Here is a 57,671-nt window from a genome sequence, read left to right as displayed (position 1 = left end):
TAAATTGATATTACTAAGGGTCGTGTCTGTCTTGCTGCTGCTCACCAGCATCGTCATGATAGCTGGGGGCGGGTACTTACTCTCCCTATCAGGGTCCTGCTACTATTTAATTGCGGGCATTTTCCTGCTGATCAGTACGATTCAGCTTTTTCGCCGTAAGTCTTCCGGCGCAATACTCTTTTTTATCGTCTACATTGCCACTATCCTCTGGACCATTTATGAAAGTGGGGCGGATTATTGGGGATGGGTACCTCGTTTATCCTTACTCACCGTTTATGGTTTCCTCTTAGCCTTAAGCTTACCTGCCTTGCAACGCCAACCTTCGAATAAGTTGAGCTTTGGTTTAGCCGGGATTTTTGTGGTGATCTTTGCCGTCGCCTTTGGCATGGCATTTGTGCCAACGCATGTCTTTCATTCAGGTGAGGCTCTACCTCAGCAACCTTTGGTTAAAACGCCTACCCCTTCGCAGGCGGAACAACCGGATAGTGACTGGACCTATTATGGCCGAGATGCTGATGCCTCACGTTTCTCGCCTTTAAGCCAAATTACCCCTGATAATGTAGGCCAGCTCAAACGCGCCTGGACTTATCGTACCGGTGATCTTCCTGCGCCGGGGCAGGTGAATAAATGGGCGGCTGAAAATACCCCGATCAAGGTTGGCGATGCCGTCTATGTTTGCTCGGCACGCAACAACATCATCAAATTGGATGCCAAAACCGGCAAAAAAATCTGGCAACACAATACTGGCGTAAAATATGAGAGCATTCCTTATACCGCCGCGTGTAAAGGGGTGACCTACTATACCTCGACCCAAACTCCTGTTGGGCAAGCCTGTCACACTCGCCTTATCGTCGGCACTTTGGATGAGCGCCTAGTGGCTGTCGACAGTGAAACGGGACAATCTTGCCAAGGGTTTGGTGATCACGGCCAAACTAATCTACTGAAAGGTTTAGGCTATACCGTTCCGGGTTTCGTTGCCGTGACAGCGCCAGTCCCTATTATTAACGGTACCATCGTTGTTAACCACGAGGTGCTGGATGGACAACGCCGTTGGGCACCTTCTGGGGTGATCCGCGGCTATGATGCAGAAACCGGGCAGTTCAAATGGGCGTGGGATGTGAATAACCCTACGGACCACAAAGAACCGGCAGCGGGGAAAGAATATAGCCGTGGTACGCCTAACTCTTGGGCGACAATGGTAGGAGATAATCGTTTAGGATTAGTCTACGTCCCAACCGGTAACTCTGCCGCCGATTACTACAGTAAACTGCGTTCGGCGAATGAGAACAAGGTCTCTTCATCCATCGTTGCCATCGATGTTAAAACTGGTGACGTCCGTTGGGTCTTCCAGACCGTGCATAAAGATGTGTGGGATTACGACATTGGTTCACAACCTACACTCTTCGATTTCCCAGGGCCTAATGGTTCGACAATCCCAGCGATAATTGTACCGACTAAACGTGGCCAAACTTTTGTATTTAACCGCGAAACGGGCAAGCCTTTGACGCCTGTTGAAGAGAAAGCCGCGCCTGCAGCAGTCGTTAAAGAAGACCCGCGTGCGCCGACACAACCTTGGTCGGTGGGTATGCCACGTCTTGGACTGCCCGACCTGAGCGAGCGTAAAATGTGGGGCTTGACGATGTTTGATCAGTTGGCCTGCCGTATTAAGTTCCGCCAAGCCCGTTACGAAGGTGAATTTACGCCACCGAGCTTGGATAAGCCATGGATTGAATACCCAGGATACAATGGCGGCAGTGACTGGGGCAGTGTCGCCTATAACCCACAAAATGGTGTGTTGATCGCTAACTGGAATAATACACCGATGTATGACCAGTTAATCACCCGTAAAAAAGCCGATAAGTTAGGTCTGCAATCTATCGACTCACCAAAATATAAGCCTGGCGGCGGTGGTGCAGAAGGTAATGGTGCGATGGCTGATACCCCGTATGCGATTCAAGTCTCGCCGTTCTATCTAGATAGCACGCAGATGCTCTGTAACGAACCCCCTTACGGCATGATTACGGCAATCGATATGCATACCCGTAAAGTGTTATGGCAACACCCGTTAGGGAGTGGTGAAAAGAACGGTCCATTTGGTCTTCCTACCCATATGCCCATCAATGTCGGTACGCCTAATAACGGTGGCCCAATCATTACGGCGGGAGGGTTAACCTTTATTGCAGCAACCACGGATAACAAAATTCGTGCCTTCGATAACCGCACCGGTAACGAAGTCTGGAGCGACACCTTACCTGCAGGTGGTCAAGCAACGCCTATGACCTATTCTGCTGGAGGTAAGCAGTATCTGGTGATTATGGCCGGTGGCCACCACTTTATGCGCACGAACGTCGGCGATTATGTCATCGCTTACGCCCTTCCTGATACCCACTAATTGTTACGGATCTGCGGAGCCGTTTACATATTTATAAAAAGTTTTCATCAATTAATTCAGCTAGTGTGATCTTCGTCAACTATAGTTATTAACCTAAACCTATTTTATTTGACAACGGAGCTATCAAATGGTCAAGAACGTTGAAATTCACGCGCAATCACAAAAATTACCCGGTTCTGAAGCAAAATTGTCACCTAAAGCGGAAATGATCCGTGAAGATTACCGGGGTAGCGGCAAGCTGGCCGGAAAGGTAGCGTTAGTCACCGGCGGCGATAGCGGTATCGGCCGTTCCGCCGCCCTTCACTTTGCCCGCGAAGGTGCCGATGTCGCCATTACTTATCTTCCGAATAACGAAGATGAAGCGGCCGATGCACGCTCAATCAAAGCCTTAATCGAGCAAGAAGGGCAACAGTGCGCCATCTATCCAGTCGATTTACGTAAAGCCGAAAATTGCCGTAAATTGATTGCCGACGTGGTTGAAGCTTTCGGTAAATTAAACGTGCTGGTGAACAATGCCGGAACACAATACCCGAATGAAGACCTTACCACATTAAGCGACGAGCAATGGCTCAACACCTTTGACACCAATATTCATAGCATCTTCTTCCTGACTAAAGCAGCGCTACCGCACTTAAAAGAAGATGACAGCATCATCAATACCACTTCCGTGAATGCTTATGTCGGCCCGCAAATGCTGATTGACTACACCGCGACGAAAGGGGCGATTGTCAGCTTTACTCGCGCACTGTCTAACCAAATTGCTGGCAAAGGGATTCGTGTGAATGCTGTGGCCCCAGGTCCGGTTTGGACACCGCTACAACCTGCGACATTAGGTGATTACAACCCAGAACTGTTGGAGAACTTTGGCCATGAAACGCCAATGGGACGCGCAGGGCAGCCGTCTGAACTCGGTCCAATTTATGTCTTCCTTGCAAGCTTAGACTCTTCTTATATCAGCGGCCAAGTGATTCATCCTAATGGTGGTACCATGGTAGGTGGCTGATTTTTAAGTTCTTTATGAGGTGTTGTAATGTTATTTGCGCAATTTAGTCAAAGTTGGCTAAGCCAGGAATATCATCACCACTGGTTAGAAGATCAAGGTCGACAATTACTGGCATTTTATAAGCGCGCCAGATGCGAACGCGGCGGTTTCACTGCCCTCGACGATAAAGGCTATCAGGCGAAAGAGAGTCAACCGGACACCATGCAAACCGCCCGCATGACCCACTGCTTCGCCTTGGCATCACTGCAAGGTGAGCCAGGGGCGGCTGAATTGGCGCAATGGGGGGTGGACTCGTTACTCGGTGTGTTGAAAGATACTCAGTACGGTGGCTGGCTAAGTACCCTACCTGAAAGGGTTGCAGATGAACGTAAAGCCTCTTATATACATGTCTTCGTGACGTTGGCCGGATGTAGCGCCAGTCTCGCGGGTATTCCGCGGGCCGATGAGCTCTATCAGCAAGCGGTCAAAACATTAGAAACCCATTTCTGGATGGCAGACGAAGGGGCTCTATGTGAAAGTTACACCCGAGATTGGCAAGATCGCGAAGCCTACCGTGGTGGTAACAGCAATATGCACTGTACTGAACTGTTCCTGCAGTTGGCAGACTTTACCGGAAACTCCCTCTGGCGTGAGCGTGCGCTAGCGATTGTCGATAAGGTGATTCACCAACATGCTCCGGCCAATCATTATTTCTTAGCTGAACACTTCCACGAAAATTGGCAAGAGTGGCACGACTATAATAAGGATAAACCCACAGACAGCTTCCATCCTTATGGTATAACGCCAGGCCATGCATGTGAATGGGCGAGACTTCTGTTGCATCTAGAGGCCGCATTGCAAGCCGCAGGGGAACCGGTTCCAACGTGGTTGCTTACTGATGCTAAGGGTTTGTTTCACGCTGGCACTAGCCATGGCTGGCATGTTGATGGAACACCCGGTATCGTCTATACCCATGACTGGGAGGGGAAACCGGTCGCCCATAGTCGTGTTCACTGGACGTTAGCAGAAAGCTGTGGCACTGCGGCAAGTCTGCTTAAGCGTACGGGAGAACAGGTTTACGAAGAGTGGTATCGGCGCTTATGGGACTATATCGGCTGCTATATGGTCGATACACATTATGGCAGCTGGTGGCAGGAGTTGGATCAGCAGCAGCATCGCTCCACTGAAATATGGTCAGGTAAACCTGACCTATATCATGCTTGGCAACTCACTCAAATCTCTCGCCTCCCCCTAACCCCCATGATTGGATTATCCATCAAACAGGGGCATCATCTACGCTAAGCCTCAAGCCCTGAACCGTTTTAGGTTTCAGGGCTTTTTTCGTTAATGAATAAACGCAGTCCGTTTTAAGCGTAAGGCATTCCCCAAGACAAAGACGCTGGATAGCGCCATGGCTCCCGCGGCGAGAATGGGGGAAAGCTGGATCCCAAAAGCGGGATAGAGCGCACCGGCAGCGACTGGTATCAAGATTAAGTTATAAATAAAGGCCCAAAATAGATTCTGATGAATATTGGTCATCGTGACTTGCGAAACATGTCGTGCGTTCAGCACATTGGTCAGTGAGTCGGACATCAACACTACATCGGCGGACTCCATCGCGATATCCGTCCCGCTTCCCAACGCAATACCCACTTCAGCTGCCGCTAACGCTGGCGCATCGTTAATCCCGTCACCCACAAAACTGACACCGGTAAAGCGTTGCTGCCAATTTTGAATCGCCTCGACCTTCCCTTGGGGTTTGACCTCGGCAACCACTTCGCTGATACCGAGCTGTTTCGCCACTGCTTGCGCAGTAAGACGGTTATCGCCGGTGACCATCGCCACGGTGATCCCTTGAGCCTGCAGCTGACTGACTACCGTCCGGCTAACCGCTTTAATCGGGTCGGCCACGGCAATTATTCCTGCTAGTTGCTGGCCAATGGCAATATAAAACGGACTCTTCCCTTGCTCTGCGTAATCGGTCGCCAGTGCGTCGAGATCGCTGGAGACGATAGACAGGCTTTGTAGATAACGTTGAGCACCAATATCGACCCGCTTACCCTGTACCCAAGCACTCACCCCCATTCCGCTATGGCTGGTGAAATCTGTTGCCGACAGTCGTTCAAGCTGCTGGGCCTCTGCGGCCTTCACCACTGCACTGGCCAGTGGGTGTTCAGAGTAACGCTCAACCGCGGCGGCATAGGCCAGTAGCTGTTCTGTGCGGTAACCATCAGCCGGTTGGATATCGGTGAGAGCTGGCTGTCCTTCGGTTAAGGTCCCTGTCTTATCGAAAGCGATCAGCGTCGTTTCACGAAGCTGCTGCAAGGCCCTGCCTTGGCGGAATAAGATCCCTTTTTCTGCGGCGCGGCCGGTGGCAACCATGATGGAGGTTGGGGTCGCTAAGCCCATGGCACAGGGGCAGGCAATAATCAGTACGGCGACGGCGTTCACAATGGCAAGACTAATCCCCCCTTGTGGCGCAAAATAGAGCCAGCCAATCAGCGTTAACAGTGCAGCCACGAAGACGACCGGTACAAACCAAAGAGTAACTTTATCAACGACGCCTTGGATGGGCAGTTTCGCGGCTTGAGCTTGCTCGACGGCCTGAACGATCTGTGCCAAGACGGTTTGCTCTCCCGTCGCGGTAACCTTGAAGCGTAAATAGCCTTGTTGATTTAGGGTGCCACCCGTCAAGGTGTCACCGAGACCTTTACGCACGGCGAGCGGTTCACCAGTCACCATTGATTCCTCTACGTGGCTCTCCCCGGTGACGACTTCGCCATCAATGGGGATCTTCTCTCCCGGTCTGACTTCAACGATATCCCCCAGCACCAGACTCTCGGTAGCCACCTCTTCGCTTTGTTCATTGTACCAGCGATGGGCAACATTAGGTTGCAGTTGCAGTAATCGCTGCATCGCTTGTGACGTTTTGCCTTTTGCACGAGCCTCAAGCAAGCGGCCAATAAGCACTAAGCAGACGATCATCGCGGCCGCTTCATAATAAACGTGAACGCTTTGTGCCGGGAGCCATTGCGGGGCAAACGTCGCAAAGAGCGAATAGCCCCATGCCGCAAGCGTTCCTATCGCCACTAAGACATTCATATCAGGCGAACGATGCCATAAGGCTGGCAAGCCTAGACGGTAGAACTGTCGGCCAGGGCCAAGCAGTACTAAGGTGGAGAGTATTGCCTCTGCAACCCAACGTGCGGGTACAGGGAGGTAATGATCCACCCAGATTTGGAGCGTGTAGCTCAGGTGCATCGCCATCTCTACGGCAAAGATAGGCAGCGTAAGCACGATAGCAATGAATACGTTACGTTGTAATGCCTTGATATGGTGCTGCTTTTTTTGTTGTTGTAAGGCTCGGGTCTCGGCGGCATCGACAAAGATTTTTGCGGGATAGCCGGCGGCGGTAATGGCTTGTACTAAGCTTTCCCCATCAACCCCTCCGATAATGGTCGCGCGTTCGGTCGCTAAGTTAACGCTGGCTTGCTCAACGCCGGGTTGAGCGGCTAACACACGCTCTACGCGTCCGACGCAACTTGCACAAGACATTCCCTCAACCGTCAGTTGTAGGGGAGGTTTGGTGTGGCGAGACGTGGATGATTGGCTAGACATAATGAACTCCTCCTGTTCAATTAAGCCTAGCCTACAGCTTCCTGCAAGGGAAAGGTCAAGTGAGGAAAAGCTGGACGCACTTTAGTATCTACGCTGTAATATTGGGTATGAAGAGAGCCCCTGTTAGGGAACAGACTATGCGTACTGATCCATGTAGTGAACCGCACACTACAGAGCACCCACCGTTACCCGTACTCAGTAGCCAAGATATTGCGCGGCTGGCAGACACCTTTAAACTATTAGGTGATCCTTCGCGTTTACGTATTTTGCTTCAGTGCCTGACGCAACCAGCTGCGGTAAACGATATTGCCGAGGCGTTGCAGCTTTCCCAATCTTTGGTGAGCCATCATCTGCGACTATTAAAAGCTGCTCGGCTGGTGATTGGCGAGCGAAGTGCTCGCCATATCTACTACCGGGTCGCTGACAATCATGTAAGCCATGTACTGCGCGATATGGCCATCCACCTAACGGAAGAGCCTGTGCAAGATTAATGTGAGTGAGTAGGGGAATGAGGCGTTTCGCCGCAGTCGTGATGATGGCTTGCCTCACTCAATAAACATTGCGGTGACGAAGGCTCGTCCGCCCAATCAATCGCAATAGTACTGTGCCCAATAGCGAATTTTTCCTGTAAGGCGGTTTCCACCGCACGCACAACCTGTTTCGCCTGAGCATCCTCCGCCGCCCGAATATGCAAGGTGGCCAGTGTATAACCGGTACTTATTTGCCAGACGTGGATATGTGAGACCTCACTGAGTCCGGGGACATGCTCCAATAAATGGGCGCTAATTAAGCTTGGCGCGGCGTCATCAGGGGCACCCTCTAGCAGGATATGTGATGTTTTTCGTATCAGTTTCCATGCCCCACGCAGAATCAATACCGCCACCAGTACTGATAGTATCGGGTCAATCGGCGCCCAACCCGTCAGGCCAATTACGATTGCCGCAACGATTGCCGCAAACGACCCCAGCAGATCGCCCATCACGTGCAAGATAACACCTTTAATATTGACGTTTTCGGTTTCGCCGCGCGTCATGATCCATAGCACCACCAGATTGATAATCAGTCCGGCGCAGGCGACGATAAACATTGGCCAAGGCATCACAGTGGCTGGTGCAGTGAGGCGTTGCCACGCTTCATAAATAATAAAGATGGCTATGAGAAACAGTGTCATGGCGTTAAATAAACTCGCCAAGACTTCGAAGCGGATATAGCCGAAGGTGAGGCGATTATTAGGTTGGCGCTGTCCGAAATAAAAAGCCGCCCGGGCGAGTGCAAGCGCGAAGGCATCGGTCAACATATGGCCCGCATCAGCCATCAGGGCGAGGGACCCGGCGTAGACTCCCCCCACAAACTCGACAATCATAAAGGTAAAAATCAGCACAAAAGAGAGTAGCACTTTCTTTTGGTTGGCTTGATTCACTTTGGGAACATGAGAGTGATCGTGATCATGTTGATGATCGTGACCAGGGTGGTGAGAGTGGGATGACATTGCTGCCTCGCTATGGTTTATAAGTGAACATATGAACACATATTAATATATAGCGGGCAGCAGAGAAAGGGGAATTTCGGCTTAACGTTCTACAGAGCATCCTTGAAATGCTTTGGTGCGTTTGCGGCACAGTACACGGATCAAGGTGAGCAAAGAGACGGCAACTAAGATTGAACCAGCCAGGATAAAGGCGTTCATCCCAAACCACTCGTAACCTAAAATACCGATCAATCCCCCAATAAAGAAAGAAATAAATGAGGTCACATAGACGCTGAGCAGATAGCGGAATTGCTTCATTTGTGCCGGAGGGTGGCGCATGATCGGTTGAAATAATAGATTCGCTAATACGATGCCAGCATCGGTTAAGGTTCCTGTCACGTGGGTGGTACGCACTTTACCTTGCGACAGCTGGGTAGACGTCGCGTTATGCACACCGAGTAGGAAGCTGAGTCCAAAGAGATAGTAGCCATGCTGTAGGTCTTGAGGATACCAGAAGCCCACGACCACCGGAGCAATCAACAGTATCCCTTCAACTAACAGGATATGTGCATAGATGGTGCGTAGATTCACTTTCTTCGCAAATGACACGGCAACGCGTGAGATAAATGCGCCAGAGAGAAAACATGTCAGTAACAGGATCAGCGGGATCATCTCCAGCTTGTCCCACTGCAATAATTCCTGAGAAAGTTGCGTCGCGTTACCGGTCATATTGGAAGGGAACAGACCGAAAGCGCCCAATGCCAATACATTGAGCATCCCAGCACACCCCGCTAACGCAACAGCAAGCTGGCGGTCTTCGTTACCGGTACGGCCAGACTTTTTATCAATAAGCATAATTTACCTTCCCTGTTAAAGTGGGAGCGTGACCAAAAGCAAATTTCTAATAAGGAAGGCACCTTATTGTTCAGTAAGTTCAGTAGAAGACTTACTTTTCTTACTTTTCTTAGCCGCGCGAGCGTTAAGCGTTCGTTGTAGAGGACGAAGACTATGTATTCGTGGCTTTAATACAACACGATGCATTCGACGGATCCGTCGACCTCGCTTAATTAAGCGCGGGCGTTCTAACCATAATTTCAAGCCAATCACGGTAATGGCTAGCAACGCGGTAATACCGTTTGCCATCATTACAGGAATATCGTGGACGCGGAAACCGTAGCCAGTCCAGCAGGCAACGCCGAAGAATAGTGCCGACCACATACCTAACGAGAGGGCTTTGGTTTCTTTATTTTTGACGATATGCAGTACCTGAAGGCAAAACGATCCCGTGGTAACCCAAGCCGCTAACGTCCCCAGCCAGAAAGGCCAGGGAGTCAGAACAGCTATCGATAGCAGCGCCAAGGCGATGGTAATAACAACAATAAGAATATTTTTCATGATGTTAGAGAGATTCCGCTAAAGTGTTTTCAACCTGCTTCACGATCTCGCGGAGATCCTCGGTGAAGGTCGGATGTTCAGCCAAACTGCCCATCAGGGCAGGGGATTGTGCGAAGGCCTTGAGGCTGTCTTCTTCAGCAAAAATTGCCTCGAAAGGCACGCTATCGATTGCCCGATCTTGGTACTCGAAAGGAAGGGTACCTGCCGCGCGGCGTTGCATAAAGAGATACCATAATGCCACTAATACCAGCGTTGCCTTGGGGACTTCGCCTTGTTGGTAGCGCGTTTTTAGCGTTGGTAAAATAAATTGTTGTAGCTTAGCGATACTGTCTGACGACACACGCTGATTCGTATCACGGACCTTGGCATTACTGAAACGGTGTAACGTAGTCTTACAATACTCATCAAGGTTAATCGGTCCTTTCGATAGTGCTGCGGTGACGTCTTGGCCGATATAGTTACGGATCCATTCTTGAACTTGCGGTGTTAGGCTCTCATCAATGGACTGCACGCCCAATAACGCGCCCGCCCAAGCGATACCGCTATGACTTGCATTAAGCACACGGATCTTAGCTTCTTCAAAGGGAAGCACATCTTCGACGAATTCGACACCCACTCGCTCTAGCTCAGGACGACCCGCGATAAAGTCATCTTCAATGACCCATTGTGAGAAAGCTTCGCAGGCAACGGGGACCTGATCGTTGTAGATACCTTGCTCTGGCAAGCGATCGAGTAGGGCTTCGTCAGTTTGAGGAGTAATACGGTCAACCATACTGTTTGGTGTACTGATCGACTGATCACACCAAGCGGCTAACGCTTTATCCCCTAATGCCGCGATATATTCGTTAAGTCCGGTACGTAAGCAGTCACCGTTATGACGGAGGTTATCGCAATTAAGTAAGGTAATGGGACCCGCTTGCGTTGCGAGGCGCTGGCGTAAAATGGCAACCAGAACACCGTATACCGTGGCAATAGGGTTGGGGTCGGCCAACTCTTGAACGATGACGGGATGGTTAAGATCGAGGTGTCCATCATCTTTCAGGAAATAACCGCCTTCAGTCACGGTGAAAGAGATTAGCTTTGTTTCAGGATCGGCGCCGACTTGAATCAGCTGCGATAAGTGGGCATCCCAGGGGATGACTTTCTTTATTGCGGTGATTGTTTGGTAATCGATATCACCCTCTGGGCTAATCACTTCAAGGGTGTAGACGCCTTGCTGGCGACCTAGTTGATCAAGAGTGGCTTGGCTCGCGCTGTTACGAATGTTGCCAAGGGCTAGTGACCAGCGGGTGTCACCAAGTTTATGGAGTTCGTTGAGATACCAACTTTGGTGAGCTCGATGGAAAGCTCCCGCGCCTAGATGTAGCCATGTGGAGTGAGCAGAAGGTGTACTGTTTTGTGTAGTTTGCAAAGGGCATCCTTAGTCGCAATCGACAATTGTTACGTTAGAATGTTACTGGTAACCATAGCACAATTAGTCAAAATGCAAAGTTTTAGGCCGAAATAAGTAATGAATTACGGAATGATAGGTAACTAAGGCTTTACTTTGTAACAAAGTTTGATAGACAGTAGCCTAACTTAATTATAGACAGATTTAGCCGGCTTCGAGGGTAATATGGGTGAAATTTTCCAGCACTGGGATTGGGTCGCTATCTTAGCGCAAATCCTATTAATAGATTTACTGTTAGGTGGCGATAACGCCGTCGTTATCGCCATGGCGTGTCGTGGCTTACCGGACAACTTACGCCGTAAAGCCATCGTCATTGGTACAGTAGGGGCGATCGTGGCACGGATTGTGTTATTGGTCATCGCTGTATACCTGTTAATGTTACCAGGACTGAAATTAGTCGGCGGATTATTGTTGTTGTGGATTGGCTACAAATTGGTCTCTGGTGAAGAAGAGGGCGACGAGCAGGGGAAAACGTCATCCAGCCTATGGAAAACTGCCCTGACCATCACTATCGCCGATATCATCATGTCACTCGATAACGTGTTAGCGGTAGCCGCGGCAGGGCGGGGTCACTTAGTGATCGTTGCGGTGGGCGTACTGTTGAGTATTCCAATTATCGTGGCGGGCAGTCGCTTAGTCCTGCATCTGCTCGATCGTTGGCCGGTGATTATTCTGGCGGCCGGTGCGTTAATCGGCTGGATAGCGGGCAGTATGTTACTGACTGATCCACTGCTGCAACCCTATGTGGCAGGTAAAGATCTCGCTTTTTATGAGCATTGTGCCGGCGGCGTGTGTGCACTGCTAATCTTTATCATCGGATGGTTTAAAACACGTAAACGCGCATGATGTAAAGCAAAAGGGTGAATCCACAATAGATGGATTCACCCTTTTTTTATCCGCTAAGGGAGATTATGCGGTGCCGGTTCCGCCATCAGAACACCATACCTGGCCAGAGGCGTACGAGTTCTCATCCGACGCCAAGGTGACGTAGAGCGGCGCAATTTCAACAGGCTGTCCTGGGCGGCCTAGTGGTGCTTCTTCACCAAAGTGGGCCACTTTCTCTTGAGGTTGTCCGCCACAGACTTGTAACGCTGTCCAATAAGGGCCGGGGGCTACCGCGTTAACGCGGATACCTTTCGGTCCTAGCTGTTTCGCTAACGCTTTAGTGAATGCAACGTTACAGGCTTTAGTCTGTGCATAGTCGAGAAGAATATCACTAGGTTTAAAGGCCTGAACAGAAGAAGTATTAATGATCGCTGCACCTTCACCGAGGTGTGCGACCGCTGCACGGGTGATCCAGAACGGTGCGTAAACGTTAGTTTTGAAAGTGGCATCGAACGATTCGGTGGTGAGTTCGCTGATGCTCTCACAGAACTGCTGCCGACCAGCGTTATTAACGAGAATATCTAACCCACCTAGCTCCTGCACAGCCTTTTCCACTAAAGTTTTACAGAAGGCTTCATCAGTAATATCGCCGGGAATCGAGACCGCTTTGCGGCCTTCTGCCTTAATCAGATCGATCACTTGTTGTGCATCGCTCTCTTCCGCAGGCAGATAATTGATCGCTACGTCGGCACCCTCGCGGGCATAGGCGATAGCCACTGCACGGCCAATTCCTGAATCTCCCCCAGTGATAAGGGCTTTTTTTCCCGCTAAACGATTATGGCCCTGATAACTTTTCTCACCATGATCGGGTAATGGGTGCATCTCGGATACTAAACCTGGAAATTGCTGAGGCTGTTTGTCAAAAGGCGGCTGTGGAAAACGTGTTTTCTCTGTTGACATCATTGACTCCCATAAATGTGAAAAAAAAGAACCTCCGTTAAGGGTAGACACAATTACGCAGTTTGCTGCCGCATTATCAAAATTTATTTTGTGAACTCGATCACTGATGATGGGGAGAAAATCACAAAACCTGTGATTATTAGCCACACTTATTCAGCTGACAATCACTTTAAAGGAGCCACCGGTGAGCCACTTTTTATTCAATAAAAGAGCAACAATTGTCGATCAAGCCATAGAAGGGCTTATCCGTACTTCTCCCCATCAAAACTTAGCGCGTCTCAACACCGACGAGGGGCTACGCATCGTTGTGCGCCAAGATTGGAATAAGTCAAAAGTGGCCATTATTTCTGGTGGAGGCTCCGGGCACGAGCCGATGCACGTGGGCTTTGTGGGGAAAGGGATGTTAACGGCGGCTGTTTGCGGCGATATCTTTGCCTCACCTGGGGTCGACGCGATTTTGCATGCCATCGTCACGGTAACGGGGAAATCCGGGTGCTTGTTAGTCGTAAAAAATTATACGGGAGACCGCCTGAATTTTGGATTAGCGGCCGAAAAAGCGCGGGCGCTAGGCTATAAGGTCGAAATGATTCTAGTCAAAGACGACATTTCGCTGCCGAAGAACCCTCAACCGCGAGGTTTAGCGGGAACGATACTGGCGCATAAAGTGGCGGGCTATTATGCCGAGAAAGGTAAATCACTCAAGCATATTGTTCAACAAACTCAACAGATGCTCGATAAGGTCGCGACTATAGGGGTAGCACTCTCTTCCTGCCACCTTCCCGGCAGTGACGAGTCAGAAGGGATCCCACAAGGAAAAAGTGAACTCGGCATGGGGATCCATGGCGAACACGGTGTCGCGACACTCGATACCCAAAACAGCACTAAGATAGTGAAACAACTCGCCAAAAATTTACTTAACCATATTGGTGATGAGGATAATCTGCTATTACTCATTAATAACCTTGGCGGCCTTTCAGTGCTTGAGATGACCTTAGCGACGCAGGAGATATTACAAACGCCTCTCGCCGATCGCGTGAGCCATATTCAAGGCCCGGATACCCTTGTCAGTGCTCTGGATATGAAAGGACTTTCTCTTACCGTTTTGCCTCTCGATAACAAATTACTGACAGCGCTTAAAGCTCCCGTGGTGGTAACAGGATGGTTACCCATCACGCCATGTCAAACCATGCAGTGGCAAGAGACTGATGCCTTACCCGAGGTGGAATTCGCCAAGCCTTCGCAGAATACCCACACCGCACAAGTGGTGAAACAGATTTGCCAAGCCCTGATCGACAGTGAGGATGAGTTGAATAAACTCGATTCACAAGTGGGGGATGGGGATACCGGATCAACCTTAGCTACCGGTGCAAACTTTGTATTAAAGGCCTTAAAGCAGAAAAAACTGCCCTTAAACGATCCCCAAGCGCTATTACATTGGCTGGGAGAGAAGATTACCACCCCGATGGGCGGCTCTGGAGGTGTGCTCCTCTCACTCCTTTTCAGTGCGTCTGCTGCGGCCTTTCCTGACGCGAAAAACTTGGGTGAGAGTTTATTGGCTGGACTACAGAAAATGAAAGACTACGGCGGCGCCGATCAAGGCGATCGCACGATGATCGACGCTTTGCAGCCAGCTTTTGAAGCAATCAAAGCAGGTAAGGGATGGTCAGCGGTGCATAACGCTGCGGTGTCTGGTGCCGAGTCGACGAAGAAGATGGAAAAAGCGAAAGCTGGACGTTCGTCGTACTTAAATGCAGAGAGTTTGAAAGGACATATGGATCCTGGTGCTTATGCAGTTAGCAAGGTTTTTGAGCAGTTAAAAGATTAAGCATAAAAATTATTAATCTTTAAAAGGCGAGATAGTAAGCAAATGGCATAGCGGAAACAGACCGCTATGCCATTTTATTAGACGTCTAAATGAGGAAATTGATCCCCAAGACCTAAGTAAGCATGGACTGCGCAATAACCAAGAAAAGCTAAGACAATGGCAAAAATTGCAATGGAACCGATTTCAAATGCGAGCGTAAAATGGCGTTTAGTCATGATTTCCCCCCAGTACCCAAAAGTCACTACCCCTTCAGCATAGCAATCTTGTTCGGTTAAACAAGTCAGATTTACACTTGGCAATACATTAAGAATCCTATTCATATAATCAATCATTTTAATTAACAACCGTCACTATTATGTAAAAATACCCCTGAAATGATTAGGGTTTTTGCACCAAATTGATCCACTTTGGAATCGGTTTACCTATAGCGTAAAAAATTTGCCCATCTGGTAAATCGGTCTTTCTATTTATTTACATATTTAAATGTATAAATATAATAAGTGGAAATTTATCGACTACTGAGATCATTATGCACTCTTCACTTTTTACACCACTCGAGTTAGGTGGGATCCCTTTACGCAATCGTATTGCACTACCGCCCTTAACACGCTGTCGTAGCGCCCAGCCTGGTAACATTCCTAATGATATGATGCGCAATTACTATGTTCAGCGTGCCAGCGCTGGGTTTATGGTAACGGAAGGGACACAGATTGAGCCTCGCGGGCAAGGCTATGCGTGGACGCCGGGGATCCACAGCGCCGAACAGATTGCGGGTTGGCAAAATATCACTCAAGCCGTTCGTGCACAGGGGGGGACGCTATTTTGTCAGTTATGGCATGTCGGGCGAGTCTCGCATCGCGCGTTACAACCTCAGCAGCAGCTGCCTATCGCCCCTTCAGTCTTACCCGCAACCAATGTACGCGTCTTTATTGAAACTGGCCCGGGTGAAGGCGAACTGGTCGTGCCAAGTGAGCCGCGGGCCTTGGAAACCGAAGAAATTCCACAGTTGGTGGAACTGTACCGGCAAGCAGCGGTGAATGCCAAGCAAGCTGGATTTGACGGAATTGAACTTCACGCCGCCAATGGTTATCTTATTAACCAATTCATTTCGGTACATACGAATGATCGCACTGATCAGTACGGCGGAAGCCTGACGAACCGTCTGCGATTTCTTAAAGAGGTGGTGGCGGCAGTGTCAACGGTGTTCGATAGTGGTCGAATAGGCGTGCGATTCTCGCCACTATTTTCTACCACTGAAGAAGATCGTGTTTATCTGGGCTTAGTCGAACCCGATCCAGCCGAAACCTACCTCACTGCGGCGAAAATGTTAGATGAAATGAACATCGGCTATCTTTCCATTGCCGAAGCCGATTGGGATAACAGCCCAGAATTACCGGAAAGTTTCCGGATTGCCCTGCGTAAAACATTTACTTCGGTGATTATGGTGGCGGGACGTTACGATCAGGCTAAAGCTCAGTACGTTTTAGCCCAAGGTTGGGCTGATTTAGTGGGATTTGGGCGAACCTTTATCGCTAACCCCGATCTTCCCGAGCGTCTACAGCGTGCAGTGGCCTTGAACAGTGTGGAGTTAAGTTCTTTGTATGGGGGCACGGCAAAAGGGTATACTGACTATCCGACCATCGACGACTAAATGACGAGAGCCAATGCTTGCTGAAAATGCGATGAAACTGTTAGCCAACCCGTTGCGAGTGGCGATTCTAACGTGGTTAAAACAACCGGATGTCGCGTTCGCCGCCTATAGCCAGCTATATCCTTATGAACAGTATGGTGTTTGCGCGAGCTTGATTCAGGATAAAGCGGGGCTTTCGCAACCGGCTATCTCTCTCTGTTTAAAATCGCTGCATGAACTCGGAGTGGTCGAGGCGCAAAAAGTCGGGAAATGGACCTATTATCGTCGAAATGACAATAATATCCAGGCGATCATCGAAACCATCACTCAGCAGCTGCATCAGCTTTAAGGTAGCCGTCATAAGACGGCTACCTGAGTCTTAGCCTCGGCGTTGTGCGCAAAACATCAAGGTATCGCTGGAGAAAGAACCATCGTCCTCAAGCTGAAAATAGGCTTGTACCTCTCCAGAGACCGCCTGTTGTAGGGCACGAACCGCTGCCACAGTAGGGGCTGGCGTCTTCATCCTACCGACCCATTGCTGGAAATCTAACGCTAAGTATCCAGTCACTAACTGTTCAATACGTAAGCCACTTTCTGTTGCCATTTGTAGCCATTCCCCCGGTGAATAGTTACGGACATGAGAGGGATCGCGTAGCACTTCGATACTCTGTAACCAGATATCGTATAGCGGTGCGCCCGGTGAGGCGATATCCATCATGATCAACTTTCCGCCCGGTTTGATGACCCGAAAGACTTCCCGCAATGCTTGGGGAACATCTTGCCAGTGATGGGCAGAATAACGACTGATCACGCAATCGAACTGTTGATCGTCGAAGGGTAATGATTCTGCTATCCCTTGTTGGCAATCGATATTGGTCATCTGCCGACTCTCGGCGGTCTCTTTCACTACGCTTAGCATCTCGGTCGAGAGATCGTAGGCCGTAACCTGCTTGACCAGAGGTGAAGCAGTAAAGCTGGCATGCCCCGCACCGCAGCCAATATCTAAAATATACCCATCGCTAAAGGGGGCTAGCCACTGTTGTAAGCGTTGTAAATCTTCACCTGCCGCATGGACAGTACTGGTTAAATAAGCGTTAGCCTGCGGGCTGAATTGCTCTGAAATTCGCTGAGCATGTGCGCGATGAGCCATAGAGTATCCCTAATGTTTATCTGGTTGTTGGGAGTAGGCTATACAATCTATTATACTGGGACAATACCTGTAATTATCCTAGTATAAGAGGTAATAGGTTATGGCGGAGAAACATCAGGATCCTGCAAAACAGTTGGGTGAATTCTTACGTCTTAGACGAGAACAACTTAGCCCAGAGCGCGCTGGATTGCGTCGAGGTCCTCGTCGGCGTACACCCGGATTACGGCGGGAAGAAGTGGCGCAACTCAGTTATGTCAGCACCACATGGTATACCTGGTTAGAGCAAGGAAGGGGAATCGCGGTTTCACCGCGGAGCCTTAGCCATATTGCGAGCGCTTTACAACTTTCTCAGGCCGAGCGCGATTACTTATTCAGTCTAGCGGAATTGGCCGATCCGCTGAATCCTGTCGCGTTGTCCTGTGAACCCGATGTTAAGGCGATAGTGACGATGATAACCACCCCATGCTATATCATGAATGGCGCTTGGCAAGTGGTGGCGTGGAACCCTCCAGCGGCAGTGTTATTTGACGGTTGGCTCCTCGATGGCCAGACACCCAATATGCTGGAGTTTATCTTTCTCAATCCCTTGGCTCGTCAATTGGTGTCGGATTGGCCTGAACGGGCGCAGCGAATCGTTGCTGAGTTGCGTGCAGAGTCGATTCATCTAGAGAAAACAACACCGTTAAGAGCCACTATTGATCACCTATTACTACAGAGCGCAGAGTTTGCTCAATGGTGGCAAAAACATCATGTTATTCATCGAGAAGGGGGGAAACGAAGCTTTCAGCACCCTCAGCAGGGACTCCTTCATTATCAGCAAACGACTTGGCAGTTAGCCCCAGATCTGACGACCAAATTGGTAACACTGATACCGCTATCGGAGGCGAAAGCCTAATGCAGCACAGCATTGCACTCACAAAAAACGTCCTTCACTGCCGGCGCTTTACGACGAACCGACAGAAACGACGCTAGGAAGGGGTTAAGCAACGAGGATACGGCTTGCCGTATCCTGCGCCATCATTCGCTTAGCAATGCACGTTAGCGGTAAGCATCCAGGTTCGAGGTGCTCTAGGTGTATAACGATAACCACTTTGGTTAAGCGCCGCGATATATTGCACATATTCATTGGAGGTGGTATCAAGCTCTGCATCATTTTCACTATTAGTTCTAAAAATAGCTGCACTGAGTAGCCGTTTCTCATTAAATAGCGATCGTTTTGTTCCCACCTCAGCCGTTTGTGTCTTCTCAGGACTTACGTTGATATTTACGCCACCACAGAAGCTCAGGCCGACCACAGGGGAGTGTTGAAGACGCCAGAGGTTCTTTTAGTCAGACTGACTTAATAGGTTAAGATATTTGCTCTAGAACAATATCTCGGACAAGCAGTAACACTAATCAAGGCTGATTTATCAATCCAATAAAAATAGAGAATATAACACTACCTTCTTTAAGGTTAACAAACGAGAATAATATAAATTTTTAACTGTTTATTTTGCGAAAAGGCATAATAGGCTACCCCTTCATTCACTTGGCCAAGCAAGGGGTAATAGCTGATATTCAGTTAGCGGTGCTAACGTGACATGTCGGCATTCTTCTTGCGATAGCCAGACCGCTTCCTCAATTTCGGCTGCAGGGATGGGCGCAAACGACTTCCTATGAATACGGTACATATAAGCGGTGAGCTGATGGTGTGCTTCATTCGCTGCCATGTCTTGGAAACATCCCATCGGAATCAGTTCCTCTTTAGTGACAACCAGCTGTAATTCCTCTTTCAGTTCTCTTATTAATGCTTCTTCAGGCGCCTCATCTTGGTCGATTTTACCGCCAGGCTGCATAAAAAAAGCAGAATCACGTTTTCTTACGAGTAGGATATTCTGATGATTATCAATAAGTAATGCTGCAGCAATGGTAATGCGTTGAGTATTGGACATAGTATTACCCGATTTGAGACATATTGATGTGCGAACTTTCTCTGCGGATCAATCAGTATCGAGGTAAAGGGTAGTACTGCCTCGACACTAAAAAAAGTTAGTCAGTACCAGCGTTATCGCTTTTTAAGATAAACAGCGTGATCTCAGAAGGGTAGCCCAAGCGTAGGGCAAATCCATTCCATAGCCCGGTACCGTTACTAACGTAAAGATAGCGCTTTCCGATTGGGTAAAGCCCAGACGAAAATCCCTGATTGGCTCGCTTTACGATGGTGGCAAGGCCGTAGACCATGCCACCGTGAGTGTGGCCTGAGAGCTGTAGGTCAACGCCGTTGGCGAGATTTTTTCGGGCATTTTCCGGACGGTGATCCAGCAAAATAATCGGCGCTTCACGGTCTACGCCTGTTAGGGCCTTATCTAAATCAGGGCCAGCCTGGTTGTATCGTAACGCTGCTTCATCAGTCACCCCTGCAATATAGAGCTGACTTCCCTCTTTCTCGATGGTGACTGAGCTATTGAGTAATTCATGAAAGCCTAATTGCTCCATCCGGTGCATCCATGGCGAATAGCCAGAGTAATACTCGTGGTTACCGGGAATCGCAAAACGCCCCTGCTTAGCAATTAACTCACCGAGCGGCGCGACATCATCATAACGTTTCTCGATACTGCCGTCTGCGACATCGCCGGTAAATAGGATGACATCCGCCTGCAGTTGATTGGTACGTTCTACCACTTTCTTCATCCAGCGTCCGGTAAAGAGGGTACTGGCATGTAAGTCGGTTAATTGAACGACACGATAGCCATCAAACGCTTTAGGTAAATTCTCTAGCGTTAACGTGACGGTTTTAACGCGAGGCACCTTGATGGCTTGGTAGGTAGCGTAGGCGGCTGTCACTAACGAAATACCTAACAAAATAAAGTGAGTGGTACGGTGGAGTGGCCATGACCCACGTAATGCAAACTGACAGGCGCTGACAATATCGCTTAGGAGCAGTAACAGGGTAAAAGCAATGATCGTCCCAAAGAGGAAGTTAATGGCGACCATCACAGTATGAGGGAATTCCGGCGCGAAGCGGTTACCAAAGACAGCTTTATAAACAAGATGACACTCTGCCACGAGGACGACGGCAATAAAACAGAGCAGCCGAAGTATAAAAGGGAGAGGGAGCGGCAAGATAAAGCGCGCACCAATATATAGGGCAGGTAAAAGTGTTATCCAAGCAAACACATAGCCTCCAAGAAAAATGGTATCGATTCACCCACTGTAGCATTGCACCAAGGCGATGTAAGCAAAGGATAAAGAATAAAAAAAAAAGTGAACTTTTACACCGATCACTATTGATAATCATTATCATAATAATATAGATTCTCATTCACTAGAATAAAGGCTCCAATATGAGCCATTTGTCACTTTTTGCGAATTGCCGCACCTTTAGGAATACACAGCCTCTATGCGTAAATACTCCAAGACTGCCTTGACAGTTCCCCCTCGACCCCGCTTATCGCTTATCGCTCTTAGCCTCAGCGGTCTATATTGTGCTTCGGCGACCGCCGGAAATATCCCTCTTACTGGACAGGATCAGCAGGAGGAGACCCTAGTCGTGACTGGGGTAACGCCTAAAATTGAGGCCAACAATAAAGTCGTTGTCAGTGCCAAGCAGATGCAAAAAAATGGCTCGAACGATTTTGGTACCTTGATGCGCTATCAACCCTTAGTGAGTGCGACGGGATCGAGTGGCGGATCAGGCAGTGGAAAAAGTGGTTTCGATAGAGGCGGCTATACCGGCTATAACATTCGTGGGTTAGAAAGTAATCGTGTTGGGATCAATGTCGATGGCGTTTCGATGCCGCAAGCGACAGGTCGTCCTTATGCAGGGCGAACAGGAGTGAATAGTTTCGGTATTGGCCGCGACTATATCGATCCGTATCTCTTTGGCCAGATGGATATCGAAGCGGGAGCGACCTCGGTATCTCAACCCAATACCTCGATTGGTGGACTGGTCGCTTTCCATTCAAAATCTGCGGACGATTACTTATCGCCGACACGCCAACACTATTTCGGTTATCAAACCGATTACGACTCGGCAAATCGTGCATGGCATAACGGTATCACCGCGGCCGCTGGCGATGATCAGTTGCGTGGAATCTTTGTCTATAGCCGACGTGATGGACAAGAGACGCGGACCCAAGGCAATAACCAAGCATGGCCAGAAAATTGGCACTCCGATGCCTTTGCAGCCAGCACGATTTGGCAGCTAAATGATGAACACAAACTGACGGCTAGTGGGAATTACTATCAAAAAACCAGCCATACCCATTTCGATACGTGGAATTCTGGGGGCTCAGCCGTTATTGGCACTAGCCAACAGTCGAGTCAAACCCGCCGCTTTGGCGTTGCCTTACAAGATGACTACACTCCGCTGAATCAGTGGGTCGATCAGCTGACTAGCCAAGTGTATTGGCAGAAGACGCAGGCGCACGATAATACATACGGCCCGAGCGACACCTTGGTGCCGACCCGTACGCTATCTGATTTTAATACCAATAAATTAGGCTTCTCGTCAGAATTGGCAAAAAGTATTGGGCGTCACGATATTCGTGCTGGGCTAAATGGCGATATCGGTCGTACAGAACGACCCTTTTCACAATCGCCAACTCCTCTCGTGTACTACCGTGTGATGCAACCACAGGCGGATAGCCAAACCACCACGCTGGGTGGCTTTGTCGAAGATAAAATTAATGGTGACTGGCAGGGACACCATGTGGCACTCACCCCAGGGATTCGTGTTGCTTACTTGAAAAATAAGCCGCGGAATCTTGGTAGCTTAGCGGCGGGAAGTAGCGTATTAACCGAAGAGAGTGTCTCGACACTCTATAGTAGCCAAAGTGATACACAGTTCTTACCGTCACTGAGTCTCGAATACTCCCTGACGCCGCAGCTGTTAACCTATATCCGTTACCAGCGTGGCGCGCAATTCCCTGAAGCGAGCCAGCTGTATGGCTCTTGGAATCTCGGATCCAGTTATGCCGGCAAGCAGCAATATGCCTTGATTGGTAATAATTCCCTGAAGACCGAGACCAGTAATGATCTCGAGTGGGGAATAAAGGGACAAGCCGTACCGGGAATCGATATCCATGGTTCACTGTTCTATAACGATTACGATAACTTTATTGCGTATAACCGTTATACGCGTAGCGGCTCTCCGAGCAAATTTACCAATGTTCCGTCGAATATCTATACCATTTATCAAGCAGAAAATCGTGATAAAGCCTTTATCTACGGTGGAGAACTCACCACTAAAATTCATTATGGCGAGTGGTTCCCCGCGGTAAATGGGCTAAGCACAAGCTTCGCCTTGGGTTATACCAAAGGGATGTCAAAGTCCTCCCTGCAAGGCGACAAATATGTCGATTTAGACAGTGTGGCCCCGATGAAAGCGATTATTGGCGTCGCGTGGGATGATCCTGCTCAACGTTATGGGGCTGCAGTGACTGCTACCTTCGTAAAAGGAAAACAGGCCAAACAAACCACGCGCGATACCACGACCACCAGTAGCGCGACAGAGGTCGATAGTAGCAAATATTGGCGTATCCCCGGCTACGGGATGGTGGATATGACGGCATACTGGCAAGTGACCCCAACGGTAAAACTCAGTGGTGGCGTGTATAACCTGACTAACCGTAAATATTGGGATTACTTAAGTAGCCGTGATTTAACGACCGACACTGCCCAGCATCAAGCTGATATTGCGCTGTCGACTATGCCAGGACGGACTTTCCAACTTGGTTTGAATGTTGATTTCTAAATGTTTAGCCCCGGTTTGCCGGGGCGTTATAGAGGATGTAACCGATGAATAAACAATATCTTGATTATTTAGCGTTAAAAATGGAACACCCACACCTGTATGCCCGTGACCTGGCAACGATGATGGCGATCAGCGAGGCGGAATTGACCTTAATTCGCTGCGGTCATGACGCTCAATCGCTGCAACCGGAATTTGAAGCGCTGCTTAAAGGATTGGCGGCGGTGGGCGAGATAAAAAGCTTGGTCCGCAATGATTACGCCGTCCATGAGCAAATTGGACGTTATGAGAATCTGCATTTTGGTCCTCATGCCGGATTGGTATTAAACCCACGCGCGCTGGATCAACGCTTTTTCCCTCAACACTGGCACAGCGTTTTTGCCTTAACCGAATTAGGGGGATCGGGCGAGCGGCATAGCCTACAAATTTTTGATGCTCAAGGGAACGCAGTGGTGAAAATCTATGCGACCCCGCAAACCAATACCGTTGCATGGCAAGCGTTGATTGCTCAGTTTCAGCATGTCACCCCCTCTACGATCGCGATCCAGCCTTTCCCTGAGGTCACGGCACCGTCAGAGATCGACCCACAGAGGGTGGAACAGGAATGGCGCGCAATGACCGATGTCCATCAATTTTTTCAATTGCTGCGTCGTCATCAACTCAGTCGTCAACAAGCCTTTAAGATGGTCAGCGATGAGTTGGCTCGCCAAGTCAGTAACGACAGCATTGCACTGTTACTTGAGCGTGTTCAGCAGCAGCAAAACGAGATCATGATTTTTGTCGGTAACCGCGGCTGTACGCAGATCTTCACCGGTCGTCTCGCCAAAGTGGTAGAAATGAAAGGTTGGTTAAATATCTTCAACGATCAGTTTACCTTACATCTTCAGGATAAAAAAATCGCTGAAACTTGGATTACGCGTAAGCCTACGGTAGATGGGCACGTTACTAGCCTGGAGCTGTTTGCAGAAGATGGCACACAAATCGCCCAGCTTTATGGACAACGGTCTGAAGGGAAGCCAGAACAACAACTCTGGCGTCAACAACTTGAGGAATTAGCGGGAGAATTCTGCTAATGAAATATATCGTAGTACTCCTCTGTTTCGTCATGATCCCCGTGAAGGCTGCACAGCGGCTCGTCTCGATTGGCGGTGATGTGACCGAGATTATTTATGCGCTCGGCAGTGGCGATCAACTGGTCGGCCGCGACACGACTAGTCAGCGCCCGGAAGCAAGTCTTAAGCTGCCCGATATCGGCTATATGCGTCAATTAAACAGTGAAGGGATACTGGCGCTTAAGCCGACTTTAGTGCTGACCAGTGCGCAGGCCCAGCCCTCTCAAGTCTTCCAGCAAATCGAAAAAGTCGGTGTGAAAGTTGTCACCGTCCCGGCGACGCCACAGTTGTCGGAGATTGCGGTCAAGATCAATACGCTGGCTCAAGCTCTGGGGAAGACGACACAAGCACAGCCGATCTTGCAGCGGTTGGATCAGCAGTTAAGTGCGCTGAAACAGGTCCCTGCGGGTGCCAGTCATAAAGCCCTCTATATTATGGCGAACCACGGTATGCAAAGCTTGATTGCGGGTAAAGAGACCGCCGCAGACGTTGCGCTACGCAGTGCAGGATTGACTAACGTCATGGGGCAGGTGCCACATTATCAGCAGATGTCGCAAGAAGGCGTAATAGCTGCCGCACCCGAAGTGGTTATTATTGACCAGCGCTCTTTACTACAGATGGGCGGTACGAGCCAGCTCTGGAAACTACCTGGATTAGCCCTAACGCCCGCCGGGAAAGCGCGTCGGGTGGTGGTGATCGATCAAATGGCACTCCTAGGGTTCGGGATCGACACACCGCAGGCTATTCTCAAACTTCGTCAAGATGTGGCGGAAAGCTATGCGCGTCAGCCTTAACCGCCAAACGACGTTGTTGATCTTTATTGTCTTACTGCTGATCAGCGCCGTGGCGGCGACCCAGCTTGGGGCGATGAGGCTGTCGTTAACCGAGATTTGGCAGCAACCCTTCGACAGTATTGCCTGGCAAGTCTGGTTAACCATTCGTGTTCCCCGTGTACTCCTGGCCCTCCTTATCGGTGCCGCACTCGCCGTATCGGGCACCCTTATGCAGGGGCTTTTTCGTAATCCGCTTGCGGATCCTGGGCTATTAGGAATTAGCAGCGGAGCAGGGCTTATGGTGGCGTTGGCCTTGCTCTTGCCTCTTCAATTACCCTTATTCGCCAGTTTATGGTTACCGGTTGTCGCTGCCTTTATCGGCAGTTTATTGGTCACGGCGCTGATTTTTCAATTGAACAAGGTTAGCCAAGGTCAACTCTCCCGCTTACTGCTGCTAGGGATAGCGATCAATGCCTTATCGGGATCGCTGATCGGCGTGCTGTCGTGGTTGAGTAACGATCAACAGCTGCGGCAGCTTTCACTCTGGGGAATGGGATCCTTAGCCCAAGCCCAATGGTCGGTGGTGGGGATCTGCGCGCTGATCATTGTCCCGACCTCGCTGTTACTGCTGCGATCGGCCCGCGCCTTAAACCTCTTACAGCTCGGCGAAGAGGATGCCTTTTATAGCGGCCTGGATGTGTTACGGGCTCAGCAGTGTTTATTAATCGGCAACGCCTTGTTGGTCGGTACCGCGGTTTCTTTCACCGGTATTATTGGTTTCATCGGTTTGGTCATTCCCCATCTGGTAAGAATGGTGTTTGGTAGCGATCATCGTTGGTTATTACCTGGATCGATTATTGTCGGCGGATTACTCCTGTTGCTGTCGGACACCTTGGCACGCACTTTGGTTCAACCCGCTGAAATGCCCGTCGGCTTATTGACCAGTCTACTGGGGGCACCGTGGTTTTTTATGTTGATCCTTAAACGCTTAAAGGCCAGTTATGCATAATACCCTTACCGCGAGCCAGCTTGGACTGCAGATGGGATCGCGCACCTTAATCAACCCCTTAGATCTGACGCTTAAACTGGGTGAGTTTGTTACCATTATGGGACCGAATGGGGCAGGAAAGTCGACACTCTTACGATTATTGACCGGCTTTCTTAGCCCAACAACAGGGGGGTGTTGCTTGGCCGGTAAGCCTTACTCTCAGTGGAAGAGAAAACAACTCGCAAGCCAACGGGCCGTTATGCGTCAACATAATCAACTGGCCTTTGCCATGTCGGCGGAAGAGGTGATCGTATTAGGGATCAGCCAGTACACAATGCAGCGACAACGCACGATCGTAGACCAGGTGGTTGCACTGATCGGTTGCCAAGCGTTATGCGATCGCAATTATGCCACCCTGTCGGGGGGCGAGCAGCAGCAAATTCAATTGGCCAGGGTGCTAGCACAGCTATGGAAAGAGGACGAACCAGAGGGATGGTTATTTCTTGATGAGCCGACATCGGCGCTCGATCTTTTTCATCAACAACATTTGCTACGTTTGCTTCATCGATTAACCCGCAACGGAAAGCTGATGGTCTGCGCGGTATTGCACGATGTCAATCTGGCCGCAACCTGGTCGGATAGGATAGTGGTGATACAGCAGGGGGCCTTAGTGGCCGATGGGTCGGTACAGCAGGTGCTGACAGAATCGCAGCTGACGGCCTGGTATCAGGCTGAATTAAGCGTGATTCAGCCTGCTTCATCCTCTCACCCCATCGTGTTATTGAATAAGTGAGCGCTTAATCGTTGAACTGTAATTCATGGTACTCCCCTTCATCAGGCGTGCGGCGGCGTCGCGGTGGCGCGCTTGATTCTTCTGGAAAAGGGCGTTGGCGGGTAGCAAACAGCGTTTCATAAAGATCGTTATCATAATCGCTCATAGGTAAACCTCTTCAATGTGCCGATGACTGTCGCTAGCTTGCCGCATCAAGATGACAGATTAATGACATTCTCAGCGTGAGTTCGGTCTGCCACCCTTGCAGGGGCAGACCAAGTCGCTTAGCGATAGCTGAAAGTTTGCGCAGTCAGCATGAGTTTGCCCTTAAGCACGGGGGTTGCAGCATCGGTGGCTTGATAGATCTCGTACTCTTCACCGGCAATCGACCACTGTTGCTGAGCACTGTCCCATTGCGCCACCACTCGCGGTTCCAGACACAGGCTGATGCGTTGTGTTTCCCCCGGCGCGAGGGTGACTTTCTGAAAAGCCACTAATCGCGAGGGGTAACGCCCTGAGGTGGGTCGCAGATAGATCTGAACCACATCGCTGCCTACTCGTTCGCCACAGTTGGTCATGGTTAAGCTGGCCGTAATGTCGTCAGAGGTCTGGCAAAGCTGTAAATCTTCATAGCGAAATTGTGTATATGAAAGGCCAAAACCGAACGGGAATAAGGGGGTTAATTGTTGGCGTTCAAACCAACGATAGCCGACATCGGCCCCTTCAACGTTGTAATCAATCTCGAAGATCTCACCTTTCACCTCCACACCAGGCAGTGAGGTGGTGGTGCTAGGATCGACTTGCTCGGGACGGGGGAGTTGTTGCACCGCAGCAGGGAAGGTAATAGGCAACCGTCCCGCGGGATTAACGCGACCAAAGATCACACCGGCAATCGCCTCGCCCCCGCCTGAACCAGGATACCAAGCTTCGAGTACCGCCGGGACCTTATCGAGCCAAGGTAAGGTCACCGCGCCACCTGTTTCCAGCACGACGATGATCGTTGGATGCACGGCAGATAACTGATCAATTAATTGATTTTGATGATCATCGAGATCCAATCCTTGCGCGTCCAGTGCTTCTGAGCGCCACTCCTCGGCGAAAATAATCACGGCATCACTGCCTTGGCTAGCGTCGAGTGCCTCCTCGATCGAGTCTCCGGATACAAAATCGACCTGTTTGGCGAGCGAATTTCGGCGAATAGCGGCCAGCGGCGAGCTAGGATGGTAAACTCTTGGCGTTTGGATCCCCATAAAATCGACGCCTTCTTTCTGTAAGCTACCTTGTGGTGTCACCGCGGAGGAGCCCCCACCGGCCAAAACACCTTTATCGGCATGAGCCCCTATCACCACGATTCGGTTTAACTCGGGCGCGAGCGGCAAAGTTTGCTGGCTATTTTTCAGTAAGACAATACCTTGCTCGGCTTCACGCTGAGCGATCAATTGGTGCCAGCTATAGTCGAGACGATTACCACGTTGAGCAGGATGTTGAATAGCGCCGCAGGCGAAGAGACTTCGTAAGATCCGCTCGATCATGCCATCAATCTGCTCTTCAGTGATCTCGCCTTGTGCCATGGCATCGCGTAGCGGCTGGTCGAACCAGACACAGGTATCAAGATTGGCACCCGATTGCACATCTAACCCCGCTCGCACTGCTTTGGTTGCGGAATGCGTCGCACCCCAGTCCGACATGACCCAACCAGCATAGCGCCAGTCGCCTTTTAATACCTGCGACAACAGAAAAGGGTTTTCTGAGGCCCAGTCGCCATTGACCAAGTTATAGCCGGGCATTACCGCGCCGGGCTTGCCGATATCGATAGCCAGTTCAAAAGCGAGTAAATCGGACTCGCGTAATGCCGACTCACTGAGGCGGGAGTCCGCCAGCACTCTACCGGTTTCTTGGGCGTTAACCGCGAAGTGCTTAACGGTTGAGACCACATGTTGAGATTGGATCCCTCGTACACTGTGACCGGCCATCACGCCAGTCAGCAATGGGTCTTCAGAGATATATTCAAAGTTACGGCCACCGCGCGGTTCGCGAATCAGGTTTGCCCCGCCGGCGAGTTGCACATTGAACCCTTTACTAAAGGCTTCGCGTCCTAACATCTCGCCGGTGGTTTGCGCCAAGTCTGGGTCGAAAGAGGCGCCCAACGCGAGGCTACTGGCGAGTGCGGTGGCGTGATCCCCTGGGCGGACACCGCCTAATGCACTGACCCCTAAACTGGCATCACTCTGTTGTAATGCCGGGATCCCTAAACGAGGAATTGCCGGATAATATGCGGCTGAACCGATCGCTTCGGCGGGCAGCGTATCCCCTTTTTTTAATGGGATAGCCATCGGTCCAGAGAGCCACGCAAATTTTTCATCCATCGTCATCTCGGCGACAACGGCAGCGGCTTGTTGGTCGGCTGTTAAGCCAGGTTTTTGCCAGGGGAAAGACATCACATAAGCTCCTAAGCGTAAGGGGTATAGTCTTAGCTTAGTCGCCTATAGGAGGAGGAAGGAGGGATCCGTGCGCTTAAATCTGGAAATCGTAACCGAGTTCTGTATTTTCGCTGACTCCGCGCGCTATCTGCTTTAATTCGTCTTCGGAAAGGTTAGGGTTGCAGAGCGTCATAAACTGCCAGAGATAGTCGCGCTGTAGCTGACCTTGTTTCACCCCTAACCAGACGGTATTACTATTAAAGAGGTGGCGGGCATCTAATGAGGTCAGTTCCGAATCATCCTGATCCGCTGCGGTCTCGGCAATAATCCCGATCCCCATTCCCAAACGCACATAGGTTTTCACCACATCGGAATCTTGTGCGCTCAGTACCACATTAGGCAGTAATGAGACGGCCTGAAACGCCTCATCAATCACTGAGCGACCGGTCATTCCAGCGCGATAGGTGACAAGCGGCCAGTCTGCCAGCTGTTCAAGACTGAGTTTATCTTCTTGCGTGAGCGGATGATCGTGCGGCACTAATATACGATGATTCCATTTAAACCACGGAAAAGTGGTTAACTGTCCACTGTGAGCTAACCCCTCTGAGGCAATGCCAATATCCGCTTCACCAGAAATAACCTGATCGCGGATCTCTTCGGGTGTGGCTTGATTGAGCACAACCTGAATATACGGATAGCGGCTACGAAACTGCTTTAGGATAGCCGGTAAAGAGTAACGGGCTTGGGTATGCGTGGTGGCAATGGTTAACACTCCTGCCTCTTGGGCGGTGAATAACTGGCCCAACCGTTTAGCCTTGGCTGACTCGTCTAAGATCCGTTGGGCAATCACTAACATCTCCTTCCCCGGTCCTGTCAGTCCCAGCATACGTTTACCGTGACGAATAAATAATTCGACGCCCAGTTCGTCTTCTAACTCACGGATATGGCGGCTGATACCAGATTGAGAGGTATAAAGGATTTTTGCTACCTCAGTTAAGTTGCACTGGCAGCGGGCAGCTTCGCGAATAATTTTAAGTTGCTGGAAATTCATAAGGCTTGCTCTTTCGGCATCGAATGACTCCCACAGTAGTAAATTGCTTTCAATTAAATAAATAATTAAAACGCAAACGTTATATCACAAAGATATAACGACGATAATTATCGGAAAACATCCCCCTTTTATTAATTAACCCTAGCCAATAAACAAAAAAACAGTATAAACCCCTGTTTATAATCAATAACCCTTTAGCTAATTAACCGAAATAGTTAGCATAAATTGTGTTATTAACCACAAAGGAAAGCGAGATCATGATTGATAAGGCAACGGCCGAGCATTACTCATGGGGCGATCAGTGCGACGGCTGGTATTTACTTAACCGCCAAGACCTATTAATTATTCATGAAAAGATGCCAGCTAATACTGCTGAGCGCAGGCATTATCACCAACAGTCCCGACAGTTTTTCTATGTTTTATCGGGACAGTTGGATATGGAACTGGCGGGACAGACACAGTGTTTATGGGCTCAACAGGGCCTGGAAATCCCGCCTAACGTCCCACATCAAGCCCGCAATACATCACAACAGGCAGTGGAGTTTTTAGTTATTTCCCATCCCAGCACGCGGGGAGATAGAAACGATAGTTAAGCCGCATCTCAGTTAGGGCGATTGATGGAAACCTAACCTTTGAGCGGTACTCTCGGCTACTGAGTGATCCTGTAGCGTACTCCCACCAGAAATACCGATAGCCCCAATGAGTTCACCGTGATGAAATAAAGGGTACCCCCCCGCAACCGGGGTGAAACGCGGGGTTTGTGTCAGTGGCGTTAAGGAGGGTTGCTGTACGGCATCATTCCAAGTCTGTGAAGAGAGCGAAAAACTGCTCGCAGTCCAAGCTTTATTGATGGCGATATCAATGGTGAGAAATTGTGCTGTGTCATGGCGAGTAAAATGGAGTAGATGACCGCTATTATCGACGACGGCAACCGATATCATAAGGCCGATCTCTTCCGCCAATTGTAATGCTATTTTACCTGCCGATTCTGCGGCTTCAGCCGTAATATAGTGCCGTGAATTGACGATTTTTTTTCTAGGGGACATAGCGAGTTCCTATGGCCCTAACCTGCTAAAGATCAGGGCCTCAGAGTTTAGAAAGTGCGCTCAAGCGCTTGGCAAATCTGTTCGACACTTGGAATATACAGCGCTTCCAAATTAGGCGAAAAAGGTACCGGAGTATGTGGAGCACTCACGACTTGCGGCGCACCCTTCAGTTGTCCAAAGAGTTTAGGGACGACTTGAGCGACAATATCGGTAGCAATATTACAGCGTGGATAAGCTTCATCCACAGCCACAAAACGCTGCGTTTTCGCTACAGAGGCCAGCACAGTGTCGAGGTCGAGCGGGGATAGTGTACGAAGATCGACCACTTCAACACTTATTCCTTTTGCTGCTAACTGTTCAGCAGCCTCAAGACTGCGATTAACCATCTGCCCATAGGTGATGATCGATACATCGTTGCCTTCCCGCACGATACGGGCTTTGCCTAAAGGTAAGGTATAGCTATCTTCTGGAACCTCACACTCTGTTTCGTAAAGATTTTTGTGTTCACAAAATACGACTGGATCGTTATCACGAATCGCTTGAATCATCAGTCCCTTTGCGTCGTAGGCATTGCTCGGACAAACGACTTTCAACCCTGGAATATGGGTAAAAAGCGAGGTCAGCATTTGAGAATGTTGTGCGGCGCCATTAATTCCCGCACCGACCATCGTTCTGACGACCAGTGGGGATTCGGCTTTCCCCCCGAACATATAGCGCATTTTCGCGGCTTGGTTCATCAACTGATCGAGGCAGACGCCCATAAAATCGATGAAAGGAACTTCGGCGATAATCCGTACACCACAGGCTGCAGCGCCCACCGCCGCACCGACATATGCCATCTCTGTCGGGGGGGCATCAATAACGCGATCACCATGCTTGGTATAGAGTCCCTTGGTAACGCCTAAAACGCCTCCCCAACAATCCTCTTCACCGCCAGTTCCTACACCGCCTGCCGTATCTTGACCGAACATGATAATATTCGGGTCTTGCGTCATTTCCTGGTCCATCGCTTCGTTGATGGCAAGTTTCATTGAAATCATTCTGGTCATGGTCAAATCCTATTCTTAAAATTTTCTATCAGTAATTCACATAGACGTCGCGATATAGGGCTTCAGCCTCAGGCTCAGGTGCGGCTTTAGCGGCATTAACTGCTTCATCAATTAACGCGGCAACCTGCTGATCTATTTCGTTTAATGCCGAGAGCGAAACGCCTTGCTGCTGCGCTTTTTCGATAAAGATTTTTAAACAATCTCTATCGCGACGAGCTTGCTCGACTTCACCGGCGGGGCGGTACGCTTGTTGGTCACCTTCAAAGTGGCCATAGAAACGGACATTTTTACACTCCAGTAGCACCGGGCCGCCGCCGTTACGCATACGTTCAATTAATTCACCGGCCACGCGATAAACGGAGAAGAAGTCCAGTCCATCAACAGTGACGCTTGGCATACCGAAGCCTTTGGCACGATCTTCATAACTGGTGACTGATGTAGATCTTTTTTGTGGCGTTGACTGAGCGTAATCATTATTTTCTACTACAAACATGAGGGGAAGATTCCACACGGTAGCGAGGTTCATACTTTCCAGTACCGCACCTTGGTTAACTCCGCCATCACCCCCAAAACAGATTGCCACGTCTCCCTGCGCACGAATCTTCGCTGCTAAGGCAGCACCGCATACTAAGGGGGCACCGGCGCCCAAAATGCCGTTTGCACCCATCATCCCTTTGCTTAAGTCGGCGATATGCATCGAACCGCCTTTACCATTACAAACACCACCAGCTTTGCCGTAGATCTCTTTCATCATGTCGATAACATCGACACCTTTCGCAATACAGTGACCATGCCCACGGTGGGTACTGGCGATCTGATCGCTATCGGATAAATGGGACATAATACCCACAGCGGTCGCTTCCTGACCGGCATAGAGGTGAGCAAATCCAGGAATAGTGCCTGTCGCATAATCCTGATGTAAGCGGTCCTCAAACACCCGAATGGTTTTCATACTTTTATAAGCAAGTAATAATAAGTCATGTGCTATTTGATCATTATCCTGTGGATTTTTACTAATAATCTCTTTAGTCATAATTAACCTCATTAGAATTTAATTTTTTTATATAAAATTTATTTAATTTCTCTGGTGTGGCGAAAAAGAGGTGAGGTAAAAATATTCCCCGCGCCGTCTTGTTGGGGGAAAATATAATGTTATGGCTAATAAGAGTAAATGTAAGGGGGTGAGGTTTGACTATGCCAAACCTAAATCAAGGTGTTAAAAAAAGTATAACACGTTCTAATACGCTGTTTAGATGTTCTTTTGAATGGCTGACTAAGCTTAAAGAGGCATCAAGCTTTCCTTCAAAAATGAGAGGAAAGGCGAGACAGAAGGTTTGTTGCTCCACTTGTCCAACATCTACGGCATAGCCTTGTTGCTGGATTTTTTTTATCTTACGCTCCAATTCTGGTGTAATAAAACCGCCTTTACGGAGCGAATGAAGTAAAGGCTTATCATAAGCGAGAAAAATATTTCCAGTGGCAGACGAGATAGTTGAGAAGAAATCATGTCTTTTTTCATTAATTGATAATTTATAATCCTGCTCAATGAAGTCAACAATCATATAATGATGGCTGCCTGAACGAATGGATAACATACAAGTGGTTGAGGTCTTGTATGCTATTTTTTCAATATAATGATGATATCTATCAATAATTAAATTGTTATTCTGATGCGTTTCAGAAAGTAATTGTATTCGACTATTTAAGCTATACATTCCTTTCTCATTTAATACATACCCAAGAATAACTAAGGTATTGAGAAGACCATGTAAAGTGGTTTTATTAACCGAGAGTTTTTCTGCGATATCAGAGAGGCTCAACTTTTCTTGAGATTCACTTAACACTTCAAGTGTTAACATCGTCCTTTCAACGGTTTTCAGTACGTTGTTTTGATTCGCCATCGCTCACCCCTCGTTAGTTCAGAGGGGTATGCTAGCACATTCCCAAAGTATCGAGTGGATATCACTATGAGTTAGCCAAAATTGTGCGTTATAAAACTTTTTTATTTCCGTTCACTTCTTTTTTCTCCTAAAGCTCGGACATGGAGATTAATTTTAGAGAAGCCCTATGTCTTTTCCTTTGAGTATCTTGGATAAATGCCCGCGTCAACTAGAAGAAATCAGCCAGCAAGCGTTACAAAATAGCGTAGCCCTCGCACGTTTAGCCGAACAAGCGGGTTATTATCGCGACTGGGCTGCCGAACAGCATAATAGCCCTACGCTGGCTAGCCCTTCGCCAGAACTTGTCTTGGCATGGTTAGCAGCCCATATCAAGACATTACGTCTAGGGGCGGGGGGCGTGATGTCACAGCATTATAGTCCTTATAGCTCGTCGCGAGTGATAACCGTACGTGCATCGGCAGTGATATTATATCGCTCATCTGCTGGCGCAGAGTTTGGGGCTTACCCTGACCGTCGTATCGGTATCCTGAGAAAAGTGGCTGTTATGACGTTGCGCTCGTCAATATCGCCGTCACCGAAGCGCGTAAACAGAAATATGATTTCGCGACGTACCGAACAGATTCGCAGGCATTTAGCATCAAGCTCGACAGCCCCATCAAGCATATTGCCACCGCGGAAGATATTGCCGGTCAGCGGGTAAGCGTTGGCTCAGGCACGAATCAAGAATGTATTTTACTCGACTGGAATGCGCAGCTGCGGCAACAGTATCACCCACCTGCGCCCCCGATTTATCTGACTGACGATGCCTCCACAACCTTATTCCTGCAATCGGGGCGCGCGGATATTACTTTTGGCCCGCAGGCGGCGGCAGCACTGAACGACCGTAGCCAAGTAGTCGGTCATAGCCCTTATAAGGCTTAAGTTGCTACCACCACACTACAAAGCAATGGTTTGGTGAAGGCGCTTAATCAGGTATTAAATGACGCGATAGCCTCCGGGCTCTATCAAAAAATTCTATCACGCAGGGGGGAAGCGCAAGAGGGCGTTAGCCCCTCGCAAATTAATCCACCTTGCATCACCTATCGATAAATAATTTCTCTGGGCGGCAGAGTTAACGCTAAGCTATAGTGTCAACGTTTTGCTTAGGGGGCTTTATGTTACGAGTAGCTGTGTTATTACTTGGTTTGTTAGCGGGAGTATTTCCGTCCTTTGCCGCCCCGATTCCATTTCAGTTGGCCGATAGCAGCTATGTTTTGCTGCGGTGGAATATGATTGGTAAGTCCGATTACCATGCGCGCATTACTGGCCTGCGCGGAGATATTGTTGTCGACCCACAGCACGACGTGGCAGACCGATTACGTATCGATATGCCGATCGCAAACCTCGATGCTCATCACCGTGTGCTAACTTGGGCATTGAAGAGCCACCAATTTTTTGATCAAGCCCAATACCCTAATGTCACCTTCACCAGTAGCCGTATTATCGATATGGGAGAGGGCCGTTATCGGGTATTAGGTTCATTGAAAATTAAAGAGATGACTCGTCCTGTTATGCTTTACGGTAAACGCAGTGACGATTCACGATTACAGGCCAGTGGCGGATACTTACGACTTTCTGGCACTATTACCCTATCGCGCCAAGCCTTTGGTATGGGACAATATCCCGCATTGGTTGCGGACCCTATTCAAGTCGATATTGTCCTCGTGGCAACTACACCGTAATGTTAGATACATTTGCTTTCATTATTTCACCCAATCTTTCGGTGACATTCTCTGCTTTCTGCGGTCAAACTGTCTATTGAGGCCATACGTTGCCAAGAAATGTGGAATTTCTGGCGTAGAGGCTTCTTTTATTGAAGGCTTTATGAAAAAAACTGGGCAATTTCAGCTAAAAATTTTACATCCTCGATACTGGTTCACCTGGTTTGGACTCGGCGTATTGTGGCTGTTAGTGCAACTCCCTTATCCTATCTTGATTCGATTGGGAGCAAAGGCCGGTAAAATTTCACGTCGTGTCTTGAAGCGACGCGAGTCGATCACCCGGCGCAACGTGCAACTCTGTTTTCCGAATATCCAAGAGCAAGAGTTAGAAGCGTTGATCGCTAAGAACTTTGAATCTTTAGGGATGGCCTTGGTCGAGACCGGTATTGCATGGTTTTGGTCGGACAAGCGGGTACGCAAACTCTACTCCGTATCGGGGCTCAATAATTTACAACAAGCGCAGCAAGAGCAGCGTGGTGTAATGGTGATTGGCGTACACTTTATGTCGCTTGAGCTGGGTGGGCGTATTACCGGCCTCTGCCAGCCGATGATGGCAATGTATCGTCCGCACAACAACCAAGCGATGGAATGGGCGCAGACCAAAGGGCGTATGCGTTCGAATAAAGCAATGATTGACCGTCGTGATTTACGCGGGATGGTGCATGCATTGAAACAAGGTGAAGCCGTGTGGTTCGCGCCCGATCAAGATTACGGCCCTAAGGGAAGTGTATTTGCGCCTCTCTTCGCGGTTGATAAGGTGGCGACCACTAACGGAACTTTCGTTTTATCAAGGCTGGCGAAGCCCTCTATGCTGACCATAGTGTTGATTCGTAATAGTAATAAAAGTGGTTATCAGCTGATTATTCAACCGCCACTGCAAAATTATCCTTATGAGGACTCGCAAGCGGCAGCCAGCTATATGAATAAGGTGATTGAAACCGAAATACTTCGGGCACCGGAGCAATACCTCTGGTTACACCGCCGATTCAAAACCCGTCCACCGGGCGAAGTATCACTTTACAGTTAATGAGAAAGAGCGCCTTGATGGCGCTTTTTTTTTATCCCTAATCTGCAGGGCTCGTCTATAGTTACTTCATCTTGAATGACGTTGGAAATACCATGAACATTACGCAGTGCGGACCGGACGAGTGGGCAGATTTGGTCGATATCTTTTCCGAAATGGAATGCTATCATCACCCGCAAGCCATTATTGCCGCGGAGCAAATGGCAAAGTATCTAAAAGATAGAGTTTTTCCTGCGCATTCTGGGACAGAAATTTATAAAGGGATGCGCGATGGGCGTATCGTCGCCTTTGCCTGCGTCACTATCCTCTACCCAGTGCCACGCTACAGCGGACAGATGTTCATCAAAGAGTTGTTTGTGTCTGAGCAATATCGCCGCAAAGGCTTAGGTCATCAAATGATGGCGTTTATTGCACAGCGCGCCCAAGAGAAATCCTGTAGCCAACTGGATTGGTTATCAGTACGCGAAGACGAGGCTGCACAGGGATTTTATGCTTCGCTTGGCGCAAAGGTGGTAGAAGAGGTGAATTATCATCGGCTTGATCAGCACTTTTTGGCCCAGTTGGCGAATCAACCTGATCAGGCATAGCCTGTTAGGTAAGGACCTAACAGGCATTCACTATTTTTTATTGGCCAGATAGTGGTTAAGGAACATTTGCGCATCGCCACTTTGCGACAGCGTTTCGCTGTAGTGCAGGGTAATCGGGTCAGGCTCATTAGGTAAGAAGAGCTGGCCACGATTCTGTTTCAGGATTAATACGACGTGACGTTTATTTCCTTGGCTGACCGAGTAGTGCAGCGCGTCGTTAACCCGAGTAATCTTCATCTTCTGAATAACGAGATTCCAATCGTGATCAGCATCCTCAATTTGCACTAAGGCTTCCTGCGCTTTACGGTCGCCAATTCGTAATGTCCACACTTTAACCCCGAGATCGCCACTGTAAGCGATCACTCGGTCAGCAACGGCTGGCCGTGCTTCAGCATAACTTGTCCGAGAAAATAAGGTTAACAAGAGTAGAGTGATGAAAGCTAAAAAGAAGGGGATGAATCTATTAAGACGAGACGTATTCCAGTTATTCATAATCGCTCCTTGCGTTAAGTGGAACAATAGTATGAAAGTTGAGGTAACCCTTGTGAAGCCGATTCTTTCTTTCAGGATAAGCTATCGAGAAAAAAGCTTAATTTTTATTAAATTAATCACAGCCCTATAGAGAAGACCTGAAACCAGTGTGTGGCTAATTATCCGTACTATGGAAGTCTTTATTGAACTTGTCAGTCACTTTCCCTTTTCTGGACTTAAATAACGATATTTGCTTTAACACTGCGCCCAGGCAAGCGGTATATAAAAAAGGGCCGTAATCGGCCCTGTATAAAAAGTCACTCGGCTCTACTGACTCATTTACGCAGCTTGGGGTCGAGCGCATCGCGTAAGCCATCGCCTAATAAGTTAAACGCTAGCACGGTAAGAAAGATGGCGAGGATAGGGAACAGGGCGACATGCGGTGCCATAACCATATCTGAACGCGCTTCGTTCAGCATCGCTCCCCATTCCGGCGTCGGCGGTTGAGCGCCCAAGCCAATAAATGACAGGCTGGCTGCAGAGATAATCGAGACGCCAATACGCAGGGTAAAAAAGACGACAATCGAGGAGAAGGTCCCCGGCAGGATATGTTTGAGTAGAATATGCGTATTGGAGGCACCAATGCTGCGTGCCGACTCCACCCACGTCAGTTGTTTCAACACCAAGGTATTGCCACGAACGAGGCGAGCAAAAGCGGGAATACTGAAAATAGCGACGGCAATCACCACGTTAGACATCCCCGGTCCCATTAGGGCAACCACTGCGATGGCTAAGAGGATCCCCGGAAAGGCGAAAAGGACATCGCAAATACGCATGATAATTCTATCTGTCCAGCCCTCGAAATAGCCAGCAACTAAGCCCAATACCGTACCGATAACAGATCCCAGTGCCACAGAGAAGACACCTGCTAACAGAGAGATTCGTGTCCCCAAGATGACTCGGCTAAAGATATCGCGTCCTAACGCATCCACGCCGAACCAGTGTATAAGGCTAGGGCCTTGATCGATCCGGTCATAATCAAAATAGTTCTCGGCATCGAACGGTGTCAGCCACGGCGCAAAAATGGCGACAAGAAAAAGGATCACCACAAATAGCCCGGCGGCCACCGCCACCGGCTGTTGGCGAAAACGCAGCCAGAACTCTCGGAGCGGTGGCTGCGGCGTCGCCGGATCCAGGGTTGGTAGGGATTTCAAAGCCGCTTCGCGGCGCCAATTTTTCATCACCCCTCCTCAGCGGTAGCGAATAGTGGGGTTAACCACAGCATAAAGGATATCAACGACTAAATTGATCACGATAAACTCACAGGAAAAGAGTAGGACCAACGCCTGAATAACGGGGTAATCACGGTTTTCGACAGAATCGATCAGTAGACGCCCAAGGCCTGGCCAGTTAAACACCACTTCAACGACGATTGCGCCCCCTAACAGCAAGCCGAACTGCAGCCCCATCATGGTAATGACCGGAATCAAGGCGTTACGTAAGCCGTGTTTAAAGATAACGCGACGCGGGCTTAAGCCTTTCGCGCGTGCCGTGCGCATATAGTCCTCGCCCAATACTTCAATAAAGGAGGCGCGGGTAAATCGTGCCATCACCGAGGCTACCGACGCCCCGAGGGTGAGAGAAGGTAGGATATAGTGGCGCCAGCTGTCGGCACCGACAGTCGGTAACCAGCCGAGCTGGACGGAGAAAATTTGCATTAGCAGTATCCCTAATGCAAAAGCAGGAAAAGAGATACCGGATACGGCAATCAACATGCCTAGCTTATCGGGCCAGCGGTTGCGCCATACTGCCGAGGCAACACCGATAAATAGGCCAAACAGGCACGACCAGGCCATGCTACAAAGAGTGAGTAACAGCGTTGGCATAAAGCGGCTAGCGATCTCTTCACTCACTGGGCGTTGCGACGACATCGATTGACCCAAGTCACCCTGCAGTAACCGAACGATATAATGCCAAAACTGTTGCGGCAGAGGTAAATCTAGCCCTAATTGATGGCGTACCATGGCGACAACTGTAGCGTCAGCATTTGGTCCCGCCAACAGACGAGCCGGGTCGCCTGGTAGAAGGTGAACAAACAGAAAGACGAGAATGGCGACAATCAATAACGTCGGCAGCATCCCTAGCAAGCGTTTTAGAAAATAATTGAGCATGCATAGCCTCGAGTTATGGGCAGGCGATGCCTGCCCGAGACAATTACTTCAGATCGGCATTATCAAAATCAAAACCAGTATCTGGCATGACATTGAAATGGGTGAGGGCCTTATTATTGGCCGAAACAAGTTTCTCAACCACCAGCGGGATCCACGGTTGGTCATGCCAGATCTTATCTTGCGCATCTTTATAGAAAGCATTTTTCTTGGCGACGTCGGTCGCATTTAAGGCATCGGCTAAATCTTTATCCACCTGTGGGTTGCTATAAAAAGCGGTGTTAAAGATGGCCGGTGGCCAAGAGCTGGTCGCAAACAGCGGTGTTAAGGCCCAGTTTGCCTCGCCCGTCGAGGCGGTCCAACCGGTATAGAACATCCGCACGCCACTCTCTTTTTGTCCCTTATCTTCGACCTGTGCAGCACGTTGTCCCGCATCCATTGCCGTCACCTGGGCTTTAATCCCCACCATGGCGAGTTGTTGCTGAGTAAACTGTAATACTTTCTGTGCGGTAGAGTGGTTATGGGATGACCATAACGTGGTTTGGAACCCCTGAGGGTAACCGGCTTCTTTCAAGAGCTGACGCGCTTTCGCGGGGTCGTAAGGTATGGCCGGGTAGTGTTGGGCGTCGGCAATGGCTGGCGGCACAATTCCCGTAGCCGGGGTGGCATAGCCTGCAAATGCCACCTTGGCTAAAGCTTCACGATTAATCGCATAGTTCAAGGCTTCACGGACCTTCGGATTATCGAAAGGTTTTTGCGTCACGTTAAGACTAATGTAGCGCTGCATAATTGAAGGCCAGCTTACGACCTCTAGCTTACTGTTCGCCTTTAAGCGCGGAGCTTGCTCGTAAGGGATTGGGTAAGCGAAATCCGCCTCTCCGGTTTGTAACATCGCCGCACGGGTATTGTTATCGGCGACAGGGCGCCAGACAATGCTGTCTAACTTAGGTAATCCTTTTTGCCAATAATTCGGCCATTTTTTTACTGTCATGGCATCGGTCTGGTTCCAGCTCACAAATTGATAAGGGCCGGTACCGACTGGGTGGAAGCCAATCTGCTTACCGTATTTTTGCAATGCGCTAGGCGAAATCATCACAGCAGAAGGGTGCGCGAGGGTGTTGATAAAGGCTGAAAACGGTTTTTTCAGTGTAATTTTCACCGTGTGCGCATCGACCGCTTCGGTCTTGGCGATATCGTTAAATAAGTTGTAGCGCTTTAAATGGCTATCAGGATTGCTGGCGCGGTCAAGATTGACCTTAACGGCTTGAGCATCGAACGGCGTGCCATCTTGGAACGTTACATTGGGCCGAAGAGTCAGCGTATAGGTCAGCCCATTGTTGCTGACTTTATAGCTTTCCGCCAGCACCGGTTTAATCTTCATATTTTCATCAAAGCCGTAAAGCCCTTGATAAAACGATTTGGCAACACTTTGCGAAAGGGTGTCATTCGCATCGTAAGGGTCCAGCGTGGTAAAATTTGAGCCCACGGCAACGACGATATTTTTTGCGGCAAAGCTCGATACACTGGCAAGGCTCGCAGTCATGCCTAAGACTATTAGCCAAGGGCGCTGGCGTTTAGTGATCATAAAGTCTCTCCTGTCTGCAATGAAGGGGTTGCCGCATGGGTCGGCGATAAGGGGGAGGTCGACGCGTTTATCGCAACATAATGCCCTGGGGCGACTTCATTGAGGGTTACGCGTTCGGGGCCTTTTCCTAAGGGATAAATGGCGCTAGGGATCTCTTCAACTGCAGAAGAGAGTGAAGGGCGCTGACTTCTTGGGTCGGCAACCGGTACGGCATTAAGTAACTTTTTCGTATAGGGATGCTGCGGTGCGGCGAAGATCGCGGCACGCGGCCCCATCTCGACAATCTGTCCTTGATACATCACCGCGACACGGTGGCTGATGCGCTCGACCACTGCCATATCATGAGAAATAAAGAGGAAAGCAAGTCCTTGCTCACGCTGTAAGTCAAGGAGCAGATTAATGATTTGCGCCTGCACCGAGACATCTAAGGCGGAGACAGATTCGTCAGCGACAATCAGTTTCGGATTAGAGGCCAAAGCGCGAGCAATACAGATACGTTGGCGCTGCCCACCGGAAAATTGATGCGGATAACGTAACGCATGTTCCGCCGAGAGCCCGACTTTCTCCAGTAGCTGATGTGCGCGCTGTTGCGCTTGAGCCGGGGTGGCCAGCTTATGCACTAATAGGGGCTCCATAATCGAGTACCCCACGGTTTTTCGGGGGTCGAGCGAAGCGTAAGGATCTTGGAAAATAAACTGAATTTGCTGGCGCAAAGTGTTCAGCGCAGAACCGGTGAGTTGATCGATCCGTTGTCCAGTAAAAGTAATCTCCCCGTGCTGGCTATTGACCAACTGCAGTAGCGCACGTCCGGTGGTCGATTTACCGCAGCCGGACTCGCCGACTAGCGCCAAGGTTTCGCCCGCTCGCAAGTCAAAGCTCAGATGTTCTACCGCGTGCACTTCGCTGACCACCCGATTCAGGAAGCCGCCTCGTAGTGGAAAGCGGGTGACAAGATCCTTCACTTGCAATAGCGGCGTGGAGTGCTTATCGACCGTATCTTGGGTCTCGGCTAACGGTTTCTCATCGCCGGGTAGGGCAAACTTCTGAGGGGTATCATAGGGCTGCATATCCCCCAAACGGGGTACCGCCGCGAGTAATTGTCTCGTGTAAGGATGCTGAGGGGCGTAGAACAGGGTGTCGACCGCCGCCGTTTCCAGCATCTGACCTTGGCGTAATACCGTCACCTCGTCAGCCATCTCTGCCACCACGCCCATATCATGGGTGATAAACAGCACACCGGTATCCAGATCTCGTTGCAACTCTCGGATTAGCGTTAAGATTTGTGCCTGTAAGGTTACGTCGAGCGCGGTCGTCGGCTCATCGGCAATCAGTAGTGAGGGCCGACAGCTGAGAGCCATCGCAATCATCACGCGCTGGCGCATGCCGCCGGAAAGCTGATGGGGATAACGGCTAAGAATTTGCTTCGCCGCAGGGATCCGCACGCGCTCTAATAGTTGTAGACTGTGTTGCAGCGCTTCGGCATGAGAAAGCGGCTGATGTTGGCGGACTGATTCCGCTAACTGCTGACCCACGGTGAACACCGGGTTGAGGGATGTCATCGGCTCTTGGAAGATCATCGCCACCTCGGCGCCCCGCACCCCTTGCCACTGCGATTCCGTCAGCTGGCCTAACTCAATCTGTTCCCCAGATCGAGTGTGTAACAGCCGCTGTCCCTCGACGTTCGCCTCTTTAGGCAAAAGCCCCATCAATGCCAGTGAACTGACCGATTTTCCCGATCCCGATTCACCGACTAACGCGAGAGTTTTGCCTCGGTAGACCTCGAGGCTAAGGTTATCAACCACGGAGTGAAGCCTTCCCTGCTGCGGGAAACGAATAGTCAGATTTTCTACGTGTAAGATGGGCTGAGACTGATGAGCTTGTTGATCCGTTTGCGACACCTTAACTCTCCCTTTTATGACTGCGCTAAAAACAGCAATGTTGGCGTGGTTACTGCACAACACACCCTGCGCAAATCGATTCACGCCTTAGCAAAAGTATATGATGTTTCTCAGGTTATGCCATTTGGACTATAAAAAGTCTTAGTTCGCTTGTAAATCAATAACCTTAACGAAGTAATAACGTTTTGTTATGTTCCTCGCCAAAAAAATCTAATCACTCGGCGATAAAACTTGGGGCGAGGCCGACGATAACCGACAATTCTGTAATACCGGCAATTGCTCACGTACCGCAGTGAGATGCGCTTTATCCAGCTGCGCGAAGATAAGCTGTGGCCGTTCCCCTGCCTGTGCGATCACTAAGCCCAGAGGGTCGACGACAAGGCTATGACCGATATTTTTCACGCCACATTCGCCGCTTGCCGCAAAATAACAGGTATTTTCTAACGCACGGGCGCGTGTCAGCAACTCCCAATGTAGCTCCTTATTGGCACCTTTTAACCATGCGGCAGGCAGCACCAACAGCTCTGCGCCTTGCAAGGCTAAGGCACGCGCCATCTCAGGGAAACGCAGATCGTAGCACGTCATCACGCCAACCCTAAACTCATCAATTTGGAATAAGGGGGGCAGGGTATGCCCAGCTATTACCTTCTCTGATTCACGCACCGTAAAAGCATCATAGAGATGGATTTTATCGTAAGTCAGTAAGATTTCCCCACCACGTATCGCCACTAAGACGTTACGCGCTTTATTCCTCTCAGCCGGGACATGTAGCGTGAAGAGGGTCGTTAGGCCGAGTGTTTGACTGGCCGCTAATAGCTGGTGGATAAAGGGGCCATCTAGCGGTTGTGCCGCCTCGATCACCCATTGGCTATCTTGATTATCTCGCGCCAATACTGCTTCTGGCAGCACCAACAACCTTGCACCTTGCCGGTCGGCATCTTGCATAAGCTGGATGATGGTATTGGCATTTTCTTGCCATTCTCGACTTACTGACCATTGACCCAATGCGATATTCATTATTGCTCCTAGTCATCGAGTAAGGGGACACCGATCACCACTGTAGAGTCTTTTGGTTGCATCCCCAAGGAATTATTGCAATCTGTGAGCGGCTCAAGGCATGATGCCTAAAAACGGATAATGAGGAGCGTCAGCATGACACCACTTTTTGTGTATGGCACCTTACAAAAGGGCCATGAAAATGAGCATCTACTTAGTCGTATCGGTGGCGAGTGGATAGCCGCGACTATTCGAGGCACTTATTACCCTAAGGCCTGGGGGCTGGCCGCTGACTTTCCGGGTGTTATCCTCGATGAGCAGGCCGACGACGTTCCGGGGTACCTTTTTATCAGTCCACAACTCGCTGACCACTGGCCAGCATTAGACGAGTTCGAGGCGGGCTACGACCGTATTATCACCACCGCGACCACGGCGGATGGGCAACGCTTTCAGGCCTGGGTCTATCAAGTTCAGCCACCTTTTCCAGCGTAGATTATTGATATTGTAATAACCCTAATCAATGCTAAGAATCTGCCTTAAAAAACAGCAACTAACTCGACAGCACTGGATTAGGCTACTCGGATGCTTTATACTCCCTGCCACATTAAGGCCCCTTAGCTCAGTCGGTTAGAGCAGACGACTCATAATCGTTTGGTCCCCAGTTCAAGTCTGGGAGGGGCCACCAAATTTTCCCTGTTAAATCAGGATATTAAGCCACTCGATTGAGTGGCTTTTTTGTTGTTTGATTATCGAGTGGCGATAGAATGGCGGTGCTTAATTTTTCCTTATTTTTACAAGACGTAAAAAAAACCGCTATTGCGAGTTTTTTTACACGAATAAAAATTGCTAGCCGTTGCTTGATGGGTGAGGGGGAACTGGTGTTACTAGCTGAGGCCGTGTGATTATAGCTGTTACCATCTCAAGAGATTTGAAAGTGCAACCACAGTTGATATTTTGGCACTGGTTATAGCGCTCTTTTGTATTATTGGTTATTTACATACTGCTACGAGTATGTGTTGCTTGCTGGCATAGTCGGCAATTCATCATAATTGCGATTTCCTTTGCTAGGATGATGTCATAATGACACATGAATTACCCAATCGATGATAGGTTGTTGATTAATCATTACTTCCATTTCAATACTTGTCATAAATCCCCCATCACTGCTTACGGTATGCGTGAGCGTAGTGATCACCCATTCGGCCTCATCAATTTGTTGCTTAAACCCTGTCACTTTGACGGGCATTTCGGTGTAGAGATCAGCACGTCCCTCATCTAATTGTAGCGAGAACGTTGCGACACCGCGCTGCAACTTTTCCCACTGTGCCTTAGCGGCTCTAGCGGCATTATCCCGGCTAGCGTAGGTGCGAATGAGCACCAATACGTTATCGTCAGTGCCGACAAGGTATCGGTATCGACTCGACCGGCGTTGGCCCAGGGGTTTATGAGAACGTCAAAATGTTCTTCCCGATGGTCAAAGAGTTCGTCTACAACCCCACGGTTAAAAACGCCTTAGTGCTCAAGGCTTATGACACCATTAGCAGTGGCCGTTTAGAGTTTGATGTGAGCCACCTTGATATTGCGCAATCCTTTATGTCGATCCGCAAAACCACCACGGCCAGCGGCAATCGCCCTACTTACGAAGGAAGTCGCAGCGAAGAAGCGAGTCACGCCGATTTAGCGTGGGCGACGAATTAGAAGGAAGATGGGCTTACACCACTAGTGTTGAGGCTTATATTGGCCGTTGGGTTTCGTGCTTAGGGGCAATACTAACAGTATGGGATAGCAGTGTAATTACAAAAATGTGATATATCGATATAGAATGATTACAGGGATAGGGGGTCGTCGATGATGAATCAGGATGAGGTTGTAAGACAACTCATCAAAAATCATTTTGGGATATGGCGGAAGGAACGTTATTAAATACCGGGAATCAGCCTGTTTTACCGGAAGATGCGGCAGACTTTTTTGAAGAGTATTTCAACATACTTGACGTCGATCCTGCCGGGTTCGATTTCCGAAAATACTTCCCTAATGAGGGTATTCGTTTTTACTCAATGCATGGCTTCCTGATTACCTTGAAACTGACTACCATGCACCGCAAACGTTGACTGTTGATATGTTGATTGCTTCGGCTGAGGCCGGGTATTGGCTGTAGGGTGATCCGAACTAATCGCACAGTCTCAAATGTTATCTGTATTTGTCCACAATCACTATATATTCTGTAATGTTAATTATTCTATTCAGCAAATTTACTTTCATAAAAATGTTTAGGATACAGGCAGTGGCTGATCGAAGAGTGTTATTCGATTATAGTTTTCGATTAAGGAGCAAAGTTGGTAGAGATGATTGTGGGCAGCACTACCTGTATTAGCTGATGAAGCAATGAAATTACATTTCGCTATTCGATATTTTAGCCACTGTTCTTGGTGTTTTTTGAAGCGAGTAGATAGGTCGATATCCTCTAATTTATCTATTTTAATGCTGAGTTTTTTCAATTTGTCCTTTAACAATCTATCTGAGTCATTGTACACTTTTTCAGTACACGCAAGGTAACCCAAATAACCATCATCATTATGGATATCTTGACATGAATGAGGGGATAGCGATTTTAGTTTTTCGATAGAATCATAGTCGGTCATTTCATAACATAACGCACTATTTGAATATAATAATACGACACTATAAAAAATAGCTTTCAAAGTTGACTCCTTAATATAGTATGGCGTTCCAAATACTTAACTCTCTTTTTTTCCATTTTTATAGGGTGAATATTCTTTATTAGAACTTGAAAAATTGACAAAATCTCGGATGTGATTAGTCGATGCGGATTTCATTGCCTAATGCCCTTTGATGCCCTGATAAAATATGGCTTGCTATACTATTAATCATAATCATCCCTGTCTTTATTAAAAACATCAGAATTCCGCTTGCTATGATATAGTATTGAATATATGAGTTATTATTTCAAGAACTATCTATATCGGTGTGGAATGTTGTGATATTAATCGTGTTTTGCATTTTCTACGTTTTTTATATAAATAGTCTATTTGACGCTTCAGGTCGCTGTAAGATTAATTTTATCGATAGGTTAATATGAGGTGAGGATAATGATACTTACACTTTATGGATGTTTTCACATTCAAGTTAATATTAGGTATTGACCTTAATGTTGGATGATACCCTCGAGTAATGGTTTAAAAATTATTTTTTCAGTAATCACCATTTTAGTTAATTGACTATCGCGGCATTACTGCCCCAGGTTTGACGCAGATAATTGACTCACCTTAAAATCTTCTTATCGCTCAACGTGCCTACGATGAACAGATAACTCTTGGGAGAGTTAACTACTTATTGCCAAGTTTAAGTGGTGCTGAGGTTTTATTCTTTTCATCTTAGAGAAGAGCGGGATGAGTTGGCGGCGAAACATCCTTCCTCCTTGTAGGGGTAACACTGGAGTGGGCCTAATTTTACCCCCTTAATCCACCGACGACGACGCTGCTCAGACCATAGCGTAAAGATTCCTACACTGGCGACAATCGTTGTGCCCGCAAGGGTAGCGGCATCGGTAAACGGTTAAGAAAAAAGTCGCCGACTACGCGGATGTGGTCACGCTAGCCTGCAGACGCAGCGGAGAAATTATCAAAGGGCCTTAGAGGGTGCTGGGGGGGCGATAGGCGCACAGCGCATAGCCGCTCGACGGCACTGAGTCATGCCAAATAGGCCTATACATTCCCTGCACAGAGAGAGTGGCGGGAGAGCGACCCGCCAAGAGTGAGTAATAAGTTAAAGTAGGCGGTGGTCTGCTCTTCTCTCTAGGGCTGGGCAGATCGAGAATATGGCGAGGCACGCACCGTCCATCCCCTTAATTTGCCGGGATTGAGCAATCCCGCTGGATCATAGCACTGTTTCATCTCGACGACTTCCGGTCTGATAATGCCTTGTTTACCGGCTTCGACTTCGTAGACGTGAGGATTATTAATACCTATCCCCTGCTCGCGGAATTGCTGCATGATATCGTTGAGTCGCGCCTCGTTCGTAAAGCGCACCAGTTGCAAGCCGCTTGCTGTGACGCGCCCATGATTATCGCGTAAAAACTCAATATGTGTCAGGACTTCATCACCGAAAAAGTCCTTCATTGTGGCAATTTGTTCGGGAAAGGTGTCGGGATCGAAGGCCGTTTGAAGATAAGTAAAACAATTGTCGACTTTCATTGCGTGCAGCGTCGTGTGGTTCCAACAATACTCCATAAGTGATTGATGGGAGACTCTCGCCTCTTCTGCCGTTTGACACACCGCACTCTTCCCGTTATTACGCTCGGTACACTGCGCGACCCAATCATGATTTTCTTGTGCAATCACCGTGATGACCGCATGTTGATCGGCACGGTATTTTTCAGCGACTGCGGTAAAAAATTGCGGAATAGGCGCGGAGAAGAGGGCGACCTCACGTTTGACAATCCCCGGCGAATTGGCCAGTTCCACCGAATAGTTTAACGCGTCCTGAAAATGGTCAAATACATCAAGCCGTTCTATCCATGAATGACAAGGTGCTAATGCGATCTCAATTTCGAGTAGGATGCCATTCGTTCCATAACTGTGATGCAGTAAGAGGGCTTGCGGGGCAGGAAGCCGAATAATCTGAGGAGAGGCCTCCACCGTCATTAGAGTAAGGCTTAACACATTACCACTGGCGGCGAGAGGCCCGTAAGTGATTGAGCCAATACCGCCGAATCCTCCTGCGTACAAACCTCCGAGAGTCGCTAAACGATAGGTGGAAGGCATACAACGTAGCTCCCAACCCGCAGGTCGAGTGTAATTTTCTAACTCGGCTAAACGAATCCCCGCTTGTGCTCGCGCTCGGCCTTGCCCAAAATCACAAATTTTATTGAGGCCCGTCATATCAATCACGATCCCACCCGCCAAAGGGACTAATTGACCATAGTTACCCGTTCCCGCTCCTCTAAGAGTAAGGGGTATTGCCTGCTGGGCACAGGCGCCAACTACTTGTTGTAACTGTTGTGGCGTGGTCGGATGAAAGATAGCTTCTGCACTTTTATCGGCTAATTCTTTTTTCAATACTGGACTAAACCAATGAAAATCCTTGGATAAACGTTTGACTGAACCAGGTTGAACAGTCCAAGTAAAGTCAGAGAATTGCGCGATCAAGGCCGTGATAGGTGGGGATATTGACATGTTTCCTCCGTCGCTGCTTAGTTAGCGGGCTGTTGTCGATTCACTCTCGTGCCAAGCACTGAGTGCACGTCGAGAGATCCAAGACATCACTGCAAATAACATGATGCCGGTGAGGGAAATTAGCAGTAAGGCGGCAAACATCAACGGAATATCTAATTGATAGCCGGCTTGTAAAATTTGATAAGCGAGGCCTGTATTATTGCCCCCTGTTCCCGCGACGAATTCAGCGACCACTGCGCCAATCAGCGATAATCCGCTTGAGATGCGTAAGGCGCCAAAGAAATAAGGTAGTGCAGAAGGGATGCGTAGTCGTAACAGTATCTGCAAGCGGCTAGCATGGTTAAGTGTGAAATAACTCAATAGGCCGGGTGATACGCTGCGTAATCCTTGTGTGGTATTAGAGATAATGGGGAATACCGACATGAGCGTGGAACAGATGACCAGTGATAGCGTTGCATCCTTTACCCATATAATGATCAATGGGGCGATGGCTACGATAGGGGTGACTTGTAGAAAAACAATATAAGGAAAGAGCGCCGTCTCGATAAAACGATTCTGTACCAACACAAAGGCGACTAATGAGCCAATGATAATGGATAACAAAAAGGAGATGAGGGTAATTTTCAAAGTGAACAATAGCGCATGCAGTAATCTTGAAAAATTATGCACCAAGCTCTCGACCATTACCTCCGGAGAGGGGACTAAAAAGACCGGGATGTGGAAATAGGTTACCCAACCTTGCCAGAGCAACAGTACCGCAATCGCAACGATCAATGGATAAAAGAATTGACTAAAGCGTGGATGTTGAGTCCAAGGAGTATGGCGATGTTTAGGCATGCTGAGTGGTCTCCCCAGATTGGCTCGCCCGTAATAGGCTGGTTTGTAATTGTTGAGCGTAGTGGGCAAAATCGGCGCTCACTCTAAATTGCTCATCGCGTGGGAAAGGGGCATCGATCGCAATATCCTCGACCACCCTACCAGGGCGGGCCGCCATCATAATGACCCGTTGAGAGAGAAAAACGGCTTCATGGATCGAGTGAGTAACAAAGACAACTGTCAGCCCTTGTTCTTGCCATAACCGTAAGAGATCACTGTCTAATTTATTACGGGTAATTTCATCCAATGCACCAAAGGGTTCATCCATCAATAATAATTTAGGGCGAGTCACCAATCCGCGGGCAATCGATACCCGCATTTGCATACCACCAGAGAGCTCGCGAGGTAATACCTTGGCGAATTTTTCTAACCCTACTAAGGTTAATACCTCCGCGACACGCAGATTTGCCTCTTCTTTGGGGACGCCAGCCAGATCGAGGGGTAATCGGACATTTTTTTGTACGTTACACCATGGCATCAAGGTCGCTTCTTGAAAGACAAAAGAGAGGTTTTCAGCCGCTTTCAGCCGGCTATCTTTACGCCACAGTAAAATTTTCCCGTCACTGGGTTCAATCAGCCCGGCGATCATCTTGAGTAATGTACTTTTACCACATCCCGAGGGACCAAGAAGGGTGACGAACTGGCCTTGCTGGATAGTTAAATTCACCGGTAACAATGCTTGGGTGCCATTGCTATAGACCTTTTCGGCAGAGAGCGCTTCAATGGCGGGCGCGAGATTATTCTCTGATTGACTAAAAGGGATAGGGACCTTCGCTGGCTTATTCATGGCATCACCTTTGCCGGGGCGATAAATTGTAAGCTGTAGGTCTGGGCGAAAGGCACCTTACTCGGTTCAATCAAGTGGTTTTTAACCAGCATATCCCAAGTTTGTTTAAGGCGTGTCCGCGTGATAATACCAATTCCGCCCTGCTGAGCATCTCCGCCCGTGACAAGCTGATATTTTTTTATTTGGGCGATACCAAAGGCGATCTGCTCAGCACTCATTTGTGGATTGGCTTGGCGTATCGCTTGGTTACCCAAGGTTGGATCGTTCAGATAATCCTTCCAGCCTTGCATTGATGCTTTAACAAATGCCGCCACCGCTTGAGGACGTTTTTTTACGGTGTCTGCCATACAAATGATGGAGTTACCGTAGGGAGGGTAGCCCCAATCACTGAGCGGATAAACATAGAAAGGCTTACCGCCTTTCGCTATCGCATAAGGTTCGGAGGTGACATAGCCTTGTTGAACTAACTGATCATCAGCAATAAAGGGTTGGACACTAAATGTATAAGGGCGAATTTTCGTCTGGGTGAAGCCCAGTTCATTTTTAGCCCAAGGCCAAAAAGAAGTATAAGCTTCTGTTGCGAGGAGAAATGTTTTATTCGCTAATTGCTGTGGTGTGGAGATTTTCTCGTGACTAATAAAGACCGTAGGGGAGTGTTGGAATACGGTTGCGACCGTGACCCCATGCACACCCGCTTGCCAACTTTCGAGAGCTTGACCATTATCGCCTAACGTACAATCCGCCTGACCTGCCGCCATTAATTGCATGACATTGACTTGGGGCCCGCCCATATGGAGGGTGACATCGAGACCCTGTTTTTTATACTCCCCATCGGCTTGAGCTTGGTAAAAGCCGCCATGTTCTGCTTGGGCATACCAATTTGTCAGAAAGGTAAAGGATTCATTAGCTTGGACAGTGGAGATCGCTAAGTTGGTGCAGAGAAGACTGAGAACACTAACTATTTTTTTCATGCTATGAGTCCTTATTCTGAGGCAGTATCAGAGACGATTGAAGGGTGAGTAATATAGCCGTGCCAATGGTGATTACCCCACGTCGGAACCTCACGTGTGATCCATTGCATAGCGTGAATTTCAGTGATGGCTTGAGCCCAACTGGTGGCTAATGATGCAAGCAGGCTTTCCCCCTGTTCTCGAGTCGCCGGGCAGGGATCACCGATAACGCCGGTCGGCCCAAAATCATAAGAAACCCAAGCCGCGACAGGGCGTTCTTTCGATAACGTGGGGCAGGGTGAAGGGGGCGGATAATTTGCCACCGCATAGTCCATTCGCACATGCTCGGGCGACAGTGCGAGCATTAAGGCGGTTTCGCTTTGCCCTGCATGCATACCCAGCGTGTGCTCTTTTTCTGTTAAAAATGTCATTTGGTTATTAGGAACGTTAAAGACATCGTGGGCGATAACGATAATGTCACCGTGCCGAAGGCGCATCTCTCGAGCCGCCATTTGCAGGACTTGTGGTTGCCCTCCGTGACCATTGATCATCAGGATTTTTCTAAATCCCGCACGGTAGACCGACTCAATCACCTCAAGTAGTGTATGGCGCAGCGTCTCCCCACTGAGTGTTAAGGTACCGGGGAAATTAAGGTGTTCTTCGGATTTACCATAATTAATGGGCGGGATGCCATAAGCAGCAATAGTTGAAGGCAGTTTAGCCAACGCATGTCCTGCTACCCCTGAGGCGATTACCGTGTCTACGGAACAGGGGAGGTGGGGACCATGCTGTTCGATGGTGCCGGTGGGAAGCACGATAACGGTATTCGCTCTATCCGGTAAGTCGGCGATGGCGGTCCAACTCAAATACGGCAGAAAGCGAGCTGCCGGACAATACCCATGAATCATTTTTCGCTCCTTATAGAGGACTCATCGCACTTGAGAGGTAGCCAAGCAGTTGCTTCGACTTCAATGAGTACATCCCCGCTGGGTAATAATTCGCTGACCTGCACCACGGTAGAAACAGGCGAAAGATGTGGAAAGAAAAGGTTTCTGACTTTGCTGTAATACGGGAAGTGATCGAGGTCACGAAAGTACTGGACCAGCTTGAAAACGTCTTCCATTTTGCCGCCGGCTTCCTCAATACTTTGCCGTATAGAGGCCAAAACAGACCAGCTTTGAGCAAGAATGGGACCCTGTTTAAAGTCGGTAGAGAACTCACCCGTTTCACCCAGCAGTTGTCGGGCATCAGCTGGGATATCGGCAAAGCCTTTAACGATTGTAGCGGTGTGCGGGTTGACCGGAATAACACCAGAAAAATAGAGATAGTCACCCACACGTCGCCACGCCGCGTAACGGGCTAAGGGTTTTCCTGTACCGGAATCAATACTCATAAGCCAGTTCCTCTTGCAATGTTCGTTGATAAATAAGGTTTCCTTGGTAAATCACTTGCCTTGATGCGCTGTTCAGTGGCCAAGTATTCACTGAGCTACCAGGAAAAATAACCAGATTGGCTGAGCTACCAGGCTGTAACGGTGGATGTTGTGAAACGCCGCCTAATTTTCTCAGGTCACCGATGCAGCTTGAATAGCGGTCAAAGGGGCTACTCAGTTGGGCGGTGAATAGGGCGGTGGCCAAGGTCTCAATGGGGTCGTAATTCCCGGTAGGGCAAAATGCATCTTGGACATTATCTGCGCCAAATAACACGGGGATCCCTTTTGTCATCGCTTCTTTGACCAAGGTGATCCCACGAAGTCTTGGGGTACGTTTAGGCTGTGCATCCTGTAACAGTAAATTGGTAAAAGGCAGTGCAATGATCGTCACGTTGTGTGCCGCCAAACGGCTTAATTGCTGCAATGCCTCATCTTCATCGAGACTGGCTAATGCACAACTGTGGCTGCAACAGATATGTCCAGAGAAGGTTTCCCGTTCAAGATAGTCGATGACCCACGATAGGCCTTGAGCAGAGCGAGACAGCTCTTCATCAATATGTAAATCAAGATCCAAGTGATAAGCCTGCGCCCACTGGAATAAGTGTTCCATCGCACATGCATTCCAGTTACTGCTATGGATAAAAGCGCCTAATCGACAACCCGGGCCACTCAAGGAGACGGCGTGAGCTATCTGTTGTGCATGGCGGTTATCACTCAATAGTGTCAGGGGGATCAAGGCGACCCGTTCTAAGGTGAGCGTGGGAAGAGAGAGTGCGCCAATAACCGACCAACTTAAGGGCGGCGATATCTGATCCCAATCAATATGGGTACGTAAGGTCATCACACCGTGGCGTGCGGCCGTTAACAAGGCACGTTCTGCTCGTGATGCCAGATCTTCAGCAGACCAGAAATCACGATCCTTTGCTAAAGCACCAATTGCATTAAGGAGTCCTGGTCCGGTCGCCGGACTGCGCCGTACGGTAAAGGTTTTATCCAAATGGGCATGGGGTTCCACTAACCCGGGGAGGGCGAGTGCGCCGTCGACATCGTAATAGTCGACGACCCTCTTTTTACAAGGGACCAGTGACTGGATTTTGCCGTGTTTAAAATGAATATTAGCCAGCGCGAGATCACTTGCCTCCAGCGGCCAATCAGCCGGTAATAGCCATTGTGGCAGACGTACCTGTGTTAATCCCTGTAGTGGCCGCATCATCCTAGTCGCCTCGACGAAGGAAGGGAAATCTTTGGGGCAACAGATTAGTTTGGATCATAAGCTATCCTCACTTATTCTCTCTTCATGGATTGAAACTATTGTTTCTGCTGCCTGCGAAAACGATGCCATTATTACATTAAGGAATTATCTGAGAATCGCTTCGTAAAATTTGGTGACTGAGAGATAATTTAACTCATTGAAATGTAATGATTTAATTTCTAATGCTGATAATATTCTTTTTTCCTATCGTAGAGGGTTGTAGATATTACGGTAGAAAAAGAAAAAGTAAGGAGGGAGCGGTTTTCACTTAACGCTTTGTTATTGAATAGTATTTATTCTATTCATTCAGATAGGGGAGTTGAATAGAGTATGCTATCCGCGGGTTATGGATTTGAAGATCTCACTCTCTAAGCATTGTTTTGGTGCACACTGATCAATTCTGAATCATTAGTTTCTCTCCTTCCTCCCACATTCCCTACTATTCTTGTAAAACGTAGTTGGCATCATTTTTGTATGATAACCACTCAGAGTATAAGCGGTCAGCGTAAGAATAGCGCAGGACATTGCTCAGCAATTATTTTCGCATTGTTTATTGCGTTAATGGGGCGCTGAACAGCTTATACCGCGTCCTCTTCGCGCATGATCAGGAGAGTTCATTATGGCATTACGATACCCTTTATCTGCCCTCGCACTATCGCTGGCTATGATCAGTGGCCACGCATTTTCTCAACCGTTACAGACCCTCAATTTATTAACGTCGTGGAATCCCCAAGCCGAGCAGGGGGGCTATTACCAAGCCCTCGCGACAGGTATTTATAAACGCTATGGTTTAGATGTACATATTCAATCGGGCGGCCCACAAATTAATGGGATGCAATTACTATTAGCGCAGCGTGCGGATGTCATCATTGGCTACGATTTACAGTTATTGTCGGCTGTACAACGGGGACTTCCTGTACAGGCGATTGCCGCCCCTTTCCAATTAGACCCACAGGGGTTACTCACCCATGACGATGTGACAGGGTTAGATCAGCTCAAAAATAAAACGCTGCTTGTCTCAAGTTCCGGACAGACCACTTGGTGGCCTTGGCTGAAAAATAAGTATCAACTTAGCGATAATCAAGTACGCCCTTATACCTTCAATATTCAGCCTTTTATCGCGGATAAAAATCTCGCCCAGCAGGCTTATGTCAGTTCTGAGGTTTATGAAGCCAAAAAAGCAGGCGTACCTTACCACTTCTTTCTTTTCGCGGAGCAAGGCTATCCCCCTTACGGTGGGATCTTAATTACTCGTCCAGATGAAATCGCGAAACGACGTGCCGCCTTACAACAATTTATCAAGGCCTCAATGGAGGGGTGGGTCAGTTACCTTAAGGATCCCACTGCCGGTAACGCATTAATTAAAAAAGAAAATCCGCAAATGAGCGATGGGTTACTGCAGTGGGGAGTCACGCAAATTAAGCAACATCATCTCATTGATGGGGGCGATGCAGCCACTCAAGGATTAGGCATCATGACAGACCAACGGTGGCAGAAAACACGCGATTTTATGGTGAGTAGTCATTTACTCGATCCAGCCACAGATTGGAAAAAGGCTTATACCACAGAGCTAGTCAGTGGTTTACAGATTAAGGCTCAGTAGAGAGGAGAAAATGATGTCCCTTTTAATCAAACAGGCAGAAGCTATTCTCACTGGGCTTAAGGGAGCAGAGGCTCGCCACCCTGGGACTGATATTCGTATCGAACAAGGAATCATTACGGCCATCGGGCATCTTGATGCGCTCCCTGATGAAAAAGTCATAGAGGCTCGACATTGTGTTGTCTATCCTGCGTGGGTTAATACCCATCATCATCTCTTTCAATCACTCCTTAAGGGCGAACCACAAGGTCTTAACCACAGCCTTACCTCATGGTTAAGCGTCACCCCTTACCGTTTTCGTGCCGCATTTGATGAAGAAACGTTTAGACTGGCGGTACGGATTGGGTTAGTCGAGTTACTGCGTTCAGGATGTGCCACTGTCGCAGATCATAACTACCTTTATTGGCCGAGGATGCCTTTTGACAGTTCGGCAATCCTGTTTGAGGAGGCACAAGCCTTAGGTATGCGAATGGTGCTATGTCGTGGGGGCGCGACTCAAAGTCGTGTCATTGAACAATCTCTCCCAGCGGCTCTGCAGCCTGAAAATTATGA

54 protein-coding genes, 1 tRNA gene and 5 pseudogenes (2 of these 60 cut by a window edge) are annotated in these 57,671 nt (G+C 48.9%); 27 read left to right on the top strand and 33 right to left on the bottom strand.

Features of this window, described 5'->3' with window-relative positions:
• The 3 genes from MKR94_RS06475 to MKR94_RS06465 all read left to right on the top strand — a co-directional run.
• Window positions 1-2,392, top strand: partial view of a membrane-bound PQQ-dependent dehydrogenase, glucose/quinate/shikimate family gene (locus MKR94_RS06475; protein ID WP_241646190.1) — the 3' portion only. 8 nt of this gene lie to the left of the window's left edge; the window shows 2,392 of its 2,400 coding nt (coding positions 9-2,400); the start codon falls outside the window, past its left edge; the stop codon is at window positions 2,390-2,392.
• A gap of 127 nt (window positions 2,393-2,519) precedes the next feature.
• Window positions 2,520-3,395 carry an SDR family oxidoreductase gene (locus MKR94_RS06470; protein WP_241646189.1) on the top strand — a complete coding sequence of 292 codons (876 nt, stop codon included), beginning with the start codon at window positions 2,520-2,522 and terminating at the stop codon, window positions 3,393-3,395.
• Window positions 3,396-3,422: 27 nt separating this feature from the next.
• Window positions 3,423-4,676 (top strand): AGE family epimerase/isomerase, encoded by a 1,254-nt coding sequence (locus MKR94_RS06465; RefSeq protein WP_241646188.1) that lies wholly within the window; start codon window positions 3,423-3,425, stop codon window positions 4,674-4,676.
• A gap of 42 nt (window positions 4,677-4,718) precedes the next feature.
• Here the strand turns inward: MKR94_RS06465 and MKR94_RS06460 are convergent, their stop codons facing one another.
• Window positions 4,719-6,992 carry a heavy metal translocating P-type ATPase gene (locus MKR94_RS06460; protein ID WP_241646187.1) on the bottom strand — a complete coding sequence of 758 codons (2,274 nt, stop codon included), beginning with the start codon at window positions 6,990-6,992 and terminating at the stop codon, window positions 4,719-4,721.
• 137 nt (window positions 6,993-7,129) lie between these two features.
• On the opposite strand from MKR94_RS06460, the gene MKR94_RS06455 reads away from it, so the two are divergent.
• Complete coding sequence (locus tag MKR94_RS06455; protein ID WP_241646186.1) at window positions 7,130-7,483, top strand: ArsR/SmtB family transcription factor; 354 nt, start codon at window positions 7,130-7,132, stop codon at window positions 7,481-7,483.
• Here MKR94_RS06455 and MKR94_RS06450 read toward each other — a convergent pair.
• The 4 genes from MKR94_RS06450 to dalD all read right to left on the bottom strand — a co-directional run bounded on the left by MKR94_RS06450 (window position 7,480) and on the right by dalD (window position 11,266).
• Window positions 7,480-8,481, bottom strand: a complete 1,002-nt coding sequence (locus MKR94_RS06450; RefSeq protein ID WP_241646185.1) for a cation diffusion facilitator family transporter — start codon at window positions 8,479-8,481, stop codon at window positions 7,480-7,482. The genes MKR94_RS06455 and MKR94_RS06450 overlap by 4 nt on opposite strands.
• An 81-nt stretch (window positions 8,482-8,562) precedes the next feature.
• On the bottom strand, window positions 8,563-9,315 hold the full coding sequence (locus MKR94_RS06445; protein WP_241646184.1) for a YoaK family protein: 753 nt from the start codon (window positions 9,313-9,315) through the stop codon (window positions 8,563-8,565).
• 63 nt (window positions 9,316-9,378) lie between these two features.
• A complete protein-coding gene (locus MKR94_RS06440) occupies window positions 9,379-9,855 on the bottom strand; it encodes a SemiSWEET family sugar transporter (RefSeq protein WP_241646183.1) in 477 nt (158 codons plus the stop codon).
• A 4-nt stretch (window positions 9,856-9,859) separates the two neighbouring features.
• Window positions 9,860-11,266 carry a D-arabinitol 4-dehydrogenase gene (gene dalD / locus MKR94_RS06435; protein ID WP_241646182.1) on the bottom strand — a complete coding sequence of 469 codons (1,407 nt, stop codon included), beginning with the start codon at window positions 11,264-11,266 and terminating at the stop codon, window positions 9,860-9,862.
• A 204-nt stretch (window positions 11,267-11,470) separates the two neighbouring features.
• Between dalD and MKR94_RS06430 the strand changes: the two genes are divergently transcribed.
• Window positions 11,471-12,151, top strand: coding sequence for a TerC family protein (locus tag MKR94_RS06430; protein ID WP_241646181.1), 681 nt, complete (start codon window positions 11,471-11,473; stop codon window positions 12,149-12,151).
• Between the two features lie 63 nt (window positions 12,152-12,214).
• Here MKR94_RS06430 and MKR94_RS06425 read toward each other — a convergent pair whose 3' ends face one another.
• Entirely contained in the window at window positions 12,215-13,090 is an 876-nt protein-coding gene (locus tag MKR94_RS06425) for an SDR family oxidoreductase (protein WP_241646180.1), read from the bottom strand.
• A 184-nt stretch (window positions 13,091-13,274) separates the two neighbouring features.
• On the opposite strand from MKR94_RS06425, the gene MKR94_RS06420 reads away from it, so the two are divergent.
• Window positions 13,275-14,915, top strand: a complete 1,641-nt coding sequence (locus MKR94_RS06420; protein ID WP_241646179.1) for a dihydroxyacetone kinase subunit DhaK — start codon at window positions 13,275-13,277, stop codon at window positions 14,913-14,915.
• 77 nt (window positions 14,916-14,992) lie between these two features.
• On the opposite strand, the gene MKR94_RS06415 is transcribed toward MKR94_RS06420, so the two are convergent.
• Window positions 14,993-15,214 carry a hypothetical protein gene (locus tag MKR94_RS06415; protein WP_241646178.1) on the bottom strand — a complete coding sequence of 74 codons (222 nt, stop codon included), beginning with the start codon at window positions 15,212-15,214 and terminating at the stop codon, window positions 14,993-14,995.
• Window positions 15,215-15,444: 230 nt separating this feature from the next.
• Between MKR94_RS06415 and MKR94_RS06410 the strand changes: the two genes are divergently transcribed.
• Window positions 15,445-16,566 carry an alkene reductase gene (locus tag MKR94_RS06410; RefSeq protein WP_277755615.1) on the top strand — a complete coding sequence of 374 codons (1,122 nt, stop codon included), beginning with the start codon at window positions 15,445-15,447 and terminating at the stop codon, window positions 16,564-16,566.
• A gap of 13 nt (window positions 16,567-16,579) precedes the next feature.
• On the top strand, window positions 16,580-16,894 hold the full coding sequence (locus MKR94_RS06405; protein ID WP_241646177.1) for an ArsR/SmtB family transcription factor: 315 nt from the start codon (window positions 16,580-16,582) through the stop codon (window positions 16,892-16,894).
• 30 nt (window positions 16,895-16,924) lie between these two features.
• On the opposite strand, the gene MKR94_RS06400 is transcribed toward MKR94_RS06405, so the two are convergent.
• Complete coding sequence (locus MKR94_RS06400; protein ID WP_241646176.1) at window positions 16,925-17,695, bottom strand: class I SAM-dependent methyltransferase; 771 nt, start codon at window positions 17,693-17,695, stop codon at window positions 16,925-16,927.
• 100 nt (window positions 17,696-17,795) lie between these two features.
• Between MKR94_RS06400 and MKR94_RS06395 the strand changes: the two genes are divergently transcribed.
• A complete protein-coding gene (locus tag MKR94_RS06395; RefSeq protein WP_241646175.1) occupies window positions 17,796-18,590 on the top strand; it encodes a helix-turn-helix transcriptional regulator in 795 nt (264 codons plus the stop codon).
• 625 nt (window positions 18,591-19,215) lie between these two features.
• Here MKR94_RS06395 and MKR94_RS06390 read toward each other — a convergent pair.
• Together MKR94_RS06390 and MKR94_RS06385 are read right to left on the bottom strand one after the other, a co-directional pair.
• Window positions 19,216-19,626 carry an NUDIX hydrolase gene (locus MKR94_RS06390; RefSeq protein ID WP_241646174.1) on the bottom strand — a complete coding sequence of 137 codons (411 nt, stop codon included), beginning with the start codon at window positions 19,624-19,626 and terminating at the stop codon, window positions 19,216-19,218.
• A gap of 97 nt (window positions 19,627-19,723) precedes the next feature.
• Window positions 19,724-20,851 (bottom strand): metallophosphoesterase, encoded by a 1,128-nt coding sequence (locus MKR94_RS06385; RefSeq protein ID WP_241646173.1) that lies wholly within the window; start codon window positions 20,849-20,851, stop codon window positions 19,724-19,726.
• Between the two features lie 223 nt (window positions 20,852-21,074).
• Here MKR94_RS06385 and MKR94_RS06380 point away from each other — a divergent pair, with 223 nt between their 5' ends.
• The 5 genes from MKR94_RS06380 to MKR94_RS06360 are packed head-to-tail and all read left to right on the top strand — an operon-like array spanning window position 21,075 to window position 27,092.
• Window positions 21,075-23,429 carry a TonB-dependent receptor domain-containing protein gene (locus MKR94_RS06380; protein ID WP_241646172.1) on the top strand — a complete coding sequence of 785 codons (2,355 nt, stop codon included), beginning with the start codon at window positions 21,075-21,077 and terminating at the stop codon, window positions 23,427-23,429.
• Between the two features lie 44 nt (window positions 23,430-23,473).
• Window positions 23,474-24,499: a hemin-degrading factor gene (locus MKR94_RS06375; RefSeq protein ID WP_241646171.1), complete on the top strand. Its 1,026-nt coding sequence runs from the start codon at window positions 23,474-23,476 to the stop codon at window positions 24,497-24,499.
• Window positions 24,499-25,332: a heme/hemin ABC transporter substrate-binding protein gene (locus tag MKR94_RS06370; protein ID WP_241646170.1), complete on the top strand. Its 834-nt coding sequence runs from the start codon at window positions 24,499-24,501 to the stop codon at window positions 25,330-25,332. The genes MKR94_RS06375 and MKR94_RS06370 overlap by 1 nt, the downstream gene beginning before the upstream one ends.
• On the top strand, window positions 25,316-26,320 hold the full coding sequence (locus MKR94_RS06365) for a FecCD family ABC transporter permease (protein WP_241646169.1): 1,005 nt from the start codon (window positions 25,316-25,318) through the stop codon (window positions 26,318-26,320). Before MKR94_RS06370 ends, MKR94_RS06365 begins: the two co-directional genes overlap by 17 nt.
• Window positions 26,313-27,092 (top strand): heme ABC transporter ATP-binding protein, encoded by a 780-nt coding sequence (locus MKR94_RS06360; protein ID WP_241646168.1) that lies wholly within the window; start codon window positions 26,313-26,315, stop codon window positions 27,090-27,092. The genes MKR94_RS06365 and MKR94_RS06360 overlap by 8 nt, the downstream gene beginning before the upstream one ends.
• Window positions 27,093-27,096: 4 nt before the next feature.
• Here MKR94_RS06360 and MKR94_RS06355 read toward each other — a convergent pair whose 3' ends face one another.
• From MKR94_RS06355 to cbl, 3 genes are all read right to left on the bottom strand, one after another.
• Window positions 27,097-27,237: a hypothetical protein gene (locus MKR94_RS06355; RefSeq protein WP_168174316.1), complete on the bottom strand. Its 141-nt coding sequence runs from the start codon at window positions 27,235-27,237 to the stop codon at window positions 27,097-27,099.
• 118 nt (window positions 27,238-27,355) lie between these two features.
• Window positions 27,356-29,509 carry a beta-glucosidase family protein gene (locus MKR94_RS06350; RefSeq protein ID WP_241646233.1) on the bottom strand — a complete coding sequence of 718 codons (2,154 nt, stop codon included), beginning with the start codon at window positions 29,507-29,509 and terminating at the stop codon, window positions 27,356-27,358.
• A 76-nt stretch (window positions 29,510-29,585) separates the two neighbouring features.
• The gene (gene cbl, locus MKR94_RS06345) at window positions 29,586-30,542 is read right to left on the bottom strand and encodes an HTH-type transcriptional regulator Cbl (RefSeq protein WP_241646167.1); all 957 of its coding nucleotides are present in this window, start codon (window positions 30,540-30,542) and stop codon (window positions 29,586-29,588) included.
• 257 nt (window positions 30,543-30,799) lie between these two features.
• Between cbl and MKR94_RS06340 the strand changes: the two genes are divergently transcribed.
• Window positions 30,800-31,135: a cupin domain-containing protein gene (locus MKR94_RS06340; RefSeq protein ID WP_241646166.1), complete on the top strand. Its 336-nt coding sequence runs from the start codon at window positions 30,800-30,802 to the stop codon at window positions 31,133-31,135.
• 12 nt (window positions 31,136-31,147) lie between these two features.
• On the opposite strand, the gene MKR94_RS06335 is transcribed toward MKR94_RS06340, so the two are convergent.
• From MKR94_RS06335 to MKR94_RS06320, 4 genes are all read right to left on the bottom strand, one after another.
• Complete coding sequence (locus MKR94_RS06335) at window positions 31,148-31,588, bottom strand: GlcG/HbpS family heme-binding protein (protein WP_241646165.1); 441 nt, start codon at window positions 31,586-31,588, stop codon at window positions 31,148-31,150.
• Window positions 31,589-31,635: 47 nt separating this feature from the next.
• A complete protein-coding gene (locus MKR94_RS06330) occupies window positions 31,636-32,628 on the bottom strand; it encodes an alpha-ketoacid dehydrogenase subunit beta (RefSeq protein WP_439127194.1) in 993 nt (330 codons plus the stop codon).
• Between the two features lie 37 nt (window positions 32,629-32,665).
• Window positions 32,666-33,670 (bottom strand): thiamine pyrophosphate-dependent dehydrogenase E1 component subunit alpha, encoded by a 1,005-nt coding sequence (locus MKR94_RS06325; RefSeq protein WP_277753980.1) that lies wholly within the window; start codon window positions 33,668-33,670, stop codon window positions 32,666-32,668.
• 175 nt (window positions 33,671-33,845) lie between these two features.
• A complete protein-coding gene (locus MKR94_RS06320) occupies window positions 33,846-34,538 on the bottom strand; it encodes an IclR family transcriptional regulator (RefSeq protein WP_241586932.1) in 693 nt (230 codons plus the stop codon).
• A 166-nt stretch (window positions 34,539-34,704) separates the two neighbouring features.
• On the opposite strand from MKR94_RS06320, the pseudogene MKR94_RS06315 reads away from it, so the two are divergent.
• From MKR94_RS06315 to MKR94_RS06295, 5 genes and pseudogenes are all read left to right on the top strand, one after another.
• A pseudogene (locus MKR94_RS06315) lies at window positions 34,705-34,947 on the top strand (LLM class flavin-dependent oxidoreductase); the annotation flags it as partial.
• Between the two features lie 17 nt (window positions 34,948-34,964).
• Window positions 34,965-35,627: pseudogene (locus MKR94_RS06310) on the top strand (transporter substrate-binding domain-containing protein); the annotation flags it as partial.
• Window positions 35,628-35,692: 65 nt separating this feature from the next.
• Complete coding sequence (locus MKR94_RS06305) at window positions 35,693-36,259, top strand: YceI family protein (RefSeq protein WP_099822155.1); 567 nt, start codon at window positions 35,693-35,695, stop codon at window positions 36,257-36,259.
• A 142-nt stretch (window positions 36,260-36,401) separates the two neighbouring features.
• On the top strand, window positions 36,402-37,325 hold the full coding sequence (lpxP, locus tag MKR94_RS06300) for a kdo(2)-lipid IV(A) palmitoleoyltransferase (protein WP_241646164.1): 924 nt from the start codon (window positions 36,402-36,404) through the stop codon (window positions 37,323-37,325).
• Between the two features lie 92 nt (window positions 37,326-37,417).
• Window positions 37,418-37,909: a GNAT family N-acetyltransferase gene (locus MKR94_RS06295; protein WP_241646163.1), complete on the top strand. Its 492-nt coding sequence runs from the start codon at window positions 37,418-37,420 to the stop codon at window positions 37,907-37,909.
• Between the two features lie 30 nt (window positions 37,910-37,939).
• On the opposite strand, the gene MKR94_RS06290 is transcribed toward MKR94_RS06295, so the two are convergent.
• The 6 genes from MKR94_RS06290 to MKR94_RS06265 form a co-directional block, all read right to left on the bottom strand.
• A complete protein-coding gene (locus MKR94_RS06290) occupies window positions 37,940-38,401 on the bottom strand; it encodes a hypothetical protein (protein ID WP_241646162.1) in 462 nt (153 codons plus the stop codon).
• A 314-nt stretch (window positions 38,402-38,715) separates the two neighbouring features.
• On the bottom strand, window positions 38,716-39,621 hold the full coding sequence (gene gsiD, locus MKR94_RS06285) for a glutathione ABC transporter permease GsiD (RefSeq protein ID WP_241646161.1): 906 nt from the start codon (window positions 39,619-39,621) through the stop codon (window positions 38,716-38,718).
• Between the two features lie 9 nt (window positions 39,622-39,630).
• Complete coding sequence (gene gsiC, locus MKR94_RS06280) at window positions 39,631-40,551, bottom strand: glutathione ABC transporter permease GsiC (RefSeq protein ID WP_241646160.1); 921 nt, start codon at window positions 40,549-40,551, stop codon at window positions 39,631-39,633.
• Between the two features lie 43 nt (window positions 40,552-40,594).
• The gene (gene gsiB / locus MKR94_RS06275; protein WP_422047509.1) at window positions 40,595-42,091 is read right to left on the bottom strand and encodes a glutathione ABC transporter substrate-binding protein GsiB; all 1,497 of its coding nucleotides are present in this window, start codon (window positions 42,089-42,091) and stop codon (window positions 40,595-40,597) included.
• 38 nt (window positions 42,092-42,129) lie between these two features.
• Window positions 42,130-44,031 carry a dipeptide ABC transporter ATP-binding protein gene (locus tag MKR94_RS06270; RefSeq protein ID WP_241646158.1) on the bottom strand — a complete coding sequence of 634 codons (1,902 nt, stop codon included), beginning with the start codon at window positions 44,029-44,031 and terminating at the stop codon, window positions 42,130-42,132.
• A gap of 210 nt (window positions 44,032-44,241) precedes the next feature.
• Window positions 44,242-45,048, bottom strand: a complete 807-nt coding sequence (locus MKR94_RS06265) for a deaminated glutathione amidase (RefSeq protein WP_241646157.1) — start codon at window positions 45,046-45,048, stop codon at window positions 44,242-44,244.
• Window positions 45,049-45,183: 135 nt separating this feature from the next.
• Here MKR94_RS06265 and MKR94_RS06260 point away from each other — a divergent pair, with 135 nt between their 5' ends.
• Both MKR94_RS06260 and MKR94_RS06255 read left to right on the top strand, forming a co-directional pair.
• Entirely contained in the window at window positions 45,184-45,519 is a 336-nt protein-coding gene (locus MKR94_RS06260; protein WP_241646156.1) for a gamma-glutamylcyclotransferase family protein, read from the top strand.
• A 116-nt stretch (window positions 45,520-45,635) separates the two neighbouring features.
• Window positions 45,636-45,712: transfer RNA gene (locus MKR94_RS06255), tRNA-Ile, on the top strand.
• Between the two features lie 161 nt (window positions 45,713-45,873).
• Here the strand turns inward: MKR94_RS06255 and MKR94_RS06250 are convergent.
• Together MKR94_RS06250 and MKR94_RS06245 are read right to left on the bottom strand one after the other, a co-directional pair.
• Window positions 45,874-46,020 carry an ogr/Delta-like zinc finger family protein gene (locus MKR94_RS06250; RefSeq protein WP_241646232.1) on the bottom strand — a complete coding sequence of 49 codons (147 nt, stop codon included), beginning with the start codon at window positions 46,018-46,020 and terminating at the stop codon, window positions 45,874-45,876.
• 82 nt (window positions 46,021-46,102) lie between these two features.
• Window positions 46,103-46,438, bottom strand: a pseudogene (locus tag MKR94_RS06245) (phage late control D family protein); the annotation flags it as partial.
• Between MKR94_RS06245 and MKR94_RS06240 the strand changes: the two are divergent.
• From MKR94_RS06240 to MKR94_RS06235, 3 genes and pseudogenes are all read left to right on the top strand, one after another.
• A pseudogene (locus MKR94_RS06240) lies at window positions 46,435-46,719 on the top strand (phage terminase large subunit family protein); the annotation flags it as partial. The pseudogenes MKR94_RS06245 and MKR94_RS06240 overlap by 4 nt on opposite strands.
• A gap of 2 nt (window positions 46,720-46,721) precedes the next feature.
• Window positions 46,722-46,879: pseudogene (locus tag MKR94_RS17150) on the top strand (STM2901 family protein); the annotation flags it as partial.
• Between the two features lie 49 nt (window positions 46,880-46,928).
• The gene (locus tag MKR94_RS06235) at window positions 46,929-47,138 is read left to right on the top strand and encodes a DUF1493 family protein (protein ID WP_338328010.1); all 210 of its coding nucleotides are present in this window, start codon (window positions 46,929-46,931) and stop codon (window positions 47,136-47,138) included.
• A gap of 159 nt (window positions 47,139-47,297) precedes the next feature.
• On the opposite strand, the gene MKR94_RS06230 is transcribed toward MKR94_RS06235, so the two are convergent.
• The 8 genes from MKR94_RS06230 to MKR94_RS06195 form a co-directional block, all read right to left on the bottom strand.
• A complete protein-coding gene (locus MKR94_RS06230; RefSeq protein ID WP_241646155.1) occupies window positions 47,298-47,729 on the bottom strand; it encodes a lysozyme inhibitor LprI family protein in 432 nt (143 codons plus the stop codon).
• Window positions 47,730-48,842: 1,113 nt separating this feature from the next.
• On the bottom strand, window positions 48,843-50,222 hold the full coding sequence (locus MKR94_RS06225) for an FAD-binding oxidoreductase (protein ID WP_241646154.1): 1,380 nt from the start codon (window positions 50,220-50,222) through the stop codon (window positions 48,843-48,845).
• A gap of 21 nt (window positions 50,223-50,243) precedes the next feature.
• Entirely contained in the window at window positions 50,244-51,059 is an 816-nt protein-coding gene (locus tag MKR94_RS06220) for an ABC transporter permease (protein ID WP_241646153.1), read from the bottom strand.
• On the bottom strand, window positions 51,052-51,885 hold the full coding sequence (locus MKR94_RS06215) for an ABC transporter ATP-binding protein (RefSeq protein ID WP_241646152.1): 834 nt from the start codon (window positions 51,883-51,885) through the stop codon (window positions 51,052-51,054). The genes MKR94_RS06220 and MKR94_RS06215 overlap by 8 nt, the downstream gene beginning before the upstream one ends.
• Window positions 51,882-52,856, bottom strand: coding sequence for an ABC transporter substrate-binding protein (locus MKR94_RS06210; protein WP_241646151.1), 975 nt, complete (start codon window positions 52,854-52,856; stop codon window positions 51,882-51,884). Before MKR94_RS06210 ends, MKR94_RS06215 begins: the two co-directional genes overlap by 4 nt.
• Window positions 52,857-52,867: 11 nt before the next feature.
• Window positions 52,868-53,743 carry a creatininase family protein gene (locus MKR94_RS06205; protein ID WP_241646150.1) on the bottom strand — a complete coding sequence of 292 codons (876 nt, stop codon included), beginning with the start codon at window positions 53,741-53,743 and terminating at the stop codon, window positions 52,868-52,870.
• Entirely contained in the window at window positions 53,740-54,228 is a 489-nt protein-coding gene (locus MKR94_RS06200) for a RidA family protein (protein WP_241646149.1), read from the bottom strand. The genes MKR94_RS06205 and MKR94_RS06200 overlap by 4 nt, the downstream gene beginning before the upstream one ends.
• Window positions 54,218-55,480, bottom strand: a complete 1,263-nt coding sequence (locus tag MKR94_RS06195; RefSeq protein ID WP_241646148.1) for an amidohydrolase family protein — start codon at window positions 55,478-55,480, stop codon at window positions 54,218-54,220. The genes MKR94_RS06200 and MKR94_RS06195 overlap by 11 nt, the downstream gene beginning before the upstream one ends.
• Window positions 55,481-56,183: 703 nt before the next feature.
• Here MKR94_RS06195 and MKR94_RS06190 point away from each other — a divergent pair.
• Complete coding sequence (locus MKR94_RS06190; RefSeq protein WP_241646231.1) at window positions 56,184-57,122, top strand: ABC transporter substrate-binding protein; 939 nt, start codon at window positions 56,184-56,186, stop codon at window positions 57,120-57,122.
• A gap of 13 nt (window positions 57,123-57,135) precedes the next feature.
• On the top strand, window positions 57,136-57,671 hold the beginning of the coding sequence (locus MKR94_RS06185; protein ID WP_241646230.1) for an amidohydrolase family protein. The gene runs 883 nt beyond the window's last position; 536 of the gene's 1,419 nt are visible here — the first part of the coding sequence; its start codon is at window positions 57,136-57,138; its stop codon lies off the right edge, out of view.

Source organism: Rosenbergiella metrosideri (genome assembly GCF_022602565.1).
GTDB classification, from domain to species: Bacteria; Pseudomonadota; Gammaproteobacteria; order Enterobacterales; family Enterobacteriaceae; genus Rosenbergiella; species Rosenbergiella metrosideri.
The sequence above is the reverse complement of the archived record's forward strand: the minus strand, read 5'-3'. Positions and strand labels throughout refer to the sequence as shown.

Coding starts and splice junctions, on each gene's coding strand:
- MKR94_RS06470 (WP_241646189.1), top strand. CDS start 2,520: ATGGTCAAGAACGTTGAAATTCACGCGCAATCACAAAAATTACCCGGT.
- MKR94_RS06465 (WP_241646188.1), top strand. CDS start 3,423: ATGTTATTTGCGCAATTTAGTCAAAGTTGGCTAAGCCAGGAATATCAT.
- MKR94_RS06460 (WP_241646187.1), bottom strand. CDS start 6,992: ATGTCTAGCCAATCATCCACGTCTCGCCACACCAAACCTCCCCTACAA.
- MKR94_RS06455 (WP_241646186.1), top strand. CDS start 7,130: ATGCGTACTGATCCATGTAGTGAACCGCACACTACAGAGCACCCACCG.
- MKR94_RS06450 (WP_241646185.1), bottom strand. CDS start 8,481: ATGTCATCCCACTCTCACCACCCTGGTCACGATCATCAACATGATCAC.
- MKR94_RS06445 (WP_241646184.1), bottom strand. CDS start 9,315: ATGCTTATTGATAAAAAGTCTGGCCGTACCGGTAACGAAGACCGCCAG.
- MKR94_RS06440 (WP_241646183.1), bottom strand. CDS start 9,855: ATGAAAAATATTCTTATTGTTGTTATTACCATCGCCTTGGCGCTGCTA.
- MKR94_RS06430 (WP_241646181.1), top strand. CDS start 11,471: ATGGGTGAAATTTTCCAGCACTGGGATTGGGTCGCTATCTTAGCGCAA.
- MKR94_RS06425 (WP_241646180.1), bottom strand. CDS start 13,090: ATGTCAACAGAGAAAACACGTTTTCCACAGCCGCCTTTTGACAAACAG.
- MKR94_RS06410 (WP_277755615.1), top strand. CDS start 15,445: ATGCACTCTTCACTTTTTACACCACTCGAGTTAGGTGGGATCCCTTTA.
- MKR94_RS06405 (WP_241646177.1), top strand. CDS start 16,580: ATGCTTGCTGAAAATGCGATGAAACTGTTAGCCAACCCGTTGCGAGTG.
- MKR94_RS06400 (WP_241646176.1), bottom strand. CDS start 17,695: ATGGCTCATCGCGCACATGCTCAGCGAATTTCAGAGCAATTCAGCCCG.
- MKR94_RS06395 (WP_241646175.1), top strand. CDS start 17,796: ATGGCGGAGAAACATCAGGATCCTGCAAAACAGTTGGGTGAATTCTTA.
- MKR94_RS06390 (WP_241646174.1), bottom strand. CDS start 19,626: ATGTCCAATACTCAACGCATTACCATTGCTGCAGCATTACTTATTGAT.
- MKR94_RS06380 (WP_241646172.1), top strand. CDS start 21,075: ATGCGTAAATACTCCAAGACTGCCTTGACAGTTCCCCCTCGACCCCGC.
- MKR94_RS06375 (WP_241646171.1), top strand. CDS start 23,474: ATGAATAAACAATATCTTGATTATTTAGCGTTAAAAATGGAACACCCA.
- MKR94_RS06370 (WP_241646170.1), top strand. CDS start 24,499: ATGAAATATATCGTAGTACTCCTCTGTTTCGTCATGATCCCCGTGAAG.
- MKR94_RS06365 (WP_241646169.1), top strand. CDS start 25,316: ATGCGCGTCAGCCTTAACCGCCAAACGACGTTGTTGATCTTTATTGTC.
- MKR94_RS06360 (WP_241646168.1), top strand. CDS start 26,313: ATGCATAATACCCTTACCGCGAGCCAGCTTGGACTGCAGATGGGATCG.
- MKR94_RS06355 (WP_168174316.1), bottom strand. CDS start 27,237: ATGAGCGATTATGATAACGATCTTTATGAAACGCTGTTTGCTACCCGC.
- MKR94_RS06350 (WP_241646233.1), bottom strand. CDS start 29,509: ATGTCTTTCCCCTGGCAAAAACCTGGCTTAACAGCCGACCAACAAGCC.
- cbl (WP_241646167.1), bottom strand. CDS start 30,542: ATGAATTTCCAGCAACTTAAAATTATTCGCGAAGCTGCCCGCTGCCAG.
- MKR94_RS06340 (WP_241646166.1), top strand. CDS start 30,800: ATGATTGATAAGGCAACGGCCGAGCATTACTCATGGGGCGATCAGTGC.
- MKR94_RS06335 (WP_241646165.1), bottom strand. CDS start 31,588: ATGTCCCCTAGAAAAAAAATCGTCAATTCACGGCACTATATTACGGCT.
- MKR94_RS06330 (WP_439127194.1), bottom strand. CDS start 32,628: ATGATTTCAATGAAACTTGCCATCAACGAAGCGATGGACCAGGAAATG.
- MKR94_RS06325 (WP_277753980.1), bottom strand. CDS start 33,670: ATGACTAAAGAGATTATTAGTAAAAATCCACAGGATAATGATCAAATA.
- MKR94_RS06320 (WP_241586932.1), bottom strand. CDS start 34,538: ATGGCGAATCAAAACAACGTACTGAAAACCGTTGAAAGGACGATGTTA.
- MKR94_RS06305 (WP_099822155.1), top strand. CDS start 35,693: ATGTTACGAGTAGCTGTGTTATTACTTGGTTTGTTAGCGGGAGTATTT.
- lpxP (WP_241646164.1), top strand. CDS start 36,402: ATGAAAAAAACTGGGCAATTTCAGCTAAAAATTTTACATCCTCGATAC.
- MKR94_RS06295 (WP_241646163.1), top strand. CDS start 37,418: ATGAACATTACGCAGTGCGGACCGGACGAGTGGGCAGATTTGGTCGAT.
- MKR94_RS06290 (WP_241646162.1), bottom strand. CDS start 38,401: ATGAATAACTGGAATACGTCTCGTCTTAATAGATTCATCCCCTTCTTT.
- gsiD (WP_241646161.1), bottom strand. CDS start 39,621: ATGAAAAATTGGCGCCGCGAAGCGGCTTTGAAATCCCTACCAACCCTG.
- gsiC (WP_241646160.1), bottom strand. CDS start 40,551: ATGCTCAATTATTTTCTAAAACGCTTGCTAGGGATGCTGCCGACGTTA.
- gsiB (WP_422047509.1), bottom strand. CDS start 42,091: ATGACTGCGAGCCTTGCCAGTGTATCGAGCTTTGCCGCAAAAAATATC.
- MKR94_RS06265 (WP_241646157.1), bottom strand. CDS start 45,048: ATGAATATCGCATTGGGTCAATGGTCAGTAAGTCGAGAATGGCAAGAA.
- MKR94_RS06260 (WP_241646156.1), top strand. CDS start 45,184: ATGACACCACTTTTTGTGTATGGCACCTTACAAAAGGGCCATGAAAAT.
- MKR94_RS06235 (WP_338328010.1), top strand. CDS start 46,929: ATGGCGGAAGGAACGTTATTAAATACCGGGAATCAGCCTGTTTTACCG.
- MKR94_RS06225 (WP_241646154.1), bottom strand. CDS start 50,222: ATGTCAATATCCCCACCTATCACGGCCTTGATCGCGCAATTCTCTGAC.
- MKR94_RS06220 (WP_241646153.1), bottom strand. CDS start 51,059: ATGCCTAAACATCGCCATACTCCTTGGACTCAACATCCACGCTTTAGT.
- MKR94_RS06215 (WP_241646152.1), bottom strand. CDS start 51,885: ATGAATAAGCCAGCGAAGGTCCCTATCCCTTTTAGTCAATCAGAGAAT.
- MKR94_RS06210 (WP_241646151.1), bottom strand. CDS start 52,856: ATGAAAAAAATAGTTAGTGTTCTCAGTCTTCTCTGCACCAACTTAGCG.
- MKR94_RS06205 (WP_241646150.1), bottom strand. CDS start 53,743: ATGATTCATGGGTATTGTCCGGCAGCTCGCTTTCTGCCGTATTTGAGT.
- MKR94_RS06200 (WP_241646149.1), bottom strand. CDS start 54,228: ATGAGTATTGATTCCGGTACAGGAAAACCCTTAGCCCGTTACGCGGCG.
- MKR94_RS06195 (WP_241646148.1), bottom strand. CDS start 55,480: ATGATGCGGCCACTACAGGGATTAACACAGGTACGTCTGCCACAATGG.
- MKR94_RS06190 (WP_241646231.1), top strand. CDS start 56,184: ATGATCAGTGGCCACGCATTTTCTCAACCGTTACAGACCCTCAATTTA.